Source organism: Thiemannella venezuelensis (assembly GCF_014203605.1).
Lineage (GTDB): Bacteria > Actinomycetota > Actinomycetes > Streptosporangiales > Streptosporangiaceae > Planomonospora_A > Planomonospora_A venezuelensis.
The window spans coordinates 1-56470 of the sequence record NZ_JACHJJ010000025.1 but is presented as its reverse complement, the minus strand read 5'-3'; the positions used below and the strand labels follow the sequence as shown (position 1 = coordinate 56470).

At 71.2% G+C, this 56470-nt stretch carries 52 protein-coding genes and 1 other RNA gene (1 of these 53 cut by a window edge); 22 read left to right on the top strand and 31 right to left on the bottom strand.

Features of this window, described 5'->3' with window-relative positions:
• Window positions 1-1335: the 3' portion of a M6 family metalloprotease domain-containing protein gene (locus FHS22_RS29340; RefSeq protein WP_338048009.1), read on the top strand. It extends 765 nt beyond the left edge of the window; the window shows 1335 of its 2100 coding nt (coding positions 766-2100); the start codon falls outside the window, past its left edge; the stop codon is at window positions 1333-1335.
• 98 nt (window positions 1336-1433) lie between these two features.
• Here the strand turns inward: FHS22_RS29340 and FHS22_RS29335 are convergent, their stop codons facing one another.
• A complete protein-coding gene (locus tag FHS22_RS29335) occupies window positions 1434-2579 on the bottom strand; it encodes an acyl-CoA dehydrogenase family protein (RefSeq protein WP_184946942.1) in 1146 nt (381 codons plus the stop codon).
• Window positions 2580-2705: 126 nt separating this feature from the next.
• Between FHS22_RS29335 and FHS22_RS29330 the strand changes: the two genes are divergently transcribed.
• On the top strand, window positions 2706-5330 hold the full coding sequence (locus tag FHS22_RS29330) for a tetratricopeptide repeat protein (RefSeq protein WP_184946941.1): 2625 nt from the start codon (window positions 2706-2708) through the stop codon (window positions 5328-5330).
• A 72-nt stretch (window positions 5331-5402) separates the two neighbouring features.
• Here the strand turns inward: FHS22_RS29330 and FHS22_RS29325 are convergent, their stop codons facing one another.
• Complete coding sequence (locus tag FHS22_RS29325; RefSeq protein ID WP_184946940.1) at window positions 5403-6278, bottom strand: hypothetical protein; 876 nt, start codon at window positions 6276-6278, stop codon at window positions 5403-5405.
• Window positions 6279-6439: 161 nt separating this feature from the next.
• Between FHS22_RS29325 and FHS22_RS29320 the strand changes: the two genes are divergently transcribed.
• Window positions 6440-7237: a tyrosine-protein phosphatase gene (locus tag FHS22_RS29320; protein ID WP_184946939.1), complete on the top strand. Its 798-nt coding sequence runs from the start codon at window positions 6440-6442 to the stop codon at window positions 7235-7237.
• On the opposite strand, the gene FHS22_RS29315 is transcribed toward FHS22_RS29320, so the two are convergent.
• The 3 genes from FHS22_RS29315 to FHS22_RS29305 form a co-directional block, all read right to left on the bottom strand.
• The gene (locus tag FHS22_RS29315; protein ID WP_184946938.1) at window positions 7238-8275 is read right to left on the bottom strand and encodes a Gfo/Idh/MocA family oxidoreductase; all 1038 of its coding nucleotides are present in this window, start codon (window positions 8273-8275) and stop codon (window positions 7238-7240) included.
• A complete protein-coding gene (locus FHS22_RS29310) occupies window positions 8268-9176 on the bottom strand; it encodes a proteasome assembly chaperone family protein (protein ID WP_184946937.1) in 909 nt (302 codons plus the stop codon). Before FHS22_RS29310 ends, FHS22_RS29315 begins: the two co-directional genes overlap by 8 nt.
• Window positions 9177-9434: 258 nt before the next feature.
• On the bottom strand, window positions 9435-11666 hold the full coding sequence (locus FHS22_RS29305) for an ATP-binding protein (RefSeq protein WP_260408407.1): 2232 nt from the start codon (window positions 11664-11666) through the stop codon (window positions 9435-9437).
• A gap of 139 nt (window positions 11667-11805) precedes the next feature.
• Between FHS22_RS29305 and FHS22_RS29300 the strand changes: the two genes are divergently transcribed.
• The gene (locus FHS22_RS29300) at window positions 11806-11973 is read left to right on the top strand and encodes a hypothetical protein (RefSeq protein ID WP_184946936.1); all 168 of its coding nucleotides are present in this window, start codon (window positions 11806-11808) and stop codon (window positions 11971-11973) included.
• Between the two features lie 76 nt (window positions 11974-12049).
• Here the strand turns inward: FHS22_RS29300 and FHS22_RS29295 are convergent, their stop codons facing one another.
• The 3 genes from FHS22_RS29295 to FHS22_RS29285 are packed head-to-tail and all read right to left on the bottom strand — an operon-like array spanning window position 12050 to window position 16272.
• Window positions 12050-12982, bottom strand: a complete 933-nt coding sequence (locus FHS22_RS29295) for an ABC transporter permease (protein WP_184946935.1) — start codon at window positions 12980-12982, stop codon at window positions 12050-12052.
• Complete coding sequence (locus FHS22_RS29290) at window positions 12979-15720, bottom strand: alpha/beta fold hydrolase (RefSeq protein WP_184946934.1); 2742 nt, start codon at window positions 15718-15720, stop codon at window positions 12979-12981. The genes FHS22_RS29295 and FHS22_RS29290 overlap by 4 nt, the downstream gene beginning before the upstream one ends.
• Before the next feature lie 48 nt (window positions 15721-15768).
• On the bottom strand, window positions 15769-16272 hold the full coding sequence (locus tag FHS22_RS29285; RefSeq protein ID WP_221474264.1) for a GNAT family N-acetyltransferase: 504 nt from the start codon (window positions 16270-16272) through the stop codon (window positions 15769-15771).
• 89 nt (window positions 16273-16361) lie between these two features.
• Here FHS22_RS29285 and FHS22_RS29280 point away from each other — a divergent pair, with 89 nt between their 5' ends.
• Window positions 16362-17504 carry a hypothetical protein gene (locus tag FHS22_RS29280; protein WP_184946932.1) on the top strand — a complete coding sequence of 381 codons (1143 nt, stop codon included), beginning with the start codon at window positions 16362-16364 and terminating at the stop codon, window positions 17502-17504.
• A gap of 54 nt (window positions 17505-17558) precedes the next feature.
• Here FHS22_RS29280 and FHS22_RS29275 read toward each other — a convergent pair whose 3' ends face one another.
• The 5 genes from FHS22_RS29275 to FHS22_RS29255 all read right to left on the bottom strand — a co-directional run bounded on the left by FHS22_RS29275 (window position 17559) and on the right by FHS22_RS29255 (window position 23308).
• Entirely contained in the window at window positions 17559-18644 is a 1086-nt protein-coding gene (locus FHS22_RS29275) for a copper resistance D family protein (RefSeq protein WP_338048008.1), read from the bottom strand.
• Window positions 18641-19225: a copper resistance CopC family protein gene (locus FHS22_RS29270; RefSeq protein ID WP_184946931.1), complete on the bottom strand. Its 585-nt coding sequence runs from the start codon at window positions 19223-19225 to the stop codon at window positions 18641-18643. Before FHS22_RS29270 ends, FHS22_RS29275 begins: the two co-directional genes overlap by 4 nt.
• Window positions 19226-19424: 199 nt before the next feature.
• The gene (locus FHS22_RS29265; RefSeq protein ID WP_338048007.1) at window positions 19425-21734 is read right to left on the bottom strand and encodes a chitinase C-terminal domain-containing protein; all 2310 of its coding nucleotides are present in this window, start codon (window positions 21732-21734) and stop codon (window positions 19425-19427) included.
• Between the two features lie 198 nt (window positions 21735-21932).
• On the bottom strand, window positions 21933-22172 hold the full coding sequence (locus tag FHS22_RS29260) for a hypothetical protein (RefSeq protein ID WP_184946930.1): 240 nt from the start codon (window positions 22170-22172) through the stop codon (window positions 21933-21935).
• Between the two features lie 122 nt (window positions 22173-22294).
• Window positions 22295-23308 (bottom strand): LacI family DNA-binding transcriptional regulator, encoded by a 1014-nt coding sequence (locus FHS22_RS29255; RefSeq protein ID WP_184946929.1) that lies wholly within the window; start codon window positions 23306-23308, stop codon window positions 22295-22297.
• A 176-nt stretch (window positions 23309-23484) separates the two neighbouring features.
• Here FHS22_RS29255 and FHS22_RS29250 point away from each other — a divergent pair, with 176 nt between their 5' ends.
• The 4 genes from FHS22_RS29250 (at window position 23485) to FHS22_RS29235 (ending at window position 28103) form a co-directional block, all read left to right on the top strand.
• Complete coding sequence (locus FHS22_RS29250) at window positions 23485-24777, top strand: ABC transporter substrate-binding protein (RefSeq protein ID WP_260408406.1); 1293 nt, start codon at window positions 23485-23487, stop codon at window positions 24775-24777.
• Between the two features lie 86 nt (window positions 24778-24863).
• The gene (locus FHS22_RS29245) at window positions 24864-25862 is read left to right on the top strand and encodes a carbohydrate ABC transporter permease (protein WP_184946927.1); all 999 of its coding nucleotides are present in this window, start codon (window positions 24864-24866) and stop codon (window positions 25860-25862) included.
• Window positions 25859-26710, top strand: a complete 852-nt coding sequence (locus FHS22_RS29240) for a carbohydrate ABC transporter permease (RefSeq protein WP_184946926.1) — start codon at window positions 25859-25861, stop codon at window positions 26708-26710. Before FHS22_RS29245 ends, FHS22_RS29240 begins: the two co-directional genes overlap by 4 nt.
• Before the next feature lie 4 nt (window positions 26711-26714).
• A complete protein-coding gene (locus tag FHS22_RS29235; RefSeq protein WP_184946925.1) occupies window positions 26715-28103 on the top strand; it encodes a glycoside hydrolase family 5 protein in 1389 nt (462 codons plus the stop codon).
• A 158-nt stretch (window positions 28104-28261) separates the two neighbouring features.
• Here FHS22_RS29235 and FHS22_RS29230 read toward each other — a convergent pair whose 3' ends face one another.
• Both FHS22_RS29230 and FHS22_RS29225 read right to left on the bottom strand, forming a co-directional pair.
• Window positions 28262-29134, bottom strand: a complete 873-nt coding sequence (locus tag FHS22_RS29230; protein ID WP_338048006.1) for an SDR family NAD(P)-dependent oxidoreductase — start codon at window positions 29132-29134, stop codon at window positions 28262-28264.
• The gene (locus FHS22_RS29225; protein ID WP_184946923.1) at window positions 29131-30123 is read right to left on the bottom strand and encodes an AurF N-oxygenase family protein; all 993 of its coding nucleotides are present in this window, start codon (window positions 30121-30123) and stop codon (window positions 29131-29133) included. Before FHS22_RS29225 ends, FHS22_RS29230 begins: the two co-directional genes overlap by 4 nt.
• A 227-nt stretch (window positions 30124-30350) precedes the next feature.
• Here FHS22_RS29225 and FHS22_RS29220 point away from each other — a divergent pair, with 227 nt between their 5' ends.
• The 4 genes from FHS22_RS29220 (at window position 30351) to FHS22_RS29205 (ending at window position 35133) form a co-directional block, all read left to right on the top strand.
• Entirely contained in the window at window positions 30351-31253 is a 903-nt protein-coding gene (locus FHS22_RS29220; protein WP_184946921.1) for a DMT family transporter, read from the top strand.
• Between the two features lie 63 nt (window positions 31254-31316).
• On the top strand, window positions 31317-32519 hold the full coding sequence (locus FHS22_RS29215) for an acyl-CoA dehydrogenase family protein (RefSeq protein WP_184946919.1): 1203 nt from the start codon (window positions 31317-31319) through the stop codon (window positions 32517-32519).
• Between the two features lie 46 nt (window positions 32520-32565).
• Entirely contained in the window at window positions 32566-33642 is a 1077-nt protein-coding gene (locus tag FHS22_RS29210) for an acyl-CoA dehydrogenase family protein (RefSeq protein ID WP_184946917.1), read from the top strand.
• Window positions 33643-33654: 12 nt separating this feature from the next.
• The gene (locus tag FHS22_RS29205; RefSeq protein ID WP_184946915.1) at window positions 33655-35133 is read left to right on the top strand and encodes an AMP-binding protein; all 1479 of its coding nucleotides are present in this window, start codon (window positions 33655-33657) and stop codon (window positions 35131-35133) included.
• Here the strand turns inward: FHS22_RS29205 and FHS22_RS29200 are convergent.
• Window positions 35087-36034 (bottom strand): AraC family transcriptional regulator, encoded by a 948-nt coding sequence (locus FHS22_RS29200; protein WP_184946913.1) that lies wholly within the window; start codon window positions 36032-36034, stop codon window positions 35087-35089. The two genes, FHS22_RS29205 and FHS22_RS29200, sit on opposite strands and share 47 nt — an antisense overlap.
• A 94-nt stretch (window positions 36035-36128) precedes the next feature.
• Between FHS22_RS29200 and FHS22_RS29195 the strand changes: the two genes are divergently transcribed.
• Window positions 36129-36953, top strand: a complete 825-nt coding sequence (locus FHS22_RS29195; protein ID WP_184946911.1) for an NAD(P)H-binding protein — start codon at window positions 36129-36131, stop codon at window positions 36951-36953.
• 64 nt (window positions 36954-37017) lie between these two features.
• On the opposite strand, the gene FHS22_RS29190 is transcribed toward FHS22_RS29195, so the two are convergent.
• Window positions 37018-38064, bottom strand: coding sequence for a dipeptidase (locus tag FHS22_RS29190; protein WP_338048005.1), 1047 nt, complete (start codon window positions 38062-38064; stop codon window positions 37018-37020).
• Window positions 38065-38150: 86 nt separating this feature from the next.
• Window positions 38151-39590: a flavin-containing monooxygenase gene (locus FHS22_RS29185; protein ID WP_184946908.1), complete on the bottom strand. Its 1440-nt coding sequence runs from the start codon at window positions 39588-39590 to the stop codon at window positions 38151-38153.
• A gap of 166 nt (window positions 39591-39756) precedes the next feature.
• On the opposite strand from FHS22_RS29185, the gene FHS22_RS29180 reads away from it, so the two are divergent.
• From FHS22_RS29180 to rnpB, 5 genes are all read left to right on the top strand, one after another.
• The gene (locus FHS22_RS29180) at window positions 39757-40623 is read left to right on the top strand and encodes a Nif3-like dinuclear metal center hexameric protein (RefSeq protein ID WP_184946907.1); all 867 of its coding nucleotides are present in this window, start codon (window positions 39757-39759) and stop codon (window positions 40621-40623) included.
• A 56-nt stretch (window positions 40624-40679) separates the two neighbouring features.
• Window positions 40680-41552 (top strand): RRXRR domain-containing protein, encoded by an 873-nt coding sequence (locus FHS22_RS39695; RefSeq protein WP_420830028.1) that lies wholly within the window; start codon window positions 40680-40682, stop codon window positions 41550-41552.
• 61 nt (window positions 41553-41613) lie between these two features.
• A complete protein-coding gene (locus FHS22_RS29170; RefSeq protein ID WP_184946898.1) occupies window positions 41614-42354 on the top strand; it encodes a zinc ribbon domain-containing protein in 741 nt (246 codons plus the stop codon).
• On the top strand, window positions 42351-43652 hold the full coding sequence (locus tag FHS22_RS29165) for a bifunctional RNase H/acid phosphatase (RefSeq protein ID WP_184946896.1): 1302 nt from the start codon (window positions 42351-42353) through the stop codon (window positions 43650-43652). Before FHS22_RS29170 ends, FHS22_RS29165 begins: the two co-directional genes overlap by 4 nt.
• A gap of 78 nt (window positions 43653-43730) precedes the next feature.
• Window positions 43731-44124: RNase P RNA component class A (gene rnpB, locus FHS22_RS29160), an RNA gene on the top strand.
• Window positions 44125-44155: 31 nt separating this feature from the next.
• Here rnpB and FHS22_RS29155 read toward each other — a convergent pair.
• From FHS22_RS29155 to FHS22_RS29120, 9 genes are all read right to left on the bottom strand, one after another.
• Window positions 44156-45352, bottom strand: coding sequence for a tyrosine-type recombinase/integrase (locus FHS22_RS29155; protein WP_184946894.1), 1197 nt, complete (start codon window positions 45350-45352; stop codon window positions 44156-44158).
• Window positions 45349-45525, bottom strand: a complete 177-nt coding sequence (locus tag FHS22_RS29150) for a helix-turn-helix transcriptional regulator (RefSeq protein ID WP_184946892.1) — start codon at window positions 45523-45525, stop codon at window positions 45349-45351. The genes FHS22_RS29155 and FHS22_RS29150 overlap by 4 nt, the downstream gene beginning before the upstream one ends.
• A complete protein-coding gene (locus FHS22_RS29145) occupies window positions 45522-46889 on the bottom strand; it encodes a replication initiator (RefSeq protein ID WP_377296086.1) in 1368 nt (455 codons plus the stop codon). Before FHS22_RS29145 ends, FHS22_RS29150 begins: the two co-directional genes overlap by 4 nt.
• Window positions 46890-46986: 97 nt before the next feature.
• Window positions 46987-47109: a hypothetical protein gene (locus tag FHS22_RS38510; protein WP_260408405.1), complete on the bottom strand. Its 123-nt coding sequence runs from the start codon at window positions 47107-47109 to the stop codon at window positions 46987-46989.
• Entirely contained in the window at window positions 47106-47276 is a 171-nt protein-coding gene (locus tag FHS22_RS29140) for a hypothetical protein (RefSeq protein WP_184946890.1), read from the bottom strand. Before FHS22_RS29140 ends, FHS22_RS38510 begins: the two co-directional genes overlap by 4 nt.
• Before the next feature lie 16 nt (window positions 47277-47292).
• A complete protein-coding gene (locus tag FHS22_RS29135; protein ID WP_184946889.1) occupies window positions 47293-47649 on the bottom strand; it encodes a hypothetical protein in 357 nt (118 codons plus the stop codon).
• A 14-nt stretch (window positions 47650-47663) separates the two neighbouring features.
• Window positions 47664-48314, bottom strand: a complete 651-nt coding sequence (locus FHS22_RS29130; RefSeq protein WP_184946887.1) for a DUF2637 domain-containing protein — start codon at window positions 48312-48314, stop codon at window positions 47664-47666.
• 71 nt (window positions 48315-48385) lie between these two features.
• Complete coding sequence (locus FHS22_RS29125; RefSeq protein ID WP_338048004.1) at window positions 48386-49714, bottom strand: FtsK/SpoIIIE domain-containing protein; 1329 nt, start codon at window positions 49712-49714, stop codon at window positions 48386-48388.
• Window positions 49707-50045: an SCO3933 family regulatory protein gene (locus FHS22_RS29120; RefSeq protein ID WP_184946885.1), complete on the bottom strand. Its 339-nt coding sequence runs from the start codon at window positions 50043-50045 to the stop codon at window positions 49707-49709. Before FHS22_RS29120 ends, FHS22_RS29125 begins: the two co-directional genes overlap by 8 nt.
• Before the next feature lie 144 nt (window positions 50046-50189).
• Here FHS22_RS29120 and FHS22_RS29115 point away from each other — a divergent pair, with 144 nt between their 5' ends.
• The gene (locus FHS22_RS29115; protein ID WP_184946883.1) at window positions 50190-50588 is read left to right on the top strand and encodes a GntR family transcriptional regulator; all 399 of its coding nucleotides are present in this window, start codon (window positions 50190-50192) and stop codon (window positions 50586-50588) included.
• A 199-nt stretch (window positions 50589-50787) separates the two neighbouring features.
• Here the strand turns inward: FHS22_RS29115 and FHS22_RS29110 are convergent, their stop codons facing one another.
• The 3 genes from FHS22_RS29110 to FHS22_RS29100 form a co-directional block, all read right to left on the bottom strand.
• Window positions 50788-52005, bottom strand: coding sequence for a helix-turn-helix domain-containing protein (locus tag FHS22_RS29110; protein ID WP_184946881.1), 1218 nt, complete (start codon window positions 52003-52005; stop codon window positions 50788-50790).
• 251 nt (window positions 52006-52256) lie between these two features.
• On the bottom strand, window positions 52257-52553 hold the full coding sequence (locus FHS22_RS29105) for a hypothetical protein (RefSeq protein WP_184946879.1): 297 nt from the start codon (window positions 52551-52553) through the stop codon (window positions 52257-52259).
• A gap of 6 nt (window positions 52554-52559) precedes the next feature.
• Window positions 52560-52769 carry a hypothetical protein gene (locus FHS22_RS29100; protein ID WP_184946877.1) on the bottom strand — a complete coding sequence of 70 codons (210 nt, stop codon included), beginning with the start codon at window positions 52767-52769 and terminating at the stop codon, window positions 52560-52562.
• A 96-nt stretch (window positions 52770-52865) separates the two neighbouring features.
• Here FHS22_RS29100 and FHS22_RS39390 point away from each other — a divergent pair, with 96 nt between their 5' ends.
• Window positions 52866-53099 carry a GntR family transcriptional regulator gene (locus FHS22_RS39390; RefSeq protein ID WP_184946876.1) on the top strand — a complete coding sequence of 78 codons (234 nt, stop codon included), beginning with the start codon at window positions 52866-52868 and terminating at the stop codon, window positions 53097-53099.
• Between the two features lie 18 nt (window positions 53100-53117).
• Window positions 53118-53810 (top strand): hypothetical protein, encoded by a 693-nt coding sequence (locus tag FHS22_RS29090; protein WP_184946874.1) that lies wholly within the window; start codon window positions 53118-53120, stop codon window positions 53808-53810.
• A gap of 391 nt (window positions 53811-54201) precedes the next feature.
• On the opposite strand, the gene FHS22_RS29085 is transcribed toward FHS22_RS29090, so the two are convergent.
• Complete coding sequence (locus FHS22_RS29085) at window positions 54202-55959, bottom strand: hypothetical protein (protein WP_184946872.1); 1758 nt, start codon at window positions 55957-55959, stop codon at window positions 54202-54204.
• Window positions 55960-56470: the final 511 nt, after the last annotated feature.

The following is a 56470-nucleotide window of genomic DNA, read 5'->3' as shown; positions in this document are numbered from 1 at the left end:
TTCGGGCCGATCAAGTTCCCGACCAAGGAGGCGGTGACCGACGACTTCGGCCCGCCGGACCCGGCCCTGCCCAACTGGGCCAGGACCCGCTACGTCGAGTGGACCTCCTGGGCCTCGGCCGCCTCCATCTGGCCCAACGCCGGCGGCGGCTCCTCGACCCAGGCCGAGAGCTCGGGCCAGGGCGTCTACGCCCACGAGCTCAGCCACATCCTCGGCATCGGCGACAACTACAACAACCCGTTCGGGGTGCCGCCGCGCCGCTCCTACACCGGCATCTGGGAGATGCTCAGCCGGGGCAGCTTCAACGGCCCCGGCGGCCCGCACAGCCGCTGGACGATCCCGCCCACCGGCGGCGGCTCGATGGGCGCCCAGCACATGCTCCGCAACAAGATCAAACTGGAGATGGTCGACGAGAAGAACGTCCTGCGCCTGTCGCGCGAGGCGCTCGACGAGTCCGGCGCGGTGGTCGCCAGGGTGACCGCCCGCACCGTGCAGCCGGGTGAGAACGGGCTGGCGGGGATCAACGTCGCCTTCGACACCGGCGACCGGAGCCCGGCCTGCGACGTGGCCGCCGACCCGTTCTGCGACGGCGGCGGCTACGAGAACTACACCGTCGAGGTCGTCGACCGGATGGGCGCCGACTCCTTCACCCCGGACTCCGGCGTGCTGCTGGCCAAGACCAAGAACGCCGACCGGGCCCCGTTCGAGTGGGTCATCGACGCCAACCCCCAGGACATCGGGATGACCGACTACGTCCTGCCGGACGGCACCGCCGTGCCCATCACGATCGGCGACTACCGCCAGCTCTCGGACGCCCTGTTCCACGCGGGGACCGGCTCCGGCAGCGAGTTCGAGTACGTCGACGAGGCCAACCGCCTGCACTTCTACGTGCTGGACGTGCACCGCGACCGTACGGGCGTGCTCTCCTACACGGTCGCGATCCGCTCCCTGGACGGGGCGGGCCCGGCCAGGCGCGGCGTGCGGCTGCTCCCGGCCGCGGGGATCCCCGTCCCCGGCAAGGGGTACTCGACCTGTCGCTTCCCGCTGTTCAACACCGGCGCCAAGGCTCCCGCCCAGGGGCAGCACCCCGAGGACGTGCGCGCCTACCTGGGCAGTGACGTCTACCGGCTCTCGGCCGCCGTCGAGGGCCGCGGCTGGACGGTCTCGCTCCCGAACGAGCTGGCGGCCGCGGAGTCCGGCCGGCACACGACGGCGGCCGTCCACGCCCTGCGGGCGCCGGGCGGCAGCCGGCTGGCCAAGGTGACGCTGACCGCCGTCTCCGAGAGCGACCCCTCGAAGACGGCCAGGGCGACCTGCCACGTGGCAGGTCTGTGACGGAACCGCACGGGGGTACGGCGCGCCCGCCGTACCCCCCTCCACCGGGCCGGGCCGCCGGGGCGGCCCCCCCGGCGGCCCGCCGGGTCCGGGACCGCCTAGAGGCCCAGGTCGCGGCCGATGATCTCGCGCATGATCTCGTTGGACCCGGCCCAGATGCGGGTCACCCGCGCGTCCATCCAGGCGCGGGCCACGCGGTACTCCTTCATGTAGCCGTAGCCGCCGAACAGCTGCACGCAGGCGTCCAGCACCTCGTTCTGCACCTCGGAGGTCCACATCTTGGCCTTGGCGGCGTCGACGGCGCTCAGCTCCCCCTCGGCGTGCGCCGCGGTGCACTGGTCCACGAAGGCCTGGGAGACCTCGACCTTGGTGACCAGGTCGGCCAGGACGAACTTGTTGTGCTGGAAGGAGCCGACCGCCTGGCCGAAGGCCTTGCGCTCCTTGACGTAGCCCAGCGTCTCGGTCAGCACGGCCGCCGCGTGCGCCAGGTTCGCCACCGCCGAGCCGAGCCGCTCCTGCGGGAGCCGCTCCATCATCGCGATGAAGCCCCGGTCGACCTCGCCGATCACGTTCTCGCCGGGCACGCGCACGTTCTCGAAGAACAGCTCGGCGGTGTCGGCCTCCGGCTGGCCCACCTTGTCGAGCTTGCGGCCCCGCGTGAAGCCCTCCATCCCGGTCTCCAGCGCGAACAGCGTGATGCCCTTGGCCCGCTTCTCCGGGCTGGTCCGGGCGGCGACCACGACCAGGTCGGCGCAGTAGCCGTTGGTGATGAACGTCTTGGAGCCGTTGACGATCCAGTCGGAGCCGTCGCGGACCGCGGTGGTGCGCAGCGCGGCCAGGTCGGAGCCGCCGCTCGGCTCGGTCATGCCGATGGCCGTGATCATCTCACCGGAGCAGAAGCGCGGCAGCCAGCGCTTCTTCTGCTCCTCGGTGGTCAGCTCCACCAGGTACGGCGCGACCACGTCGTAGTGGATGCCGAAGCTGGAGGACAGGGCCGCGCTCTGCGCGGACAGCTCCTCGCCCAGCACCGCGTTGAAGCGGTAGTCCCCGGCCGCGCTCCCGCCGTACTCCTCCGGGACCTCCAGGCCGAGGAAGCCCTGCCGCCCGGCCTCCAGCCAGACCTCGCGTCCGATCATCCGGTTCTCGATGAACTCCTCGGCGCGCGGGGCGACCGAGCGGGCGACGAACTCCCGGACCGACGCGCGGAAGGCGTCGTGGTCGGGACCGTAGAGAGTACGTTTCATGGCATATCAGTGTACCGACCGGTCGGTATCACCTCCGAAGGGGACCACCGGCTTTGCGTCTGCTTGAATGAATCTTGAGATGACACGCTGACCGCGTCGGGGGCGCGGCCTTCCCCGGGGGAGCGCATGCCAGGCTCGCCGCACGTCCCTGACCGCCACGACGGCAGGCCGCAGGCCGGCCACCACGACGACAAGCCGTACGCCGGGCCGGGCAGGAGCCGGGCCCTGGCGGCGCCCGCCGCGGCCGGGCTCGCCGCCGCGGTGGCCAGCGTCCTCGCCACCTCCCTGGACGTGTGGGACCTGCCCACCTCGGTGAAGGTCGCCATCACCGTGCTCGCCGGGGTTCTGGTCGGCCTGCTGACCTGGGCCACGACCGACCGGCGGCCCGCCCTGTCCGACGCCCCGCCCGACCTCTCCTGGCGGCCGCCCGACCAGTGGCCGCCGGTCCCCGCGCACTTCACCGGCCGGACCGATTCGCTGGCCGAGCTGCGCGAGGTGCTCGCCCGGTGGCGCCGCCCGCGCGGCCAGGAGGAGGGCGCCTCGCCGCTGGTCGTCTCGGTGTACGGCAGGGGCGGCGTCGGCAAGTCCATGCTGGTGACCAGGTTCAGCCACGAGGTCGCCGGCCGGTTCCCCGACGGGCGGCTCTACGCGGACCTGCGCGGCGAGGTGGACGCCCCGATCAGGCCCGAGGAGGTGCTGACCGGTTTCCTGCGGGCGCTCGGCGTCCGGCTCACCACCGACCCCGGCGGCCTGGACGAGCTGCGCAAGCTCTGGCTGACCTGGACCAAGGGCAAGCGGATCCTGATCGGCCTGGACAACGCCGAGAGCGGCGACCAGGTCAAGGACCTGATCCCGGCCGAGCCCGACTGCGCCGTCATGATCACCTCCAGGCACCCGCTGCACCTGCTCAACACCTACGACAAGCGGCTCTCGGAGTTCGGCGAGGCGCAGGGCGTGGAACTGCTGGCCCGGCTGGCCGGGGACGACCGGATCGCCGCCGACCTGGAGTCCGCCCGGGAGATCGTCGCCATGTGCGACCGCCTGCCGCTGGCCATCAGCATCTGCGGCGGGCGCCTGGCCACCCGGGAGAACTGGTCGCTGCGCGAGCTGGCCGTGCGGCTCAGGGACGAGCGCCGCCGCCTGGACCAGCTCGAACTCGCCCCCAGCCTGGACAAGAGCGTGCGCGCCTCGCTCCAGCTCAGCTACGACGCCTGCACCGGCATCCAGCGCCGCCTGCTCCGCAGGCTCAGCCTGCTCACCGCCCCGGACGTGCCCGGCTGGGTCGCCGGCGAGCTGCTCGCCACCTCCGAGCCGGACGGCGCCGACCAGCTGGAGGCGCTCATCGACACCCAGCTCGCCGAGTGCTCGGGCACCGACTTCTCCGGCACGATGCGCTACCGGCTGCACGACCTGGTCCGGATCTTCGCCCGCGAGCTGGCCGGCTCCTACGACGCCGACGGTTCCGGCCGGGCCGCCGTCGAGCGGGTGCTGTCGGGCTACCGCCGCCGGGCGGAGGCCGCCGCGGTGGCCCGCTGGCCGCAGGACTGGGGCCGCAGCGGGCGGGGCGGGCAGGGCGGGGACCAGGACGCCGCGGTGCGTGCCCAGGTCTCGGCGGCCGACTGGCTCAACGCCGAGCGGCTCACCATGGTCGCCATGATCAATGAGGCGAGGAGCCGGGAGCTGTGGGAGCTGGCCTGGGGCCTGGGGCGGGCCTTCTGCTCGCTCTGCCACTCGCTGCGGGCCTACTGGTCCGACTGGCGGACGGTGGCCGGGGTGCTGTGCGAGGCCGCCGGGCACATGGGCGACCGCCGGGCGCTGGGCATCGCGCTGCTGGACCGGGCCGCGGTGGCGGGCGGGCAGGGCGGCCACCAGTCCGCCCGCGAGGACGCCGAGCGGGCGCTGGCCCTCTTCACCGAGCTCGGCGAGCGGTGGTGGGCCGCCCGGGCGATGCGCTCGGTCGGCATGGCCCTGTTCAGCGACGGGAGCCTCGACCGGGGACAGGTCTACCTCATCGACGCGATCGCCGCATTCAAGAGCGAGGAGGACCGCTGGTGGTCGGCCAGGACCCAGCGCAACCTGGCCGAGCTCCGGCTCGTCCAGCGCCGGTCCGACGAGGCCAGGGAACTGCTGGAGGACGCCCTGGCGGTCTTCGAGCACGACCGCAACCGCTACTCCGAGGCGCAGACGCTCCGCGCCTACGGCGAGGTGCTCGGCGCCACCGCCCGGGGCCTGCACGAGCGGGGGGAGTTCCGGGCCGCCCAGGAGCACTTCACCCGGGCGGGGTTCAGCCTGGACCGCGCCGCGGAGATGTTCCGGCTCCGCGGGGAGGAGTGGGAGTTCGCCCGCTGCCTGCGCGCGGCCGGAGAGGTCGGCAACCCGGCCAACCGGCTCAACGAGCTGAAGTACGTCCGGCAGGCCGCCGACCTGCTGGCCAAGCTGGGCGACTCGTGGGGCGTGGCCAGGGCCGAGCTCTCGGCCGGCCGGGTGCACGCGAGGGCGGGCCGGATCCGGGAGGCGGAGCGGTCGCTCCGGCGGGCCGCGGACGCCTTCGAGGAACTGGAGGACCGGTGGTGGATGGCGCGGAGCCTGCGCTACCTCGGGGAGGCGCACCTGGGCGCGGGGGAGTGCGAGGCGGCGGTCCCCCCGCTCAGCGGCGCCCTGGACATCTACCGCAGTCTCGGCAACCAGGCGGGCATGGGCCGGACCCTGGAGGCCCTGCGCCGTGCCAGGGAGTGCCCGGACCGCTCCTGACCCGGCCCGGGCGCTCCCCGGTTCCCGGCCCGGCGGCGGACCGCGGTCTCCCCGTCCCGGCCGGACGCCCGGTCACGCCGTCCCGGTGCCGGTCAGGTGCCCGGCGGCCCGGCGGGCCTCCGCCATGCTCTCCAGGAACAGCTCCCTGATCCGCCGCGCCTGGCCGGTCATCTCCTCCAGCCGCGGTACGGCCAGCTCGTCGCCGGCGGTCTCGGCGAGCAGGTCCTCGTACTGCGGGGTCCGCTCGGCCAGCAGCTCCAGCTGCCGGTAGGAGCGGTAGACCGCGTCGGCTCTGCTGACCTGGGCGGCGTACTCCTCCAGCGCCCGGACCCGTCCGGCCAGGGAGTCCGCGGCCCGCTCCAGCGCCCCGGAGTAGGGCGCGAAGGCCTCGGCGACCTCGGGCGGGGGAGCGGCCGGGACGATCCGCCGGTGCTCCGCCCGCATCGCCGAGAGCCGGGCCAGCTTCGTGGCGGTCTGCCAGACCTGGTCGGGCAGCGTCACCGCGTTGTCGATCGCGTCGAGCAGGCCGGCGCGGTTGACCTGGGAACCGAGCACGGTCTCGGCGGCGTCCTGCGCGCGGCGGAGCAGCGCGCCGCAGTCGGCGTCGAGGTCCTCCGGCAGGACGAACCGGTGGCTGTGGTCGAGCGCCACCCGCATGCGGCGCCGCGCCTGCCGCGCCGCGGGGTCGGCGGTCAGCCGGCGCATCCCGGTCAGGACGCCGGCCACGGCCAGGAGCAGGAGCATGCCGGTGAGGCTCGTCAGCGCCCAGGCCAGCCCCAGCAGGGCGGCGGCGGAGAACACCTTGACCGGGTCCGGCCCCGGGGCGGAGGGGATGTCGCCCAGCCGTACCGAGCGGAGGATCTCGGGGCTGGAGCGCAGGACGGAGGAGACCGCGGCGGGGAGGGAGGGATCGACGACCAGGCTGGGCGGGCGGCTGCGCGGCTCCACGCGACCTCCTCACGGTGGGAATCGTCAACTGCTTCCCACTTTTCTCCATCATGAGCGCTATAGGGCAATTTCGGACGCTGCAGAGGAAACATCGGCATTTGCGGCAATGCATCCTCTCCGTTAACTGTGCAGCCATATATCGATGTATAGACTCATCCATGATGAACGACTTCACGCGATGGATCGATCTTGAAGGTGCCGTCAACGTGCGCGACCTCGGTGGGCTCGCCACAGTGGACGGCGGGACCACGAGCTTCGGCCGGGTGTACCGGTCGGACAACCTGCAGGGGCTGACCGGGCGCGACGTCGAGCGGCTCGTCGCCGAGCTCAAGCTCCGCCACGTGATCGACCTGCGCTCCGGCCCCGAGGTCTCCCTGGAGGGGCCGGGCCCGCTCACCCGCGTCCCCGAGGTGAACATCCACCACCTCACCCTCTTCGCCGAGGGCGGCAGGCACACCGACGTCGACGCCGACACGATCGACGCCGACCGGGTGCTGCCCTGGCAGACCCGGGTCGAGGAGGATCTGGCGGAGCTCCGGGTCACCGGCTTCTACTACGCCTACCTGCGCGACCGCCCCGACTCCGTGGTGGCCGCCCTGCGGGCCATGGCCCACGACGACGGCGCCGCGATCGTGCACTGCGCGGCGGGCAAGGACCGCACCGGAGTGGTCTGCGCCCTCGCCCTGGAGGTCGCCGGAGCCACCCGCGAGGCCATCGTCACCGACTACGTCGCCACCGGTGAGCGCATCGAGGGCATCCTGGCCAGGCTGCGCGCCAGCGACACCTACCGCGACGACCTCGACACCCGCACGGCCGACGAGCACCGCCCGCGCCGCGAGTACATCGAGCAGTTCCTGAGGGTGCTGGACGAGCGGTTCGGCGGCCCGCTGGCGTGGCTCGGCGCCCAGGGCTGGACCGAGGCCGACTCCCGGGCGCTCCGGTCCCGCCTGCGCGACTGACTAGAGGGAGACGGCCGAGCCCTCGGCGGCGGAGCGGCGGGCGGCCTCCAGGACGGTGAGGGCCTCGACGACCTCCTCGACGCCGACCGGGGGCGGAGCGCCCTCGCGGAGGGCCGCGGCCACGGCCCGGTAGAAGGCGAGGTAGTCGCCGGGCTCGGTGCGGATCCTGCGGCCGTCGGCGTCGGTGCCCAGCACGCCCCAGCGCTCCTCGGGGTCGTCCCCGAAACCGGGCGAGTCCGGGGTGAGCCCCGCGCGCAGGCGGTCCTCCTGGACGTCCAGGCCGTGCTTGACGTAGGCGGCCCGTGAGCCAAGGACGCGGAAGCGCGGCCCGAGCTGCGGGGTCACCGCGCTGACCCACAGGTGGGACCGGGCGCCGCCCGCGTGGGTGAGGGCGATGAAGGTGTCGTCGTCGGAGACGACCCCGTCCCGGCGGACGTCGGACTCCGCGTAGACCGAGACGGCCGGGCCCAGCAGGCGCAGGGCCTGGTCGACCAGGTGGCTGCCGAGGTCGTACAGCAGGCCGCCGACCTCCGCCGCGCCGCCCAGCTCCCGCCAGCCGCCCTTCGGGACCGGCCGCCACCGCTCGAACCGGGACTCCAGCCGGTTCACGGCGCCGAGCCCGCCCGAGTCGACCAGCCGCCGGATCGTCAGGAAGTCGCCGTCCCAGCGCCGGTTCTGGAAGACGGTCAGCATCAGGTCCCGCTCCCGGGCCAGTTCGGCCAGGGCGCCGGCCTCCTTCGCGGTCGCCGCCAGCGGCTTGTCCACCACCACCGGCAGCCCCGCCCGCAGGGCCGCCTCGGCCAGTGGGACGTGGGTGCGGTTGGGGGAGGCGACCACCACCAGGTCGACGGAGCCGTGCAGCTCGGCGGCGTCGGCGACCGGCCGCGCGCCGTACCGGGCCGACACCTCGGCGGCGCGCCCGGCGTCCCGCGTCACCACGGAGGAGAGCCGCAGGCCGGGCGTGGCGGCGATCAGCGGGGCGTGGAAGAACGCCCCGGCCACGCCGTACCCGATCAGGCCGACGCGGAGGTCAGTCATTGCGGCGCTCGTCCCGTTCGGCGAGGAAGGCCTCGAACTGGGCGGCGAGCTCGTCACCGGTGGGCATCTCGGACGGTTCGGCGATCAGGTTCCCCCGCTCGGAACCGGCCGCGAAGGCGTCGTACTGCTGCTCCAGGCCGCCGATCGCGGTGGACAGCTCCTCCGACGCCTCGATCTGGGCGGCGATCTCCGCGGTGGTCCGGACGGCGGCCTCGCGCAGGCTCTCCATCGGGAAGACCAGGCCGGTGCCGCCGGTGACGGCCTCCAGCGCGGTCACGGCGGCCGTGGGGTACTCGGCCTGGGCGAGGTAGTGCGGGACGTGCACGGCGTAGCCGAGGACGTCGTGGCCCTTCGCGCCGAGCCGGAACTCGATCAGGGCGGCCGCGCTGCCGGGGACCTGGACCCTGCCGAAGGCGCTGGTCTGCCCGGCGACCAGCTCCGGGCGGCTGGCGTGGCCGGTGAGGCCCAGCGGGCGGGTATGCGGGACGGCCATCGGGATGCCGTGCGCGGTGACCAGCCTGCCGACGCCCAGGCGGGTGACGAGCGACTCGACGGCGGCGGTGAACAGCTCCCACTCCCGGTCCGGTTCGGGCCCGGACAGCAGCAGGAACGGCGTGCCCGTCGTGTCGTGGACGAGGCGCAGGACCAGCTCCGGGCTCTCGACCTCCACCCACCGGTCGGTGTCGAACGTCATGATCGGACGCCGGGACCGGTAGTCGAGCAGGCGGTCCACGTCGAAGGTCGCGATGACCCGGTGCTCCAGCTCGGCGAGGAGGTGGCCGACGGCCAGCCGACCGGCCCCGCCCGCGTCCACGAAGCCGTCGAAGTGGTAGAGCAGCACCGGATCGGTCAGCTCGGGAAGATCTCCGCTGAGCCGGTAGAGATCCGTCGGGTCGAACACCGTTTCCAGCCTTTCGTCGATCGTCTCTTCAGATGAACCCGCGGGAGGCCCGGTGAATTCCGGCGGCCCCGGCGATCTGGAGGGCACCCTACCGGGGGGCGGCGGACGGCGTGCAGCCCGACCCGGAGCGCCGGGTGACCGGGGCGCCCCCGAAGGTGGGCGCGGATCTCCGGACGGCGGCGAGCCGTCGCCGCCGGACGCGGCGCGGACGTCCGGTCAGGAAGAACACCACAAATGGTGAGGAAATTGGGTCTGAAACTATAATCTGCCATTGTTTGCCCGGATATGGGAAATCATGTAACGCTCCGGCATGCTGGAGGGGTGGGAACTCCAACTGCGCACAGGTTCGACCGGCTCCCCCTCAGGATTCCTCCGCTGCCCTGCCCCTTCCCCAGCGAGATCAACCCGCACGTCGAAGAGGTCGACGAGGAGAGCCACGCCTGGCTCGGAGCCTCGGGCATGCTGGACAAGGAGGGCGGGCTCGCCGAGGATGCGCTTGCACTCCTTCACGCACCGGTCGTGCTCGGCGTTGAAGAAGGGCGAGTTCATCTGGGGCATCCCGAAGGTGCGCCAGTTCTGCTGGCCCGCGCCGAGCAGCCGGGCCGCCACCTCGGCCTGGCCGGTGTCGAGGACGAGCCTGGCGACGATCTCGATCGCCAGGCCGATCCCGAGGACGTCGTGGAAGTAGCGCTTGAGGCGGAGCGCCTCCTGGGCGTTGTCCAGCGCCTCGGCGCTGCGGCCCGTCGCCATCTGGGCCATCGCCAGCGCGTACAGCGCGTAGGAGCGCAGCCAGAGCTCGCCCCGCTGGGTGCAGACGGAGATGCAGTCCTGGAGCAGGGCCTCGGCCTCCACCGGCTCGTTCTGCATCGTCAGCACCAGCGAGAGCTCGACGATCGAGGGGAGCAGCCCCGGGTTCAGCTCCCGGCCGCTCTTGTGGAACTCGATGGCGACTCCGAGCAGCGCGCTGGCCTTCTGCAGGTCGTTCTGGAGGACGGCCGCGGTGCCGAGCATCTTGGTGGCCAGGATGACCGCGCCCGAGTCGCCCACCCGGACCGCGTCCGAGCTGCACTGCTCGGCGGCCTCGACGGCGCCCGTGGTGTTGCCCTGGCCGCTGTGGATGTAGGACAGCACCCACAGGGCCTTGCACCGCTCGGAGCTCGGGTTGGGGACCAGCGAGAGCGCCTTCTCCAGGTAGAGCCGGCCCTCGCGGGCCAGGCCGCAGGCCACCCACATGAACCACAGGGAGGACAGCAGCTGCAGCCCGGCCGTCGCCTCGCCGGGTCTGTTCAGGCAGTAGTCGAGCGCGACACGGACGTTGTCGTGCTCGTGCCGCATCCGGACGTACCAGTAGACCTGGCGGGGACCGGACCAGGCGTCCTCGCCGCGCATGGCGAGCTGCAGGTAGTAGTCGCGGTGCCGCTCGCGCACCGCGTCGGTCTCGCCGAGCTTCTCCAGCCACTCCTCGCCGTACTGGCGCAGGGTGTCGATCAGCCGGTAGCGATGCCCCGAGGGGGTGCCGTCGCTCAGCAGGATGGACTTCTCCACCAGGCTGGAGATGAGATCCATGATCTCTTCGGCGGAGAGGTTGTCCCCGGCGCACACGTAGCGGGCGGCGTCCAGCTCGAAGTCCCCGGCGAAGACCGAGAGCCGGGCCCAGAGCAGCCGCTCGGCGGGCTCGCACAGCTCGTGGCTCCACCCGATCGCGGCGCGGAGCGTCTGGTGCCTGGGCAGCGCCGTACGGCTCGCGCCCGCCAGCAGGCTGAAGCGGTCGGCCAGCAGCGCGAGGATCTGCTCCACCGAGAGCGCCCGCATCCGGACCGCCGCCAGCTCGATGGCCAGGGGGATGCCGTCCAGCCTGCGGCAGAGCTCGGAGACCGGGTCGATGTTGTGCTCGTCGAGCGTGAAGCTGGGCAGGACCGCGCCGGCCCGGGCGGCGAAGAGCTGCACCGCCTCGTTGGTGAAGGGGTTCTCCCCCGGGGCGTCGCCGGGGACGGCCAGCGGCGGGATGGCGACCGTGTGCTCGCCCCTGGCGTTCAGCGACTGGCGGCTGGTCGCCAGGATGGTCAGCTGCGGCGCGTTGCTCAGCAGGTCCTCGAAGAGCGCCGCGCAGGCGTCGACGAGGTGCTCGCAGGTGTCGATGATCAGCAGGATCTCGCGGTCGCCCAGCCACTCGACCAGCGTCTCGTCGGCCGAACGCGGCGACTGGTCGGCGATGCCGAGCGCGGAGGTGATCGTGTGCCGGACCATGCCCTGGTCCTGCAGGCGGGCCAGGTCGGCGAACCACACGCCGTCCTTGAACTGGTTGCGGACCATGTGCGCGATGCGCAGGGCGGTCCGGGACTTGCCGACGCCGCCGATCCCGGTGACCGTCACGAGACGGTGTTCGTGCAGGCGCTGGCGCAGCGTCGTCAGCAACCTGGTGCGCCCCACGAAGCTCGTGAGCTCGTTGGGGAGATTGCCGTCTCGCCGCCAACCTGATGGCGTTGCCATGGCCGCCTCACGGGGGGTAGCTGACACCTGCTCTGGCATCGTACAGCTTGGGCCGTTGGCTGTCTTTTGGGCCGTGGGCGCGGTGAAGAGCTTTACCCGGGCGGCCGTCACCTGCCGTGACTCTCGTTACCATGGTCGGGTGACAGAGCAGCACCCAGACGACCTGCGCACCGTCGACCTCTCCGAGGACGGTCCGGAGATCCTGCCCGACCAGACCTCCGACGACACCGACCTCGGCTGGGGCGAGTGGCGCGACTCCGGCGGCAACGACGACCGGCTCCTGGAGGACCGCCCGCCCCACTGGTAGGCCCGCGGGACCGCCGGGGGCGGCGTCCTCGGGAGACCGGATCCCCAGGAGGCGGTGTCCCCAGGAGGCGGTGTCCTCAGGAGACGACGTCCTTGGTCCGGAAGCGGCGGAAGGCGAAGGCGATCAGGATCGCCGCGTAGGTGACCGAGACGGCCACACCCTTGATCATGCCGCTGAAGTCGGGTTGCGGCGCGAGCGCGTCCAGCCAGGCCGTGTTCCAGAACGTCGGAAGGAACTCGCGGAGCGCGCCGAGCGCGTCCACCGCCTGCAGGATGGTGCTCACGATCACCAGTCCGACCGCGCCGCCGACCGCCCCGAGCGGGGAGTCGGTGCCGACCGAGAGCAGGAAGGCCGTCGCGGCGACCACGAGCTGGCTGACCAGGGCGTAGCCGATCACGATCCCGAACCGGGGCAGCACGTCCAGCGCCGCGATGGTCTCTCCCGTCCCCGGGACCCGGACGTCGTTCCAGCCGAAGGCCAGGGTCCCGGCGAGCAGCGCCATCAGCGGCAGGCAGACCACCGCCGCCGCCGAGTAGCCCAGCGCCACGATCAGCTTCTGCCGCAGCAGCCGGTCGCGGGGGATCGGGGCGGCCAGCAGGTAGCGCAGCGAGGACCAGTCGGCCTCGCTGGCCACGGTGTCCCCGCAGAACAGCGCGACCGCGACGACCAGCAGGAAGCTCGCCGAGACCGAGAGCGCGAACGCGGCGAAGTTCAGCCCGCCCTGGCTGGCCAGGTCGGAGATGCGCAGGGTGTTCCCGCCGGGCCGGCCCCACCCGCCGCCGACCTTGAACGCGACCACCAGCACCCACGGCAGCGCCAGCAGCAGGCCGAACATCACCATGGTCCGGCGCCGCCTGAACTGGCGGACGATCTCCACCCCGAGCGGAAGCGTGCGCCCCGGCGCGTACCCGCGGGCTGCCCCGTGCGCCGTGTCGCGGCCGCGGGACCCGGCCGGCGCCGTGCCGGCGCCGGCCGTCCCCGGCGCGCTCGTACCGTTGGCGTCGTTCAAGCCTTCTCTCCGATCAGGTCCAGGAACACGTCCTCCAGGCGGGCGCCCGCGCCGTTGCCGGCCGTACGGCCGCGCAGCAGCTCGCTCACCGGGCCGGCCGTGACGAGGCGGCCGCGGTGCATGACCACCACGTGGCTGCACGTCTGCTCCACCTCGGCGAGCAGGTGGCTGGAGACGATGACGGTACGGCCCCGCGCCGCGTAGCGGATCAGGACCTCGCGCATCTCGCGGATCTGGGGCGGGTCGAGGCCGTTGGTGGGCTCGTCGAGGACCAGCAGGTCGGGCAGGCCGAGCATGGCCTGGGCGATGGCCAGGCGCTGGCGCATGCCCTGGGAGTAGGTCCGCACCGCGCGCTCCAGGGCGGCGCCGAGTCCGGCGATCTCCAGGGCCTCGTCGAGGTGGGCGTCGGAGGCGGGGCGGCCCGTCGCCTTCCAGTACAGCTCCAGGTTGGCCCGGCCCGACAGATGCGGCAGGAATCCGGCGCCCTCGACGAACGAGCCCAGCCGGGACAGGACCGGGGCGCCGGGGACGACGCGGTGGCCGAAGATCCTGATCTCGCCCGCATCGGGGTGGATCAGGCCCAGCATCATGCGCATCGTGGTGGTCTTGCCCGCGCCGTTGGGGCCGAGCAGGCCGAGCACCTGGCCCTGCTCGACGGTGAAGGACAGGTCGTTCACCGCGAGCTCGCCGTTGCGGTAGGCCTTGGTCAGCCCCTCGATCCGCAGGGGCACCTCCTCCAGCGCCGGCTCGTGGTCGTCGCGCAGCCGGCGGCGGCCGGCGAGGACCAGGGCCGCCGCGGCGACCACGGAGGCCAGCGGCAGGGCCCAGGTCCACCAGGCGGGGCCGGTGGGCGGAGTGCTCAGGGCGGGGGCGGTGGGCGCGGCCAGCGCCGGGGAGGCCAGGGCGACGTGGTAGACGGCCGGGGCGTCCGGGGTGTCGTAGCCGAGGTCGGTGGTGGCGAAGGTGACGCGCAGCCGGTGGCCGACGTCGAAGCGGTGGTCGACCGCGGGCAGGGTGACGGTGGCCTCGCCCGCGCCGCCCTCGGGGACGGCGATCCTGACCGGTGCGACGAGTCCTTCGGGAAGGACCGGCGCCTGGTTTCCCCCCGCGGCGTCGTACAGCTTGGCGAACAGCGTCACCTCCCGGGGGCCCGCAGTGTCCCCGGCAGTGTCCCCGGCCGTGCCGTCCGCAGTGTCCTCGGTCGTGCCCTCCCCGGTGCCCTCGCCGCCCGCGGTGGAGTCGATCCGGACCCTGACCTTGACGGTGGAGGATCCGGTGACCTGCAGGGGTGCGGTCAGGGGCGCGGACTCGAAGCTCGCGCTCTGGCCCGCCATGTCCACCGAGAGGCTGAGGTTGCCGGTGCCGGTGGCCAGGCCGCCGAAGCCCGGGATGGCCGAGATCGAGGAGGGCGAGCCGCCGGGGGGGTTGGCCACCGGCTGCTCGGGGCCGGTGAGGGCGACGGAGGTCTGCTCCGCCCCCGCCAGGCCGGAGTAGGCGCCGGCGGTGGCGTGCAGCCGTACCTGCTGGCGGGTGCCGGGGTCCCGGCCGCCGTCACGCGTCACGGTGAAGGGGCTGACGCCCTCCGGCAGCCGGGCGGCGGTGCCGGTGCGGGCCGCTCCGGCGGTGTTCCCCGCGGGGGCCTGCTTCAGGTAGTGGTCGAACCAGCCGAGGGTCTGCTCGTGCAGCCAGTCGGCCTCGCCGCTGCCGCCGTCGTGGCCGCCGTCGAACCAGGCCACGCCGACCGGGGCGCCGGTCGCCGCGATGGCCCTGGCGTTGGCGTCGGCGTGGCCCAGCGGGAACAGCGAGTCGCGCAGCCCCTGGACCAGCAGGGTCGGGACCCTGATCCGGCCCGGCACGGAGACCGGGCTGGACCTGCGCAGCGTCTCGACCGCCGCGGCGGTCGCCCGGCCGGTCTCGGCCACCTGCTGGTACATGTCGCAGATCGCCGGCAGGAACCGGCCGCACCGGACCTCCTCGGCGGTCAGCGGCTGGACCGTTCCCGGGTCCCGGCCGCCCTGCGCGTCCGGGCCGGCCTCGCCGTCCGCGTCCTGGCCGGAGCCGCCCTGCCCGGTCAGCGCGGCCAGCCCGCCCCCGGCCTGCGGGCCGCCCCGGCTGAAGAACAGCCCGGCCCACATGCGCTTGAACACGCCGTTCTCCGGACCCCGCCCGCCGGCGTCGGGGAAGAGCGCGTCGGCCAGGTCGTGCCAGGTGATCTGCGGGGCGATCGCGTCGATCCGGTCGTCGTGGGCGGCGGCCATCAGCGCGATGGCGCCGCCGTACGACCCGCCCGCGATGCCGACGCGCGGGTCGCCGCTCCCGTCGAGCCGGACCTCGGGCCGCCCGGCCAGCCAGTCGACGAGCTGGCGGACGTCCTTGACCTCGTAGTCGGGGGAGTTGAGCGCGATCTGCCCGGTCGAGCGGCCGAAGCCCCGCGCGGACCAGGTCAGCACGGCGTAGCCCTCCTGCGCGAGCCGGAGCGCTTCGGCGCGGACGCTCTGCTTGCTGCCGCCGAAGCCGTGCGCGAGCAGCACCGCCGGAGCCTTGCCGCCGCCCGCGGGCGGGAAGAAGCTCGTGTCGAGCGTGACCCGCTGGTCGTCGGCGGGTCCGTCGACCACCGCGATGGCCTGGTCCTGGACCCGTACCCGCGGCCCGGACGGCCACACCACCCAGGTCGCGACGGCGATGACCAGCACGGCGGTCACCGCGGCCCAGACGGCGCGTCTCCCCGAAAGCCTCATGCGGGGAGGTTACAGACCGGAGCTGAGAGCTCGCTGAGACGCCCCCGCTCAGCCGGTGGCCAGCGCCATCCGGTAATGCAGCTCGGGGGCTGGGAACGGCAGGCCATCCACGTCCTGGACGCGGCCGGAGGGGGTGAAGCCGAAGCGCTCGTAGAAGCGGCGGGCGCGGGCGTTGCCCTCCAGCACCCACAGGCCCGCCTCGCGGTACCCCAGCTCGGCCAGGTGCCCTACGGCGTGCGCCATCAGGGCCAGGCCCAGTCCGGTGGACCAGTGCTCGGCGAGCACGTAGATCGCATGGATCTCCGCGCCGCCGGTGCCCTCGTCCTCCGCCGGGCCGTACAGGACGAAGCCGGAGACCTCCCCGCCGGCCTCGCCGACCGCGAGGTGCTGCGCGCCGGAGCCGATCCGCGCCCGCCAGGCCTGCACCGCCCGGGGCGTGACGCTCAGCCCGTCGAGGAAGTCCTGGGGAAGCAGGCCCCGGTAGGCGGTCCGCCAGGTCTCGTTCTTGACCCGCAGGACGGCCCCGACGTCATCGGGACCCCCATCCCGCACAAAAGCTCCCATATCTTGTGATTATCCACGTATGCCCGGGGGATGCCCCTGATTGCGGTCTTCATCAAGGCCGGGCATCATTTCGACGCGTGACAGCAGTGAGCCTGAGAAGAAGAGCCGCGTCGGTCGTCGCGTGGGCTCTGCCGTACTGGACCCGTGGCCCCGCGGGGAGGGAGACCCCTGCCGAGCTGTTCCGGGTGCTGTACCTCGGCTGGCTGGTCGCCTTCTCCTTCAAGGTGCTGGGGGCGTCCTGGGACGTCTCCTGGCACTTCAAGTGGCTCCGTGACGACCTGGCCCCGCCGCACCTGCTCAACAGCGTCGGCACGGTCGTCGTGGTCGCCCTGACGATCATCCACGTCTACACCGGGTACGGCGTGGACAGGACGGCGCAGCGCCTCATCCAGTGGGGCACCGCGACGTTCCTGATCGCCGTCCCGCTGGACCTGATCAACCACCGCGTCAACGGGCTCGACATCACCTCGTGGAGCCCGTCGCACATGTTGCTGTACATCGGCACGTTCTTCATGATCTGCGGGGTGATCCGGGGCTGGTTCATCGGCGCCCCGCCCGGCCGGACGCGCACGCTCGTCCTGGGCGGCCTGTTCGTGTTCATGTTCGAGAACGTCTGGTTCCCCGCGCAGCACCAGGAGTACGGCGTCTTCGGGATCCGGGCGTGGGACGCCGGCAAGCCGGAGGCCGAGCCGATCCTGCTGCAGTTCGCCGCCGACCAGATGGGCCGTGCGATCGACCGGGAGATGGTGGTCAACTTCTCGCTGCCGGTGCCCGACCACGTCTATCCGCTCTACGCCGCGGCCGCCGCGATGATCGTGCTGGTCTTCGCCCGAGCGATGATCGGCCGGGCGTTCGCCGCCACCGCCGTGGTCGGCGCCTACGTCGCCTACCGCGCGCTGATCTGGCCGCTGCTCGCCGTCGCCGACTTCCCGCGCTCGGCTGTCCCGGCCTTCCTGGTCGCCGGGGCGCTCGCGATCGACCTGGCGTTCCTGCTCCGCAACCCGGTCCTGCGGGCGCTGGTCGGCTCCCTGCTCACGACCATCGTGGTGGACCAGGCGCTCCGGCTGCAGAACGGCTGGCTGGCCTCCCCGCCCCTGGTCTCCCTGATGACCATGGCGATCGGCGGGGCCCTGCTCACCGCCCTCTGGCTGGGCGGCGAGTGGTTCCTCACCCGCTACCGGCTGCGGGCCCGGGACCGCGAGGTCACGGCCGGCGCATGAGCCCGCGCCTGATCCGGGACCGTGCGGGGCGACCGTCGCCCCGCACGGAGCCGGTCAGGCGGGAGGGATCCCGGCGGTCGTCAGCGCCACCGCCACCCCGTAGGCCAGACCCATGACGGTGACCTCGGCCGCCGCCCACCCGGCGATCGCCGTCGTCTCCCGCCGCTCGATCCGGGGCAGGAGGCGGAAGCGGATGTGGGCGGCGAGCGGGACCAGCAGGGCGGTGAGCGCGACCTTGGCCACCACCAGCAGGCCGTACTCGCTGGTCAGCAGGTCGCCGGGCAGCTCGACTCCGGGGGTGAGCGCCATCGTGGCCAGGCCGTTCACCAGCCCCGAGACGCCGACCACGACCAGCGCGATGGTGGCCAGCCGGGAGAACCTCGGCAGGATCCGGGCCAGCAGCTCGCGGTTCCGGGCGGTCAGAAGGGCGATCGCGGCCAGCCCGCCGGTCCACGCCGCCGCGCCCAGCACGTGCAGCTCCATCGAGATCATGACGGGGTCGTGCCAGACCGACTCCAGCGCGTGGCCGGTGACCGGGATCGGAAGCAGGCCGAACAGGGCGATCACGATCCGCAGCTCTGCCGGGACCTTCTCCCCGAAGCGCACCGCCAGCAGTCCGATCCCCGCGTAGGCCAGTGCGCAGGCGGCGCTGAAGAGCAGGCCCTGGCCCGCGCCGAACTCGTCGACGTACCCGGCGATCATCCCCGGAGTGGGGAGCGCACCCGCATGCAGCTCGGCGGTCAGGAAGACGATCGTCACCAGCGCCAGCACCGCCCAGGCCCAGGCGAACGTCACCGCCATCGGCCGGGCCCGGCGCATCACCGGCTCGGTGCGCTCCGGATCGTCGAAGCCGAGCAGCTTGGGCAGGAAGCTCAGCCCGACCACCGCCACCGCCGCCAGGTCCAGCAGCACGCGCAGCACCGGCAGGCCGTACTCCACCAGCGGGCCGGGCAGTGCGATGCCGGGCACGGCCTCCGCGGCGCCGAGCGCCGTCGCGACGAGGACGGCGGAGACCGCCCCGGCGGCGAGGCCCCAGGCCGGGAGCGTCGCGACCGCCTCCGGCGCGGCCGTCCGCCCGCCGGCGGGACCGGCGGGCGCGGTCATGCCGCCGCCCGCCGCCTCGGCTCCTTCCGCGGTCACCGCGCCCCCTCCCGGTCGCGGGTACGGCGCATCGCCACGACGGTGGCGCCGCCCAGCACGACCAGGGAGCCGGCGATCCAGAGCACGGCCATCCCGGCGCCGCCGTTCTGCGCGGCCTCGGCAGCCTGGGCGCTCAGGTCGGGGGTGGTCGTCACGGGCGCGGCGGTGGCCTCGGGGGCGGTGGCGGCCGGTGGCGCCTGGGAGGCGGCCCCCGAGCCCGGGGTGGTCAGGGTGAAGGTCACCTTGTCCGCGACGGGGTGGCCGTCGGAGGAGAGGATGCGGTAGCCCACGGCGTACTCCCCGGCCGGGCCGAGGGGCCGCAGGCCGATGGTGACCTTCTCGCCGTTGACGGCGGTCTCGCCCTCCTCCCAGCGGGTTCCGTCCGGGCCGGTCACGCTGATCTTCGCGAAGCCCTGCCGTACCGGCTGGTCGAAGGTGAGGGTGATCCGCTCCGGGCCGGCGGCGATCCGGGCGCCGTCCTCGGGGTCGCTGCCGATCAGCACGTTGTGGGCCTGCGCCGGGGTGCCCGCGCCGAACAGCGCGGCACCGGCCAGCAGCAGGACCGTGAGTAGCCGCGGCACCGCTCGCGGCCTTCTGTCGAGTGTCCTCATAACCCGACCATGTTCCCATCCCGGCCGCTCAGCCGGGCAACGCGGCCCGCCCCCGTCCGGGATCGCCGGTCGGGGGCGGGCCTGTCTCCGCTGTCGTGGGCCGTCACGCCGGGTCAGCGGGAGCCTGGGGGCGGGCGGGGGAGCGCCCGCCCCGGGTCTCACGTGCGGGTCAGCAGGCGCCGAGGTCCTTCCAGACGCCCCACTCGCCGGTGGTGCCGGGCTCGTTGTTCTGGGTCCACCACTTGGCCTCCCAGTTGTGGTCCTTGTGCGAGACCCGGTCGCCGCCGTTGTAGACCTTCCCGGGCTCCCAGGCCGGGTAGGCGCAGTCGCCGCCCGGGTCCTCGGTGACGGTCGGCGTCGGGCTCGGGTCGGGCTCGGTGGCGCCGCGGGCGTTGTCCATGGCCAGGCCGTAGGTCTTGCCGCCGAAGGTCAGCGTGTGGTTGGCCGTGCCCGGGACCGGGAGGTAGTAGACGTAGTCCATGGTCACCGAGGCGCCGGGGGCCAGGGACTGCCAGGCGGGCAGCTTCACCGAGACCCGGTGGAAGTCGCCCTTCAGGCCGCCGACGTTGCCGGCGGTGGAGTGCTCGCTGCTGACGATCCTGAGACCGAAGCCGGACTGGTCCTTGGCGTTGTTCGGCGCGGCGGTGGAGTAGTCCCACTGGAACTCCGCGCCGCCGGGGATCGTCATCGAGGACTTGTTGGTGATGGTCAGCTTGGGGCTGATCGGGTAGTTGCTGTCACCGGCGGGGAAGGCGCCCGCCTCGATCCGCACGTCCAGCTTCTCGGCGGGGATCGCGACCTTGGACCGGGCGGCGCCGTACGGCGCGGCGGTCTTGAGCTTGTCGTACATCAGGGTCGTGAGCGTGTCGCCCATGAAGTACTCGCCCTTGGCGGCGTCCCAGTCGTAGTCGCCGGCCAGCTCCCAGATCATGATGCCGCCGATGCCCCTGTCCTTGACGTAGTCGATCTTGGTGCCGATCGACTTCTCGTTCTCGGTGGACAGGAAGACCTTCTTGGCGGGGTTCCACAGCCACGGCGCGGCCATGGTCGAGTCGTAGTGCTCGGTGTAGGTGCCGGTCAGCCTGTCCTCGGGGTCGTTCGGGTCGAGGCCGTAGACGGAGGCGTAGGAGCCGATGCGGCCCTCGGCGAGGTTCCTGGCGTGCCAGAGCGGGTTGCCGCCGCCGCTGACCTCCTTGTCGTGCTCCAGGTCGTGCCAGAGGTTGTCGACGCCGCGCGCGCCGTCGCCGCAGGAGGTCAGGCCGGTCGGGCAGTTGGAGCCGACCGCCTTGCCCCACAGGCCGTTCGTGCCGCCGGTGACGTTGCGCCAGCCGCGCGTGTAGTACGGCACGCCGATGTTGATCCGGCCGGACTGCATGGCACCGCGGAAGTAGTGGTAGGCCCAGTCGGTGTTGAGGTAGCCGATCCCGCCGTACTGGGAGGTCGTGTAGACGCCCCACTTGGCCAGCTCGGCGTCCTTGCCGTCGTCGTAGAGGGCGGCGTTGGGGCCGACGAACTCGTTCCAGGCGCCGTGCAGGTCGTAGGACATGATGTTGACGTAGTCCAGGTACCGGGTGACCTGGAAGGTCTCCATGCCGCGCAGCAGGTAGCCGGAGGAGGGCGAGGCGATGGTGAGCATGTAGTACTTGCCGTCGGCCGCGGAGGCGGCGTTGAGCCTGTCGCGCAGGGTCTTCATCAGGGCGGCGTAGCCCTTCATCAGCGACCCGCGGCGGGCGTTGGCGATCTGCCAGTCCAGCGGGTGGCCGGCGTCCTTCATCGAGGTCGGGTACTCGTAGTCGATGTCGACGCCGTTGAAGCCGTACTTCCGGATGAAGTCCACCGTGGAGGAGGCGAAGGCGTCGATGCCCGCCTGGTTGACCGAGCCGTCGGCGTTGGTGGTCATCGAGTAGAAGCCGCCGGAGGGCTCGCGCTTGCCCGTGGCGTCGAAGTAGCCGCCGGTCTCGGCCCAGCCGCCGACGCTGATCAGCGTCTTGACGTCGGGGTTGGCCTTCTTGTACTTGTTCAGCAGGTTGAAGTGGCCCTTGTACGGCAGGGCCGGGTCGAGCGTGTCGATCCCCGGCCACTCCATGCCGGTGGCCGCGTTGCCCGGGCCGTCGGCGCCGACCGAGATCCTGTTGTCCTTGCCGACGTGCGCGAACGCGTAGTTGATGTGGGTGACCTTGCCCCACGGGATGTCCTTGGCCAGGTAGGACGGCTGGCCGTTCTTGCCGGTGCGCCAGCCGGTGAAGTAGCCGATGATGCGGCGCGGGTGGTCCGCGCCCATCTTCTCCCGGCCGTTCTCGTCGTAGGCCTGGCAGTAGGGGACGTCGACGCCCGGGGTCGTGTAGAGGCCGTCCGGGCGGCAGGTCTCGTGGTCGGCGGCCGCGGCGGCCGGCGCGGAGAGCGCTCCGGTGAGCGCTCCGGCGAGGAGCGCGAGGGACGCGCCGGCCGCTGCGAGGCCGGTGCGCAGGCGTGAGGACACGGGGGGTGCCACCTTTCGAGAACGCGTCGATGGAGCCGCAACCCGCCCCCGTTCAGGTTGTCGATCGTGAAGTTAAACGCTCCCACCAGGCACGTCAATGCTTTCTTTTAGGAAACTTTCTTGATAATTAGCGGGAGGCCCGTCCGCGGCCGGTCGGTCGCGGACGGGCCTCCCGGGACGGCGCCGTGCCGGGCGGCGTCAGGGCTGGCGGTTGTCGGTCCCGGCGCGCTGCGCCCGGCGGAGCGGCATCGACTGCTTGGCCAGGCGCTCGGTCTGGCGCTGCGCCTGAGGCCCGCCGCCGCTCCTGCCGCCGCCCCGGACGCCTCCGCCCCGCTCCTCGCGGAGCTGGGCGGAGGTCACCGGACCCGGACCTTTGCGGACCGGCTCCGCCCTCTTCTGTTCGTGCTGGGCCTTCGTCTGGCGCGACTTGGAACTCATCGGAAACCCCCGAGGCATATTTCGCTTATATGCCCTTATGTCCGTTAAGCCGTGCGGGAAACACGGACGGGCCCGCCGGCCGGGGGGGGGTTCCCGCGTGGCCGGGGGTCCGCACGCCGGTGTCAGGACCGGGGCGGGGCGGTGCTCTCGCGGACGATGAGCTCGGTGGCCAGCTCCACCCGCCGGAGCTCGGGCGTCTCCCCGCGGCCTATGCCCAGCACGGTCCGGGTGGCCAGCGCGGCCATCTCCTGCAGCGGCTGGCGGACGGTGGTCAGCGGCGGCCAGGCCGAGCGGGAGAGCGGCAGGTCGTCGAAGCCGACCACGGACAGGTCCTCGGGGACGCGCAGCCCGCGCTGCCGGGCCGCCTCGAAGACGCCGAAGGCCTGCAGGTCGCTCCCGGCGAAGATCGCGGTCGGCGGGTCGTCGAGGGAGAGCAGGCCGTGGCCGTGGTCGTGCCCGGAGTCGACCAGGAAGGTGCCGCGGCGGATGAGCTCGGGCGCCGCCTCGATGCCCGCGGTCTCCAGCGCGGCGCGGTAGCCGTCGATCCGGGCCTGGCTGCAGAGCATGTCGGCGGGACCGCTGATCATGCCGATCCGCCGGTGGCCCAGCTCCAGCAGGTGCCGGGTGGCGGCCAGGCCGCCGTGCCAGTTGGTCGCGCCGACCGAGACGACGCCGGGTGCGGGCTCGCCCTCGGGATCGACCACGACGAACGGCAGCGACCGGGCGCTGAGCTGCGCCTGGACCGTCGAGGAGAGTTTGGAGGCGACGATCACCACCCCGTCGGTGCGCCGGGCGGCGAGCCGCTCCAGCCAGTCGCGGCCCGGGCCCGCGTGGGTGTGCAGCACGGAGATGACGACGCTGGCGCCCGCCTCGTGGGCGGCGTCCTCGGCGCCGCGCACGATCTCCATGGCCCACGGGCTCTCGATCTCGGCGAAGACCAGGTCGACCAGGCCGGCGGGGCCCTCGTCCTGGCTGACCCGGCGCTGGTAGCCGTGCTTGTGGAGCAGTCGCTCGACCCGGTGGCGGGTTGCGGGGGCCACTTCGGGCCTGCCGTTGATGACCTTGGACACCGTGGGGATCGAGACCCCGGCCTCTTCCGCGATCTGAGCGATCGTTACCCGCCTCTTGCTGGACATGCGCGGCAGTCTATCCGAAACTTTCGGAACCTGAGAGTGCCCGGTCGGATCATCGATGCCGAGCTGTGTCCGGGCCCTCTATTGACGCGTAACTCGCATTTTACCTAGGCTTCGGGCACGAAACATTCGGGGGTTAACCGAAATATTTCAACGCGACGCGGAAAGGAATGACGGCGATGTCACTGCGTCGGCGCGGTGTGGTGGTCATGGGTGCGGCGGTAACGGCGGCCTCCCTCCTCCTCGCAGGCTGCGGCGGCGGGTCGGAGAGCGACCCGGAGGCCGCCTCGGGAGGAAAGGTCACCATTGACTGGTGGCACATCGGCACCACAGAGCCCAACAAGACGATCTACGACGGGTGGGTCAAGGCGTACCAGGCCCAGCACCCGAACGTCACCATCCAGGTGACCTCCCTGGAGAACGACGCGTTCAAGTCCAAGATGGCCACCGTCACCACGGCGGCCAGCGCTCCCGACATCTTCTCGACCTGGGGCGGGGGCGTGCTCAAGCAGCAGCTCGACGCCGGGATCATCAAGGACCTCAGCGTGGACGCGGACGCGATCGGGACGTTCACCCCGGCGGCGCTCGCCGCCTACCAGATCGACGGCAAGACCTACGGGATCCCCGTCGACGTCGGCATGGTGGGCTTCTGGTACAACAAGAAGCTCTTCGCCGAGGCCGGTGTCACCGAGCCGCCCGCGACCTGGTCGGCCTTCCTCGACACCGTCAAGAAGCTCAAGGCCGCGGGGACCACCCCCATCGCCCTGGCCGGCAAGGAGAAGTGGCCCGGCCACTACTACTGGACCTACCTCGCCATGCGGACGGCCGGGCTCGACGCGCTCAAGCAGGCGGCGACCACCCACGACTTCACCGGGCCCGGCTTCGTCGACGCCGGCCGGAAGCTCAAGGAGCTCGCCGACCTGGAGCCCTTCCAGAAGGGCTTCGCCAACGCGGCCTACAGCACGCCCGACGGGCAGGCGGCCCTGGTGGGCGGCGGCAAGGCCGGCATGGAGCTGATGGGCCAGTGGGCCCCGGCGGTGGAGAAGGACGCCGGCGGCGGCATCGGCGAGGACCTCGGCTTCTTCCCCTTCCCCGCGGTCGAGGGCGGCCAGGGCGCGGCCACCGAGGCGCTCGGCGGCGGCAACGGCTTCGCCGTCGGCGCGGACGCCCCGGCCGAGGCGGTGGACTTCCTGAAGTTCATCTCCCAGATGGAGAACCAGAAGAAGTTCGTGGAGTCCGGCGCCGGGCTCCCGTCCCAGACGGGCGCCGAAGAGGCGATCAAGGACGCCAACCTCAAGACCGTGGCCACCACGCTGGCCGGCGCGACCGGCTTCCAGCTCTACCTGGACCAGGCCTACCCGCCCGCGGTCGGCCAGGAGATCAACGACAGCGTGGCCGGGCTCATCGCGGGGTCGAAGACGCCCGAAGAGGTCGCGGCCGCCATCACCGAGACGGCCAAGGCCGAAGGATAGCGGCATCCGCCAGTGAGATCCGGTACGGCGGGCGGGCCGCGAGCAGGCCCGCCCGCCGTACCGCCCCCCGACACGGAGCAACCCACATGACACATCCGGCGTTGACGGAGCGCCCGGAGAAGCGGCCGCAGGCCGGAGTCTCCCCCGCGCGCCCGCGCCCCGCCGCGGTACGGCGCCGCCGCCTGCGGGGCCTGGCGACCGTCGCCCTCTTCATCGCCCCCGCCTTCGTGCTGTACGGCCTGCTGGTGCTGGCCCCCATCGCGATCGCGGCGTACACCAGCCTGTTCCGCTGGAACGGACTGGGCGGGTGGCCCGAGGACTTCATCGGCTTCGACAACTTCACCCGCCTCTTCGACAGCGACGTCTTCCACGGCGACCTGCGGAACGCCCTGATCATCATCGTCCTGTCGCTGCTGGTCCAGCTCCCGTTCGCCCTGGGACTGGCGCTCCTGCTCAACCAGCGGATGCGCGGCAGGGCGGTCTACCGGCTGCTGTTCTTCGCGCCCTACGTCCTGTCCGAAGTGATCACCGGCGTGCTGTTCTCGCTCATCCTCTCGCCGGAGACCGGCCTGGCCAACCAGCTCCTGCGCGCGGTCGGCCTGGAGGAACTGGAACGCGCCTGGCTCGCCGACCCGTCCACGGTCATCCCCGCCCTCTTCGCCGTCATGACCTGGAAGTACTTCGGCTTCTACATGATCCTGTTCCTGGCCGGGAGGCAGGGCATCCCCAGAGAGCTCGGCGAGGCCGCCGCCATCGACGGCGCCACCGCCTGGGAGCAGTTCCGCCACGTCACGCTCCCGCTGCTCGGCCCGACCGTCCGCATCGCCGCCTTCCTCTCCATCATCGGCACGGTCCAGCTCTTCGACCTGGTCTGGGTGCTCACCGGAGGAGGACCCGACCACGCCTCCGAGACGCTGGCCGTGACCATGTTCCAGTTCGGCTTCAAGCGCACCCAGATCGGCTACGCCAGCGCGATCAGCGTGGTGATGTTCCTCCTCAGCATGATCTTCGCCCTGGCCTACCTGCGCTTCGTCATGCGGCGCGACACCCAGGGCGCCGTCACCACGATGGGAGACCACCGATGAGCAGCCGCCGTCGCCGCCCCGCCGGGCCGTCGCGCGCCAAGGGGGTCTCCCTGCACCTGCTGGCCGGGACCCTGGCCGTGCTCGTCCTCGTCCCGCTCCTGTTCGGCCTGCTCGGCGGGTTCAAGGACAACGCCCAGCTCGCCACCAACCCGTTCGGGCTGCCCGCGCCCTGGCACCCGGAGAACTACACCGAGGTGCTCGCCTCGGGCTCCTTCTGGCGGCAGGTCGCCAACAGCGTCCTCATCGCGCTGGCCACCACGGTGCTCGTCGTGGGGCTCTCGGCGCTGGCCGCGTTCGCGTTCGCGCGCTTCGCGTTCCGGGGCAGGGAACTGCTCTTCACGGTCTTCACGGCCGGCCTGATGTTCCCGTTCGCGGTGGCGATCCTGCCGCTCTTCGTCCTGATGCGCGCCTTCGGGCTGCTGGACAACCCGCTGGGGGTGGTCCTGGTCCAGGCCGCGTTCGGCCTGCCGATGACGATCATCATCCTGCGCGGCTTCTTCGCCGGGGTCCCGCGCGAGGTGGAGGAGGCCGCCGTCATCGACGGCTGCACGCCGTTCGGCGTCTTCTGGCGCATCCTGCTGCCGATGGCCAGGCCCGCTCTCGCCACCGTCTCGGTGCTGGCGATCGTGGCCAGCTGGAACAACTTCTTCCTGCCGCTGGCGGTGTTCAACGACCCCGACTGGTGGACCGTCCCGCTGGGCGTCCAGCAGTTCCAGGGACAGTACTCCAGCGACATCGCCCGGACCCTCGCCTACGTCGTCCTGGCCATGGTGCCCGCGCTGGGTTTCTACGCGGTCGCCGAACGACACCTGATCAGCGGACTGACCGCTGGAGCTACGAAGGGATGAACGCGTGACCCTGCATGTGTCCGGAACCCGCCTCGTCACCGCCGACGGCACCCCCGTCCGGCTGCGCGGAGTGGGCCTCGGGGGCTGGATGAACATGGAGAACTTCATCACCGGCTACCCCGCCAACGAGTCCGCGATGCGCGAGGCCGTGGCCGAGGCGATCGGCGAGGACCGCGCCGAGCTGTTCTTCGACCGGCTGCTGACGTCGCTGTTCACCGAGGCCGACGCGGCGCTGCTCAGCGGGATCGGCATGAACTGCGTGCGGATCCCGGTCAACTACCGCCACTTCGAGTCCGACGACCGGCCTTTGGAGATCATCGAGCACGGCTTCCGCCACCTGGACCGGGTGATCGAGCTGCTCGGCCGGTACGGCATCTACAGCGTGATCGACCTGCACGCGGTGCCGGGCTCGCAGAACCAGCACTGGCACTCCGACAACCCGACGCACGTGGCCTCCTTCTGGCGGCACCGCCACTTCCAGGACCGGGTCGTCCACCTGTGGGAGGTCATGGCCGACCGGTACAGGGGCAACCCCTGGGTGGCCGGGTACAACCCGGTCAACGAGCCCGGCGACCCCACCGGCCGCGCGATCGGCCCGTTCTACGACCGGCTGGTCAAGGCGGTGCGCGCCGCCGACCCGGACCACGCGCTCTTCCTCGACGGCAACACCTACTCCACCGACTTCTCGATCTTCCATGAGGTCTACGAGAACACCGTCTTCGTCTGCCACGACTACGCCCTGGCCGGCTTCGCGCACGGCGGGCCGTACCCCGGCCGCACCCGGGGCGAGTGGGTGGACCGGGAGCGGCTGGAACGGACCTTCGACAAGCGCACGGTCTTCCAGCGCCAGACCGGCACGCCGATCTGGGTGGGGGAGTTCGGGCCCGTCTACACCGGGGACCCGGAGGTGGACGCCCAGCGCTACCAGATCCTCCGGGACCAGCTGGAGATCTACGACGCGCACGGGGCCGGCTGGTCGCTCTGGACCTACAAGGACGTCGGGCTGCAGGGCCTGGTGACCGCGGACCCGGCCGGGCCGTACCTGGAGCGGTTCGGGCCGTTCATCGCCAAGAAGAACCGGCTCGGCGCCGACCGGTGGGGCTCCACCATGGAGGAGTCGGCGGACGTCCTCGCGCCGCTGCACGAGCTGGTGGCCGCCGAGTTCCCGGACTGGGACGCCTACCCGTGGGGGGCCCGCTACCAGACCGACGACCTCGTCCGGCACATCCTGATCGCGCAGGCGCTGCTGCCGGAGTACGCCGCCCTGTTCAAGGGCCTGTCCGACGAGGAGCTGCTCGCGCTGGCCGACTCGTTCGCACTGTCGTCCTGCGTGCGCCGTGAGCCCCTGATCGAGTTGCTCGCCGGGAACCTGGGGACCTCCGGGGAGCGCTGACGGCTCAGGACGCACGGCCGTCCGGGAGGCAACCCGACATGGATCCCGGACGGCCGTACGCCGCTCGGAGGGCCCGGCCGCACCGCCGTACGGGCCGGAGGCGCGGGCCGGGCGGGCGGACCTGACGTGCGGACCTGGCGGGTGGACTTGACGGCGGCTCAGCCGCGCAGGCGCCGTACGGCGAGCGCGGCCACCCGGACCGCGGCCGAGGGCGAGAGCCGTACCCCCCGCCAGGCCAACCGGCCCGAGGCCGGGGCCACGATGAGCGCCCTGTTCCGCGCCACGCCCCGCATGATGTCCGCGGCCAGGGCGTCGACGGAGTAGAGCCGTCCCATGGTCCTGGTCGCCGACTCGCGGGCGCCGGAGCCCGTGGCGGTCTGCGGCAGGCCGGGGTTGGCGTGGTCCAGCAGCGGGGTGTCGGTGAATCCGGGGCAGACCACACTCACCCGCACGCCGTGCGCGCGCGCCTCGGCCCGGAGCGCGAGCGAGAGCCCGACCACCGCGTGCTTGGTCGCGGTGTAGGGCAGCATCAGCGGAGCGGGGGTCAGTCCGGCCAGCGAGGCGGTGTTCACGATGTGGCCGTGGCCCTGCTCCAGCATGATCGGATAGGCGGCGTGCACGCCGTGCACCACGCCCCGCAGGTTCACGTCGATCGTGCGGTCCCAGTGGTCGAGGGTGAGCTCGTCGGCGGTGCCGCCGACCGCGATCCCGGCGTTGTTGAACACGAAGTCCAGCCGGCCGCGCTCGCGTCTCACCCGCTCGACGAGCTCCCGCACCGCCCGCGCGTCGGTGACGTCGAGCCCGGCGCTCGCGCAGCCGAACTCCTTGGCCGTGCGCTCGGCCCCCGCCTCGTCGAGGTCGGCGGCGACCACGTGCACGCCGCGCCTGCTCAGCTCCCGGCAGACCGCCCGGCCGATGCCGGACGCGCCCCCCGTCACGATCGCGGTCCTGGCCCTGCCCCCGGCCGCGCCGGTGCGCGCACCCGTGCCGTCCCCGCCGGCCGTTCCGCCGTTCTCCGCTGCTCCGCTCACCGCGCCGCTCTCTTCGTGGGGGGGTCGTCGTAGATCCGCATGGCCTTCCAGACCCTGCGCTGGAGCGAGTTCATCATGCCCAGCTCGGCGCAGAGCTCCCGGGTCTTGCCCACCGAGTCGCGGATCTCCGCCGCGGCCTCGGGGCTGTTCGTGTAGACGTCCTTGACGACCTGCTCCGGGATGCGGAACGCCCTGATCATCGGCCCGGGCGGGGAGAGCATGATCCTGGCCATGAGTCCCAGCACGACGGGGGAGACCAGGCCCAGCACGAAGCGGCGGTAGCGCGGCATCCTCGGCACCCGGCGGCGCAGGTAGTGCCGGGCGAAGGAGATGTGCCTGGCCTCCTCCGCGATGTGGATGCGCATGATGGTCTCTTCGAGCGGGTGCTTGATCTGGCCTTCCTTGAGGGTCTTGCGCTGCACGTGGTCGATCGGGTCCTCGCCGCCGAGCACGAAGATGAAGAACAGCTCGGTGGAGATCAGCGGGATCCACGGGGCGACCTGGGCGAGCAGGCTGAGCGGGCCGGGCATGCCCCTGATAGGGAGCTTCGTGCGGTTGACGAACTCCTGGAACATCATCCCGTGATGTCCCTCTTCGATGGTCTCGTGGTAGACGTAGCGGAACTCGGGGGAGCCGTTCGGCAGCCGGTAGGCGTAGTTGAGCAGCCCGCGCTTGAGCAGGTTCTCGAACTGCAGGCCGATCTTCATGGCGGTCGCCACCCGCCAGAGCCCGATCTTCGCCCGGACCTCGGGCGGCTGCGCCCGGTACCACGGGTGGCCGCCCAGCTTGTCGACCGAGGGCAGCTCCCAGCGGGGGTCGTCCTGGTGGACCAGGAAGTCGGGGTCGTCCCAGGGGATGTCGACGTAGGGCTCCCAGTGCTTGTCGACCGAGGCCTTCGACAGGCGCTCGATGACAGCCTCGTAGGCGCGTTTCTCCGCGACCGTCTGGTCGCTCTCCCTGGCTGCGGTGGTGCTCGGAGCAGGTGTCATCGTCTGCACTCCCATCGCGTGTCCTGCTCCGTAATTGTACGGAGAATCCAATAGCCCGGGAAGTACCCTCCAGGGTGTGACCTCTGTCACTCTGTGTAGCCCGCGAGCCCGTCGGGGTGGCAGGTCTCCCCTGCCGGAGGGACGTCCTTAACTCAGGGTTGTATTCAGTCCACTCCCGATCCTGCGGGTCAGCTCATGGTTGCTCGCAGTGATGTCACTCTTCCCTTATGACAGTGGCGACCGCTCCCCGGCCCCTGCTGGGAGCCGTGCTTCTGCTGTTCGTCAGCGCCGCCTGGGGGTCGGCCTTCCCGCTGATGAAGGACCTCATCGAACGCATCCCGGTCGCCGACCTGGTCGCCGAGCGGTACGGCCTGGCCACACTGGCGCTGCTGGCGCTGCGCCCGCGCTGCCTGCGGGGGCTTCCGGAGGGCACCTGGTTCACCGGCATCCTGCTCGGCCTGCTGTTCGGGGTGGGGCAGACCGCCCAGGCGGTGGCCCTGCACGGCCTGCCCTCGTCGGTCTCGGGGTTCACCGTCGGCTCCTACGTGGTGATCACGCCGGTCCTCGGGCTGGTCGTGCTGGGCGCCAGGGTCTCGGGGCGGACCTGGTGGGCGGTGGCGCTGGCGATGGCCGCGATGACGGTCTTCACCATCCTGCGCGGGGCCGAGGGCGCCGAGATCTCCCTGCCCGCGCTCGCCGTCACCCTGTTCTCCGCGGTGCTGTACTCCGCGCACACCCTGGTGCTCGGCGCCTTCGAGCGGGCCCGCCAGGACGCCTACGCGATCGCGGTGATCCAGCTCGGCGTCATCGCCCTCCTGACGGGGGTGCTGGCCGTGCCGGACGGGCTGACGCTGCCCGAGACCCCCGCCGACTGGGCGATCCTCGGCCACCTGTCCATCGTGGCCTGCGCCCTCGGCTTCCTCGCCCGCTCGTTCGGCCAGGTCCACGTCCCGCCGGTGCCCGCGGCGGTGATCCTGTCCGCCCAGCCGCTCTGGGTGACCGCCCTGGCCACCCTGGCGTACGGCGAGTCGCTCACCTGGACCGTCTTCCTCGGCGGGGGCCTGATCGCCGGGGCGATGCTCCTGGTGGTCCTGCCCGGCGGCCGGCAGGTCCGGGTGCGATCTCAGTAGAGCAATGCTCTGTACGACTGATCGCCCGCTCGTTAGAGTAAGTGAGCACTGATTGGAGCGGGTATGGATCTTGAGGACTACCGGCGGCGTGCCCGAGTCTGGCTGGAGGCGAACGCCCCCCAGGCCAGAGTTGAGGGCACCCCGGACGCGGGCGGGGTCGCCGCCGCGAAGGCGTTCATGGCGGAGCTGTACGACGCGGGCTACTCGGGCATCACCTGGCCCGCGGAGTGGGGCGGGCAGGGCCTGACCCAGGCGGAGGAACGGGCCTTCGCCGCCGAGGCGGCGCGCTTCACGCTGCCGACCTACGTGTTCTCCATCGGCCTGGGCATGTGCGGGCCGACCCTGGTCGACCTGGGCACCGACGAGCAGCGCCGCCGGTACGTCCGGCCGCTGCTGCGCGGCGAGGAGATCTGGTGCCAGCTCTTCTCCGAGCCCGGCGCGGGCAGCGACGTCGCGGCGCTGCAGACCCGGGCCGTGCCGACCGACGGCGGCTGGGTGGTCGACGGGCAGAAGGTCTGGACCTCCGTCGCCCAGAACGCGGACTGGGGCCTGCTGCTCACCCGGACCGACGTGGACGTGCCCAAGCACAAGGGCCTGACGATGTTCATCGTGGACATGCACGCCCCCGGCGTCACCGTCCGGCCGCTGCGGGACATGACCGGCCGCGCCCACTTCAACGAGATCTTCTTCGACGGCGTGCACATCCCGGCCGAGAACCTCGTCGGGCAGGTCGGCGGCGGCTGGAGCTGCGCGGTCACGACCCTGCTGCACGAGCGCCTCTCGATCGCCGGCGGGGTCGGCATGAGCGGGCAGAAGGACAACCCGGTCGCCTTCGAGGCGCTGCGCGAGTCCGCCGACACCGGCGACCCCCTGGTCAGGGACCAGCTCGTCGAGCTCTACGTCCGCTCCCGCGCGCTCGCCCTGTTCAACCAGCGGCTCTCCCAGGAGACCAAGGCCGGCATCTTCCCCGGTGCCCGGGGCAGCGCCGCCAAGCTGCTGCTGGCCGAGCTGACCCTGTTCCAGGCCGACCTGGCCTCCTCGCTGGCCGGGCCGGAGGCCGTGGCCCACTCCGGGGCCGAGGGGGACGGGGGCGCACGGCTGGCCCACTCGCTCGCGCTCGCCCCCGCGATGGCCCTGGGCGGCGGGACCAACGAGATCATGCGCAACATCGTGGGCGAACGGGTGCTGAACCTGCCCCCCGAGCCGCGCACGGACAAGAACGTGCCGTTCAAGGACCTGAAGACGAGCGGAGGGCCTGCCTCGTGACGACGCCGACGACCGCACGGACGGCCTCCGCGGAAGGGCGGTTCGCATGAAACTCGTGCTCACCCCGGAGCAGCGGGAGCTGCGCGAGGCCGTCCGCGGCTTCCTCTCCGGCGCCTCGCCGCTGCCCGCCGTACGGGCCGCGATGGACTCCGAGACCGGGTACGACCCCGCCGTCTACCGGCGGCTCAACGGCGAGCTGGGCCTGTCCGGGCTGATCGTCCCCGAGGAGTACGGCGGCGCCGGGGCCGGATTCGCCGAGCTCGCGGTCGCCCTGGAGGAGACCGGTGCGGCGCTGCTCCCGGGGCCGTTCCTGGCCACCACCGCCGCCGCGATCGCGCTGACCCAGCTCCAGACGCCGGACAAGGAACTGCTCGGCGGCATCGCCGAGGGCCGCGTGACCGCCGCCTTCGCCCCCGCCTCCGGCGTGACCGCCGGCACGGCGGACGGGGACGGGCGGGCCGCGCTGAGCGGCACCGTGCCGCACCTGCTCAACGGACTGGACGCCGACGTGCTGCTGGTGGAGGCCGCCGCGCCGGACGGCCCCGTCCTGGTGGCGGTGGAGGCCGGCGGCGCGGGCGTCGCCCGCGAGGCGCTCACCACGCTCGACCCCACCCGGCGCCAGGCCAGGGTGACCTTCGACGGGTCCCCGGGCCGGATCCTCTCGGGCGCCGACGAGGCGGGCCTGGCACGGGCGCGGGACCTGCTGGCGGTGGCGGTGGCGGCCGAGCAGCTCGGCGTGCTGCGGGCCTCGCTGGACGCGATCGTCGCCTACAGCAAGATCAGGGTCGCCTTCAACCGGCTCATCGGCTCCTACCAGGGCGTCAAGCACAAACTCGCCGACATGCACTGCAAGCTGGAGCAGGCCGAGTCGGTCGTCAGGTACGCCGCCTGGACCGCCGACGAGGCCCCCGGCGAGCTGCCCGCCGCCGCCGCGCTCGCCCAGGTCTACCTGGGCCGGGCCTGCTTCGAGGTGGCCCGCGACAGCCTCCTGCTGCACGGCGGCATCGGCTTCACCTGGGAGCACGACGCCCACCTGTTCTACAAGCGCGCCAAGGCCGACGAGGTGCTCCTCGGCCCGCCGCGCGCCCACCGGACCCGTCTCGCCGACCTGCTGGAGCTGTAAGGGAGAGAATCCATGGCCGACATCAGCGGGCTGCCCGGCTTCTACCGGATCGCGCAGGCCGACCCCGGCCGCCGGGCGGTGATCGACGCCGACGGCGCGGTGACCACCTACGGAGAGCTGCTCGCCCGGGTCAACCGGGTCTCGCACGGGCTGCGGGCGCGGGGGCTCCGCGCGGGGGACGCGGTCGCGGGCGTGCTGCCCAACGGGATCGACGCGGTGACCATGCTGATGGCCACCGGTCAGATCGGGCTGTACTACGTCCCGGTCAACTGGCACCTCACGCAGAACGAGATCGACTACATCGTGGCCGACAGCGACTCCCGGCTGGTGGTCACCCCGGAGGCGGGCGGGGCCGGGGCCCTGGCCGAGGGGCAGCCGGACACCGATCCCGAGGACCGGACGTCCGGCGCCGTCATGTGGTACACCTCCGGCACCACCGGCTTCCCCAAGGGGGTGCGGCGCCCGCTGTCCGGAGCGGAGCCGGAGGCGACGGTCCCGCTCTACACCTGGTTCCTCGGCGAGGTCTGCGACCTGCGGCCCGGCGACGAGGTCCACCTGGTGACCTCGCCGATGTACCACTCCTCCCCGTGCGCGCACACCCTGTTCGCCCTGCACCTGGGGCACACGCTGGTCGTCGCGCCGAAGTTCGAGCCGGAGACCGTGCTGGAGCTGGTCGGGCGGTACCGGGTCACCAACGCCATGATGGTGCCGACCATGTTCCACCGGATGCTGCTCCTGCCGCCGGAGGTCCGGGCGCGCTACGACGTCTCCTCGCTCCGGCAGGTGATCCACACCGCGGCGGCCTGCCCGGTGGCGGTCAAGAAGGGGATCATGGACTGGTGGGGGCCGGTCCTGTACGAGTACTACGGCTCCACCGAGTCGGCCATCGCCTTCGCCGTCAAGCCGCACGAGTGGCTGGAGCGTCCCGGCACGGTCGGCCGCCCGGTCCCCGCCTTCGAGGCGAAGATCCTCGACGAGAACGGGGCGGAGCTCCCGGCGGGCGAACCCGGCATGATCTACGTCAAGTCGGGGCTGGGCGGCTTCGAGTACCACAAGGACCCCGGGAAGACGGCCGCCAGCATGCGGGGGGAGTGGTACGCCCCCGGCGACATCGGCTTCATGGACAAGGAGGGCTACCTGTTCCTCTGCGACCGCCGTACCGATCTGATCATCTCCGGCGGGGTGAACATCTACCCCGCCGAGATCGAGGCGGCGCTGCTGGAGCACCCGGCGGTCGCCGACGTCGCGGTGATCGGCGTGCCGGACCCCGAGTGGGGCCACACCGTGGTCGCGCTCGTCCAGGTGGTGCCGGACTCCCGGCCGGGGGCGGAGGAACTGCTGGAGCACCTCGGCCCGCGGCTCGCCCGGTTCAAGCACCCGAGGGTGATCGAGTTCCGTGAGGAGCTGCCCCGGACCCCCACCGGGAAGCTCTCCCGCTCGAAGGTCAGGGAGGAGTACCTGTCGCGGTCCGGCGGTGCTCCTGAGGGCTGACGCCGCGCACCCGCTTGAAGGCGGTGCTCAGCGCGAAGGCGCTGCCGTACCCGACCCGCGCGGCCACCGCCCCGACGGTGGCGTCGGAGCCGCGCAGCAGGTCGGCGGCGAGCGTCAGCCGCCAGTCCGTCAGGTAGGCCATGGGCGGCTCGCCGACCAGCGAGGTGAAGGAACGGGCGAGCGCCGCCCGGGAGACGCCGACCTCGGCGGCGAGGTCCGCCACCGTCCAGGGCCGCGCGGGGTGGGCGTGGAGCAGCCGGAGCGCCCGGCCCACCACCGGGTCGCCGAGCGCGTGGTACCAGGCCGGGGCCTCGGCCTCCGGGCGGGAGAACCAGGCGCGCAGCACGGTGATGAGCAGCAGGTCCAGCAGCCGGTCGAGGACGACCTCCTGGCCCGGCTCGTCCCTGGTGATCTCCTGCCCGAGCAGCGGGACGAGCGGGCTGTCCAGCACTTCGCCGGGCAGGACCAGCAGCGCGGGCAGCGCCCGCAGCAGCCGCCGGCTGATCTCGGAGTGCGGCTGGTAGGTGCCCACCAGCGCCATCATCCGGCCGTCCGGGTCGTTGCCCCAGGTCCGCACGCCCAGGGTCATCGCCTCGGACAGGTCCTCGCCCTCCGGGGTGGTGCAGCGCTGCCCCGGGTGGACGACGACCTGGGGCGGGGTGGCCGGGTCGTCGGCGAGGACGTACGGATCGGGGCCGCGCATGATCGCGACGTCCCCGGGGCGCATCGGCACCGGCTCGCCCCGCTCGGGGACCGCCCACGCCTCGCCGCGCACCACGGCCGTCAGGGAGATCGGCGCCCGGTCCTCGATCCGCAGCGACCACGGCGGGCTCAGCATCGCGCGGAGCAGGAACGCCTCCCGCGCCCTCGGCCCGTCCAGGAGTCCCGCCAGCGCGTCCATGCCGCCCAGCATAGATCACGGATGAGACGCACGAACATGGAATCGAGCATCTCGGCCATGGAACGTCTCATGGGGTCCGGGATCTACTGTTCCCATGACAGAGAAGACGACCTTGGCCATCGGAAGCAACGGCAAGACCGGCCGGCGGGTGGCCGACCGGCTCCGGGAGCGCGGCGTGACGGTGCGGCCCGGCTCCCGCTCCGGCACCCCGCCGTTCGACTGGGCCGACCCGGCCACCTGGGAGCCCGTGCTGCGGGGCGCGGACTCGGCGTACGTGACCTACTACCCCGACCTGGCGGCCCCCGGGGCCGTGGAGGCGGTCGGCGAGCTGGCCCGGCGGGCCGCGGACGCCGGTGTCCGCCGGCTGGTGCTGCTGTCCGGCAGGGGCGAGGAGGCCGCCCGGCGCAGCGAGGAGGCGGTGCGGGACTCCGGCGCCGAGTGGACCGTCGTGCGCGCGAGCTGGTTCAACCAGAACTTCGACGAGGGCCACCTGCTGGAGCCGGTGCTCGGCGGCACCGTCGTGCTGCCCGCCGGGGAGGTCGCCGAGCCGTTCGTCGACGCCGGGGACATCGCGGACGTCGCGGTCGCGGCGCTCACCGAGGACGGGCACGCGGGACAGGTGTACGAGGTGACCGGCCCCCGGCTGCTGACCTTCGCCGAGGCGGCCGCGGAGATCTCCGGGGCATCCGGGCGGGAGGTCCGCTACCTGCCGGTCTCCACCGACGGGTACGCGGCCACGCTGGTGGAGTACGGCATGCCGGCCGGGGAGGCGGAGCTGTTCGCCGGCATGTTCGCCGAGATCCTGGACGGCCGCAACGCCTTCCTGGGCGACGGCGTCCAGCGCGCGCTGGGCCGCCCGCCCCGCGACTTCGCCGACTACGCGGCCGAGGCCGCCGCCACCGGCGTCTGGAAGGGCTGACCGGGCGGCCCGCTCGCGCGCGACCGGCCTCTGCACGCGGGCGGGGCCGGTCCGCGGCCGTCCCTCACGCGGAGGCGGGCCTGCCCAGCTCCGCGCGGAACAGGCGCAGCACGTTGTCGCCGAGGATCTTGACGATCTCCTCCTCCGCGAAGCCGTGCTTGTCCAGCGCCTCGGTGAGCAGGGGCAGGCCGCGCGGCCCGTCGAGGCCGGGCACGGTCGCCATCACGTCGAGGCCGCTGACGCTGAACTCGCAGCAGGGCGGGGTCACGTCGTGCAGGACCTCGCGGACGAAGTCGGGGCCCAGCCCGACATGGTCGATCCCGGCGACGCCCGCGACGTGCGCGATGTGGTCCACCAGGCGGTCGGCCGTGTACTCGGCCGGGTCCTCCGAGAGGAAGGCCGCCAGGAAGTTCACGCAGACCACGCCGCCGGTCGCGGCGACGCCCCGGATCTGCTCGTCGGTCAGGTTGCGGTGGTGGTCGCGCAGGGCGCGGGCCGACGAGTGGGTCGCCACGACCGGGCGGGAGGCCAGCTCCAGCACGTGTTCGACGCCCGCCGCGCCCAGGTGGGAGACATCGAAGATCATCCCCAGGCGCTCCATCTCCCGGACCGCCGCCACGCCCGCCGCCGTCAGCCTGCTCCCGGTGGCGTCCTCGCCGCTGCCGTCGGCCAGAGCCGTACGGCCCCAGTGCGCGATCGAGGCGATCCGCACGCCCAGCCGGTGCAGGGTGGGCAGCAGCTCCACGCTCGCGTCCAGGCCCGGCATGCTCTCCAGCGCCAGGACCAGGGCGATCCTGCCCTCGGCGAGCGCCTGGTCGACCTCGGCGCCGTCCGTGCAGAGCCGTACCTCGTCGGCGTTGCCCTCGGCCAGCGCGTGCGCGCACTCGATCATGCGCAGGGTCTGCCGGAGCGCGCCCTCCGGCCGGTACTGCTCGTCGACGAAGACCGGCAGCACCTGCAGGTCCACCCCGCCCTCGCGGAGCTGGGGCAGCCAGCGCTCGCGGAAGAACGGGGCCCACCGCTCCGGCGGCCGGGCCGTCACCGCCATCAGCAGGTCGTTGTGGGTGTCGGCGACGACGGCGTCGTGGTGGAGGTCGGCGGCGGCGGACACGGGCGGGTCCTTCCTCACGGTGGCTGTGTCCGGGACCCTACCGGCCCGGCGGCGCCGTGACATCCGGCCCGCGCCCGTCCCGCCGCTCAGCGCGCGAAGCGGAACGCCGCCGGGCGCGGCGCCCGGGTGAGCCGCCGGTAGAGCGGGGTCGGGCCCGGCCAGTTGTTGGTCACCCGGCCCGCCGCGTTCTTGTACCAGCTCGCGCAGCCCGCCTGCCAGACCATGCCGTCCATGGCCCGCTCCAGGCTCCGCCGCCAGGACTCCATCGCCTCCGGCCGCACCTCCATCGGCCCCCGGTCCGCCAGGTACGGCAGGCAGCCCATGATGTAGCGGACCTGGCACTCGATCATGAAGACGATCGAGTTGTGGCCGAGGTTGGTGTTGGGCCCGTAGAGCAGGAACAGGTTCGGGAAGTGCGGAACCGCGATGCCGAGGTAGGCCTCGGCGCCGTCCTTCCACTCGTCGCCGAGGCGGCGGCCCTGCCTGCCGGTGATCTCGACCGGGGACAGGAAATCGGTGGTCCGGAAACCGGTCGCGTAGACGATCACGTCGGCCTCGCGGAGCCCGGCCGAGGTCTCCACGCCCTCCGGGACGATCCGGGTGATCCGGTCGGTGACGACGTCCACGTCCGGCCGGGTCAGCGCGGGGTAGAACTTGCTGTCGATGATGACCCGCTTGCAGCCGATCGGGTAGTCCGGGGTGAGCCTGGCCCGCAGCCCGGCGTCGGGGACCTGGTCGTTCAGGTGCTCCAGGGCGCGCTTGCGCAGCAGGCCGGCGCTCCATCCGCCCGCGAGGGCCTGGTAGAGGGTGCCCTCGGCGTAACGGTAGATCCACTCGCGGTAGGCCCGCTGCACGAGCGGCACGCGGTGGAACGCCGTCTGCGTCAGGGGGCCGAACGCGGCGTCCGGCTTGGGGATCACCCAGTTGGGGGTCCGCTGGAAGACGTCCAGGTGCGCGGCGGCCTCGGCCACCGGCGGGATGAGCTGGGCGGCCGACGACCCGCTCCCGATCACGGCCACCCGCCTGCCGGTCAGGTCCGTCGCGTGGTCCCAGCGGGCGGAGTGGAACGACGGGCCGGCGAAGGAGGACCCGCCGGGGATCTCGGGCAGGTGCGGCCGGTTGAGCTGGCCCACGGCCGAGACCACCACGTCGAACAGCTCCTCGCCGCCGTCGGTGCGCACCCGCCACCTGCCCAGCGCCTCGTCGAAGGCGGCCGAGACGACCTCGGTGTTCAGCCGCAGGTGCGGGCGCACGCCGTACTTGTCGGCGCACATCTCCAGGTAGGCGAGGATCTCCGGCTGGCCGGGGTAGCGGCGGGTCCAGCTGGAGTAGCGCTCGAAGGAGTAGGAGTACAGGTGGGAGGGGATGTCGCAGCCCGCTCCCGGATAGGTGTTGTCGCGCCAGGTGCCCCCGACGTCGTGGCCCTTCTCGAAGACCGTGTAGGAGTCGATGCCGGCCTGCTGGAGCCGGATGGCCATGCACAGCCCGCCGAACCCGGCACCGATGATCGCGACAGCAGGACCCATTGCGCAGCCCTCCGGGGGGAAGTCAGGATTCACTTACACTAGGCGATCCGCGCCCGCTCGGGAACAGGCCGCCCGGGGTCCTTCCCGGCCGGGATCCCCGGGGGCGCCCGCGCCCCCGGGGGCGGGATCCGCGCCCGCCCCGGGGACGGGCCGGTAGTCTGCGCACGTGCCTACGCTTGCCGACGTCATCAGAGAGCTCGAATCCCGGTACGACCCCCGGTGGGCGGAGTCGTGGGACGCGGTCGGGCTCGTCTGCGGCGACCCGTCCCAGCCGGTGAGGAAGGTCCTGTTCGCGGTGGACCCGGTGGCGGCCGTCGCCGACGAGGCGCTCTCCTGGGGCGCCGACCTGATCGTCACGCACCACCCGCTCTACCTGCGCGGCACCACGAGCGTGGCCGCCACCACCTTCAAGGGCCGCCTGGTCCACACCCTGATCAAGAACGACGTCGCCCTCTACACCGCCCACACCAACGCCGACGTCGCCGACCCCGGCGTCTCCGACGCCCTGGCCCGCGCGGTCGGCCTGACCGGCCCGCTGGTCCCGCTGAGCCCCTCCGCGGACGACCCCCGGCGCGGCCTCGGCCGCATCGGCTCCCTGCCGTCCCCCATGCCCCTGCGCGACTTCGTGCGGCAGGCCGCCGCCGGGCTGCCCGGCACGGCGGGCGGGCTGCGCGTCGCCGGGGACCTCGACCGCGAGGTCCTGCGGGTCGCGGTGAGCGGCGGAGCGGGCGACTCCCTGCTCGGCACGGCCCGCGCCGCCGGAGTGGACGTGTTCCTCACCGCCGACCTGCGCCACCACCCGGCGAGCGAGTTCATCGAGGCGGGCAGCGGTCCCGCCCTGGTCGACGCGGCGCACTGGGCCACCGAGTGGCCCTGGCTGGCCGAGGCGGCGCGGCTGCTGACGTCCGGGACGGCCGCCGGTGGGATTAATGTTGAGACGCGCGTCTCCGAGACGGTCACGGACGCCTGGATCACAACAGCAAAGTGCGAGGAACTCACGTCAAGGACCCCCGGTCTGAAGGCCGGGGCTTGAGATCTCGGCTCTGCCGAGATCTCAAGCCCGCATTGACCAGCCCCAGCCATCAGCGAATGGAGGTGCCATTGATGGCTACGTCCGATGCACGACAGCGGACCCACCGGCGGGTGCTTCCTCAGCCCGCCGCTCTGGAATGCACGGGAGCAGACACCCCGGGTCGGGACGGAACGGCCCGTGCAGATCTGACCGGAAACGGTCGGGTACCGGGTATCGGACATGGGCGAGGGGAGACCCGTACGCGCCGCACCCGCGCGCACGGGCGTCACCCCGAGACGGCCACGGCCGCCGAGGGAGACCGGGGCCTTACCGCCCCACATGTTTTCGTTTTGGACAAGAACGGCGATCCGTTGATGCCGTGCCATCCGGCCCGCGCCCGCAAACTCCTGGCCTCAGGGCGAGCGGTGGTTCACCGGCACACGCCGTTCGTCATCCGCCTCACAGACCGCACGGTGGCCGAGTCGGTCGTGCCAGGGGTGGAGGCCGGCCTGCCCGTGTACACCGGCTCGGGTGGACGGACCAAGTGGAACCGTTCGCGGACCGGTGCACCCAAGTCCCATACCCTGGACGCCCTGCACGTCGGCGACCTGGGGAACGTCACCGCCTGGCCGGCAGCCGTACTCACCGCAGCCGCGACCGGGCGCGGCTCCTACGCCCGCACCGCGCCGAACCGTTACGGGTTTCCCCGGCTGCGGCTGCTCCGCGTCAAGCAGATACACGGGTTCGCGACACCGGGGACCTGGTCCGGGCGGTCGTCCCGGCGGGAAAGAAGGCCGGGGTCCATACGGGGCGGGTCGCGGTCCGCACCACCGGCTACTTCAATATCAGCACCGTCCGCGGTCTGGTCCAAGGCATCGGCCACCGGCACGTGCGGCTGCTGCAAAGAGCCGACGGCTACGGCTACACCACGATTGAGGAAGCCACTATGACCACCCGTTCCGTATTTTCTCCCCGGCCTGAAGGCCGGGGCCTCCCCGCTGGAGATAACTGGTGAAAGCAGCCCCGGCAGCCCAGAAGCGCCTGCTCGACCTGGCCGAACTCGACTCCGTGATCGACCGGCTGGCCCACCGCCGCCGGACCCTGCCCGAGCTGGCCGAGATCGACGAGCTCGCCGCCCGCGTGGCCCGGCTGGCGACCCAGGTGATCGCCGCCGAGACCGAGGCGGGAGACCTCGCCAGGGAGCAGGCCAAGGCCGAGAGCGACGTCGACTCGGTCCGCATCCGCGCCGAGCGGGACCAGAAGCGCCTCGACTCCGGCCAGGTCTCCTCGCCGAAGGACCTGGCCAGCCTCCAGTCGGAGATCGTCTCGCTGGCCCGCCGCCAGGGCGACCTGGAGGAGGTCGTTCTGGAGATCATGGAGCGCAGGGAGAGCGCCGACGCGCAGGTGGCGAAGCTGGCCGCGGAGCGCGACGAGCTCGCCGCCGCCCGCGGCGCCGCCGAGGACCGCAGGGACGCCGCCTTCGCCGAGATCGACAAGGAGAGCGCGGAGGTCAAGGGCGGTCGCGCGGCCGTCGTGGCCGACATCCCCGCCGACCTGCTGGCGCTGTACGAGAAGCTCCGCGAGCAGTCGGGCGTGGGCGCCGCGATGCTCCAGGGCGGCCGCTGCCTCGGCTGCCGGACGAGCCTGTCGATCGCCGACATCAACCGGATCAAGGCCGCCGCGCACGACGAGGTGGTCCGCTGCGAGGAGTGCCGCCGGATCCTGGTCCGCACGCCCGAGTCGGGCCTGTGACCTCCTACGTCGTCGAGGCCGACGGCGGATCCCGGGGCAATCCCGGGCCCGCCGGGTACGGCGCGGTGGTCAGGGACGCCGCCGACGGCCAGATCCTCGTCGAGGACGCCGCGGCGATCGGCACCGCCACCAACAACGTCGCCGAGTACCGCGGGCTGGTCGCCGGCCTGCGGGCCCTGCTGGAACTGGCCGGTGACGGGGCCGCGGCCGAGGTCCGGATGGACTCCAAACTGGTCATCGAGCAGATGGCCGGCCGCTGGAAGATCAAGAACGAGGGGCTGCGCCCGCTCGCGATGGAGGCCGGGGCGCTGGCCCGCAGGCTCCGGGTCACCTGGCGCTGGATCCCCCGGGAGAAGAACCGGGAGGCCGACCGGCTGGCCAACGAGGCCATGGACGCCGCCGCGAAGGGCCTCCCCTGGCACTCGGCGGCCTCCGCCGTCCCCGGCCGTCCCGCCGCAGGCCCGCCGGCCTCCGGAGACGGGCTCCCGGGCTCCGGAGGAGGGGCGGCCGTCTCCGGCGCCGCGGACGCGGGCCCCGGCACGCAGGCGGTGACCGCCCGGTCCCGGACCGCGGGGGAGGGAATGGCGCAGGAGTCCCTCTTCGACTCCACGGACGTCTCCGAAGCGGCATCGGACGCCCCCGCGGCCGCGGCCAGGGGCACCGGCTGGCGGCCCCCCGCGACCGCCGCCACCACCCTGGTCCTGCTCCGCCACGGCGAGACCCTGCTCTCCGTCGAGCGCCGCTTCTCCGGGCTCGGCGACCCCGAGCTCACCCCCGACGGCGTCGCCCAGGCCGAGGCCGCGGCCGACAGGCTCTCGCGGGAGCCGTACGGCGTGCAGGTGATCGTCAGCTCCCCTCTCCGGAGGGCCCGCACCACCGCCGAGGCCGTCGCCGCCAGGACCGGCCTGGAGGTGACCGTCGAAGAGGACCTGCGGGAGGCCGACTTCGGCGACTGGGAGGGCTGCACCTTCACCGAGATCCAGCGGCGCTGGCCGGACGAGCTCGCGGCCTGGCTCGCCGACCCATCCGTCGCGCCGCCGGGCGGGGAGAGCTTCGAGACGGTGGCCCGGCGGGTGCGGGCGGCCGGGGACAGGATCGCCGAACGATACGAGGGCAGGACGGTCCTCGCCGTCTCCCACGTCACGCCGATCAAGACGCTGCTCCGGTTCGCGCTGCTGGCTCCGCCCGCCGCGCTGTACCGCATGCACCTCGACCTGGCCTGCGTCTCGGTGATCGAGTACTACGCCGACGGGCCCGCCGTGGTGAAGGCGTTCAACGACACCTCGCACCTGCGCTGACGGCGAGGATGCGAGCCCGCGGGCCCGCCGTCCGGGTGGGGCCCGTCCGGGAGCCGCTAAGCTTGGCGGTACGGCGGACGAGCCGGCCGGGCGGCCGCGTCGGGTCTTCACGAAGGCCCGCCGAGGAAGGTCCGGGCTCCACAGGGCAGGGTGGTCGGTAACGCCGACCCGGGGTGACCCGCGGGACAGTGCCACAGAGAGCAGACCGCCCCTCCTCGAGGGGGGTAAGGGTGAAAGGGTGGTGTAAGAGACCACCAGCGCCCACGGTGACGTGGGCGGCTAGGTAAACCCCACCCGGAGCAAGGTCAAGAAGGGACGCCCTCCGGGGCGTCCCGCGCGCGGCGCCTGAGGGCGGCCCGCCCGAGCCGCGCGGGTAGACCGCTTGAGGCCGCCGGCAACGGCGGTCCTAGATGGATGGTCGCCCCTTCGCGCGAGCGAAGGACAAAACCCGGCCTACAGGCCGACTCGTCCGCCCCACCCGCCCCTGACCTGCGGCGGAACCCTCACCCGGGAAGATCGAAGCCCTGAGAGGGCACATCGGGGGCACATCCGGCGGACCCGAGCGCCGAGGCGAAGGCGTTGTCCAGCGCCGTCCGCGCCCGCTCGGAGGCCTCCGGGACCAGGTGCCCGTACAGGTCCACGGTCGTCGTGATGGACTCGTGCCCGAGCCACCGGGACACCTCGGAGATCGGCACGCCCTCGGCGAGCGCCGTACTGGCGAAGGTGTGCCGCAGATCGTGGAACGTCATGTCCGCCGGCACCCCGGCCGCGAGGATCGCGGGCCGCAGGACGTCGGCGTTGAAGTAGTCGCGCCGGATCAGATTGCCGCGCGTCGTCCGGAACAGCACGTCCTCGGGTTCGCACCGGTCGATGTGCTCGGCCAGCGCGTCGGCGAGAACGGCCGGCACCGGGACGTCGCGGACGGAGGCCCGCGTCTTCGGCGGGGCCAGCACCGGACGCCGGTCGATCACCACGACCTGCTGGTCCACCGTCAGCATGCCCTCGGCGAAGTCGATCCGGTCGACGGCCAGGCCGAGGGCCTCACCCTGCCGGAGACCGGCCGCGGCACCCAGGAGGACCAGCGGCGCGTACTCGGGCCGCATGGCCCGGTAGAGCGCGATCACCTCGGCGGGGGAGAGGAGCCGGATCGTGGTCTTGTCCGGCTCCGGCAAGCGGATGTCGACACAGGGAGAACGGCGGATCATGCCGTCCCGCACGGCACCGCGCATGACGCTGGAGAAGATCACATAGACGGTCTCGACCGTACGCGGCGCCAGGCCCTTCACGTGGAGGTCCTTCACCCACCGCTGCACGGCGGTGGGCCGTATGGAGATCAGCGGGACCAGGCCGAAGACCGGGTTGATGTGGTTCTTCAGGTGCCCGGCGTAGGTCATCGCGGTCCCGGGCTTGTGCAGCCGCGACGCCATCCACGTCTGCGCGTACACCTGGAACCTGGTCTGCCCGAGCTTGGGGTCGATCCACTCGCCGCGCGGCTCGTCGGCACGGCGTGTCACGTCGAAGCGGTCGGCGTCGGCCTTCCGCTCGAAGTTGCGCTTGAGCTGCTGGCCCTTCTCGTCGCGGTAGCGGACCTGCCAGCGTGCTCCCTGGCCGTGCTTGGCGGTCGGCACGCGCTTGTGCTCGGAGCACTTCGCCTCTCCGGGCTCGGGGCGGGACTTGTGCCACCGGTCGTAGACGGTCATGTCTGCTCCCGGACCCAGACGTACACGTCCTCGGGGAGGTAGCGCAGGTGCTTGCCGATCCGCCGGCCGGGTGGGCCGATCCGCTTGCAGCGCCACTGGTAGAGGGTCCCGACCGGCACGCCGAGGTACTCGGCGACCTCCTCCACCGTCCAGAGCCGGTCCGTCGTCTTCATCGCGAGCCCCCGGGATCGGCCAGGGGGACGCCGGTCAACGCTGCGGCGAGGAGCGCGTCACCGAGGGAGTAGCCCTGTCCGGCGTACTCCCATTCGGCGATCACGAGGACGGTGTCCTCCTCGAAGAGGGGGAGCCGTCCGGTGGTGACCGCTTCGGCCCGCATGTGCTCGGCGCGTTCCTCGCGGATCTGCCCGAAGGTGGTGGAGTAGCGGCGGGACTTGGTGGAGAAGTGGCCGCGGAAGCCCAGCATGTGCGCCCACTGGGTCAGCCGTAGCTCGGCCAGGCCGTCGAGGGCGCCCAGGCGGAAGCACTCGGCGATGAGCCGCCGGGCATGCTCGCGGATGGGCAGCGCGTCCAGGTCGTCAAGGGGGCTGATGCGCCGGTCGAGGGTGCCGACGCACTCGGCGGCCTTGGTGGCGTACTTGGCGATGTAGCCGGCCACCGCCTGATCGGTCAGTTCCCCGCCCATCGTGATCGGGCGGACGTCGAGCTGAGCTCCCCAGCGCAGTACCCGCGCCGGTTCACCCTCGGCGGCCGGGACCGGCACGGAGACGGCCGAGGCAGCGTGCCGGACGGCGTCCGCCAGGGCGTCGGCCGTCGCCCAGGCCGGAGGCGAGGCGGTGGGTCCGTCGGGGCCGTCGAGGCGGATGACGGCGTGGAAGTGCACGACGCCGCGCCGCTGGTACTCGGCGACCTTGGCGAAGGACACCGTCACCTGCTCGCGCAGCTCCCGAACGGTCAGGCCCGCGGTCTTGGCCAGGCGGCGGCGCAGGGCCAGGGTGAAGCGTCGCCACAGCTCCGGCGACAGGGCGTTGAACAGGACCGAGCCCGCGTAGTCGTAGCAGTCGGGGCAGAGCGGTTCGCCGAGGGAGGTCTCTTCGGTGCCGTGGCGGGCGGTGCAGGACATGACCCGCCCATGCGGGCAGGTGGCCGCGTCGCGGCGGGCGTGGCAGGGCAGGACCGTGCCGTTCTTCTCCCGGCGGGTGTGGACGACGCCGAAGGACGGGGTGGTCAGGGTGACGAACAGACACGGGTGAGCGGTCACGCTTTCGGGCACGCCCTTGCCGCCGGCCAGGCCCGCGCGGATCAACTGGTAGGTGTCGGCGCGGTAGACCTCGGCGCAGGCCGGGCAGCGCGAGGCCCGGCGGGTCTTGCACGGGACCCGGAGCACGCCGCCGGGTTCGGTGCGGGTGCTGTAGGAGTGGAGGAGTTCACCGGTCGCGCGGTCGATGTGCTGGACCTTGCCGCGCAGGTGGATCGGCTGTCGGCAGCCGCCGGTGGCGCGGACCTGGGAGGCCCAGCGGGCGTAGTGGGGATCGTTGAGCCGGGAGACCATCCCGGCTACGGCGTGCGGGTGGGGCAAGATGGGTTCCGTCCTATCCAGAGGTGATCTGTGAGGGATGGCCCCCGGCCTGGCGCGGAACTTGGCGGTTGTGCGGCCAGGCGGGGGGCGCTTACGGCTATGCGCCGTGGTTGTCGATTCCGGTCCCGTGGCAGTCGGGGCAGGTCTCGCCGTCTCCGGTGACGCCGGTCCCGTTGCAGGTGCCGCAGCGGCAGCGGAGCACCGGGAGGAGTTCGGTCATCGGGCGCCTCTGATCTCGCGCGGGATGATGTTGACGAAGACCCGGTAGTTCCGGGGGCGGGTGCGGTCGGGGTAGGCCCGCGAGACCGAGGTCACGGTGAAGATCTCGCGGAGGCGGAACATGCTGTAGGTGATCTCGGCGTGGGTGCCGTCGAGGCGGATGCGCATGGTGGTTGTCCTTCGGTCAGGCGGCGTGTGCCGGGTCGGAATCAGGGGTGACGCAGCCGTGGTAGCTGCTGAGGGCGCCGTACCGGGCGCGGGCGTCGGCCAGGATCGCGGCGATCTCGTAGCGGAGCGGCCCGAAGGGCAGAGTGATCATGTAGTGGCCGTACGGCAGGGGTGCCGGGTCGATCCGGGCGCCGCACAGGCCGGCGATCCGGTCGACCTCCGCGCACATTTCGGCGTCCGTCGCCTGCTCGGGAAAGTAGGTGATCGCCGTCGACTGGCGAGGGACGGGGATGCCGGGGTTGGCCTCGATGAAGTCGGCCAGGTCCCGCAGTCCGGTGATGAACGCCGCGCGGCGTGTCGGGTCGGTGGGCATGGGTGCGTTTCCTTTCACAGGGCGTCCGGCGCGGTCCGCAGGTGGCGGAGCAGGTCGGAGGCGAGTTGGTCGGACACGCCCAGGCGGGCGCGCAGGAGGTCGCAGGTGATCGGCTTTCCGTGCTTGGCGTGGTGCTCGTCGACGATCCGCCGGGCGTAGTCGAGGAGGGCCGGGGCCGGCCCCGGAGCGTCGGCCTGGTGGTCGTCGGCGGCCGGGGCGATGGCCGGCACCGAAGGTGCCGCAGCGGTCATCGGTGACGGTTCCGGCGACGGGTGAGGACTGGGAGCGGCGGCCCGCCGCTCCAGCATGGAGACGGCCACCAGGAACGCCACCGCGGGGGTTCCGGCGGTCAGCCAGCCCCACACCGAGGGTTCGGCCTGGTGGAGGTTGGCGGCCAGGGACAGCACGATCCCGGCGACGAGGATGAAGGTCGGCCAGGAGAGCGGGCCGGTCCGCTCGCGTCCGGTCTTCTTGTCGCGCTGGCGTTCGCGGGCGGCCATGACACAGGTGAGATCGACGCATACGGCCACGGCCCAGGCCATCCAGCCGGTCTGGCCGTGCTCTACGGCGGTCTGGCGGATGTGGGAGAAGGAGCCGGCCCCGGCGATGAGCGCCAGGACGAGGACGGAACCGGAGTCCAGCAGCCAGGAGGCGAGGCGTCGCATGCTCTCTCAGCCCTTCCGAGGTTCCGGGACGATGGCGGCGGGAGTGAGGAACTGGGCAAGGTCGTCATCGGTCATCTCGATCGGCTGAGCGCCGCTGGTGATCTCCTCCAAGGAGGGGTGAGATCGGCGTACATGCGGGCGGCGTGTTCGGCCGCGTGCTCGGAGACGTAGAAGGAGCGGGCGCGGTACCACTGGCCGTCCTGGCCGGCCACGATCGCGACCCCGGATGTCTCGGCGGGGATGGCGCGGGCGGAGACCAGCGCGGCCGGGTCGAGGTCGCCGAGGGTCATGGTCGCGGTCTCCGGATCGTTGACCCGGTGGCAGATGCGGCCCGAGCACTGGGCGCGCAGCGCCGTGACGCCGGGGCCGAGGTCGGAGCCGATGCGCTGGCCGCAGCAGAACAGGTAGATGCCGAAGGCCCGCCCGAGCTGCGCCACCCGCAGCAGCGCCGTCGAGGTACGTGCGATCTCGTCTTTCTCGCTCTTGTCGGCCATCAGGTACAACTCGGCGAGCTCGTCGACCAGGACCACGACCGGCACCGGCCGCAGGTCCGGCGGGAGCTGCCAGATGTTGCGGGCGCCGGCCGTACGGCATGCGGTCATCCGGTCGGCCATCAGGCTCACGAGGTCATCGAGCAGGCCGACGCACTCGGCACGGGACGTGGCCAGCGCCGACAGCCGGGGTGCGTAGGGGGTGAACTCCACGCCGCCCTTGAGGTCGAAGCCGACCAGGGCGACCGGCTGCGGAGCCAGGCCGACGATGAGCGCGTTGGCGAGGTTCGACTTCCCGGATTGCGTCGCCCCGGCGTTCAGCCAGTGCGGCACGGTGCGGAAGTCGATCTCCCACGGTTTGCCGGTCTCCAGCCGTCCCACGGTGACCTTCAGCAGCTCCGACGAGGGCGGGATCTCATCCACCCGCACCAGCGGATCACGCATGGTCGCGGCCAGCACGACCCGGCCGGGCCGGGGCGAGGAGACCCGTACGGCGTGCACCCGCCAGGAGTGCGCGAGCTGTTCGGCCGCTTGGCGGTAGTCGTCGGGGGTCTGCCCTTCGAGGGTGTGGAGCGTGACGCGCCAGCCGTACCGCGTGGGCAGGGGCAGCCACATCCACGGCTTGGTGTCGACCGCGATTCGCTGGAAACGCCGCTTGACCTTCACGACGCCGGTCGAGGAGACCAGGCCGGGGACGGTGGTGAACCAGAAACGCTGCCGCTTCTTGGTCAGGCCGCAGCCGAGGGCGACCTTCCGCCAGGTGGCGCGGACGCTGATCGCCATGAGCGGGTAGCCGACCACCAGCCAGAACGACCGGTAGTGCCAGCGCCGCCAAGCCCACAGGCCGGCCACGGTGACGACCAGAACCACGAGGACATCGAGGAGCGCCAGGAGGAAGCGATCAGACACCGCGCACCTCCGCCGCGGCGGCGGGCAGCATGGCCGACGCCCGGTAGGCGATGCCCCAGCGGCCGGACAGCTCCCAGACGTACCCCACCAGGCCGACCGGGTTGACCTGATCACCGGGGCTGACCGGGGGCTCTCCGACGACGCTGACCTTGACCAGCTCGATCTTGCCGAAGGCGTCCTCCACCGAGCACAGGACCTCGTAGACCGTCTGGCCGCTGGCCTTGTCGGTCTTGATCTCGCCCGTGTCCCTGTTGATGACGCGGGGGCAGGGTGCCTTGACGCAGATGAACTGGAGCCGGGAGACGTCGACGGGGATGGGGATGTTGCGCATGAGGGTGGACCTCCAGAGAATGATTGTTCTGCCTATCAAGATATCTAGATATCTAGAAATGTAAACCGACACAGCTAGGTTGCCTCCATGTTTTGTTACGGGTTGCCCAGAGACCTAGATGCCTAGAACGGCTACTGTGGAGGCATGGGCACCACCGACCGGCGACGGCCTTACCTGCGTATCGCCGACGACATCCGCCGTGAGATAGCCGCCGGCAGGTACGCGGTCGGGGAACAGCTCCCCGTGGCCCGGGAACTCGCCGACAAGTACGGCGTCGCGATGATGACCATCGGCAACGCGCTCGCCGTCCTACGCGACGAAGGACTGATCGAGACCCGCCAGGGGTCCGGCAGCTTCGTTCTCCGCACGCCCGACGAGGAGGCCCCGCGCCCCGCCGTCACCGGAGGTTCGGACGAGGAGCACAGCGAGGAGTTCCTTCTCATCTCCCAGCAGCTCCAGGAGATCCGCGAGCACGTCAAGAAGCTGAGCTTCAGGCTGGACGAGCTAGACGCCCGGACTCGTCCAGATCGACCCGAGCAGTGATCACGAGCGCCCGCCGTTGAAGCTCGGCGAGCTCGGTCGCGATCTCCGCCAGTTCGCGTAGCAGGATCTGCCGTTCGATCTCGTTGAGACCCACGAGTAGTGCCCCATTCATTCGCTTAGGCAGGCCGCGAGCACGACCTGTGGAACCTTCATGGATGGGGAGAGCCAGAGCGCGGACAGGCTCACCGATGAGCTTTGGTCAGGGCAGCCGCATCGCCTGGGCGAGGCCGGCGACCTCACGCTGACGACGATGCTTGCCGCTGTCGCGCAGGTCACGCACGATGTTGCGGACCAGCGGGCGGTTACGGACGTGCTGAGGTGCGATGCGATCCGCGCGGAGCAGCGCTTCCACAGCCTCGTTGTCCTTGCGGTTCATGTGGTAGCCCGCCGCGGTGCAGGTCCAGTAGTGCGCCTGCCTCTCCGACGAGGCGATCTGCGCGATCTCCACCTGCTCCGCCCGCGTGATCACATCCCGGGGGCGCCCCAGCTCCATGCTGACCTCGACCGCGTGAATCGTCGTGTTGACGCGGTTGAACTGGGTCTGGAAGGCGTTGCCGTTCGCCGGCAGGCGCTCGGCGATCTGCCGCGCCTCGGCCAGATGGCTTTCCGCCTCGGTCTGGTCCCACAGCCGCGAGTAGGCGACGGCCGCCCGCAGGTGCAGCGCTCCCCACAGCGCCCGGATCGTGTCGTCACCCGTCCCCACGTACGGCTCAAGCTGATCGAGCGCCGACAGCGCCGCGTTCTTCGCCGGATCAAGCGCCGCCTCGTGGAGCCAGACGCCGCACAGGTCCCAGGACGCGGCGGCGACGAGTTCGGGAGCGCCGACCTGCTGGGCGGCGACGAGCTCCCGCTGTACCGCCGTCCACCCGAGGTCGTGGTGACCGAGGAGGTTGGAGGAGACGCGCGCCATGTGGCAGGCCCGCAGCATCAGCGCCTCCGCCCGGTCCCGGTCGGCCGTCCCGCCCGAGGTGATGAGCAGCAGGTCCGTGATGATGCTCGGCAGCACCTCGCCGAGGGCGGTGAACTTGGCGTCCTGGCGGAGCTGTTCGGCCAGCCGCACGTTCGCCTCCAGCTCGGCCAGGCCCCGCGGTTCCCGGTTGCCCAGGAGCGCGGCCCCGCCCGGCATGGTCGCCTGCTGGAGCGCAAGGCGCAGACCGGGGACCGCCGAGTGCCCGGAGTCGAGGTCGTTGGTCTCGTGCCGGTACGGCTGACCGGTGAGCTCGGCCATCTCCACCCCGAGCGCTTCGGCGAGCTGGCCGACGACGCTCATCCGGTCCAGCGGCAGCCGGCCGTTCTCCACCTTCGACAGCCAGGAGACCGAACGGCCGATCTTCTCCGCGAGGGTGGCCTGATCCCAGCCCTTGCGGTGACGGGCCCGCGCGATCCGCTGGCCCGTCGTCATCTGTTCGGTAGCCACGTTCACCCTCCCTGTCGTCGCTTGCCTCGACGATAAGCCGGGTGATCCGCACCACTGGCAGAAAAACTGCCAGTGGGCAAACGCCTGTAGCCGCAGGTCGGTCGTGACCTGCGGAAATAGACGATGATGAAGTTGCTCGCGACTGCGCGCGGCATGTTCAACGTGCCGTGTCGCGTATTCCGGTTACCGGATCGGTCAGAACATATCCGCTATTTCTATCTCCTCTCAATTCCGGGTGAATCCGAAGGCGGTCATCGGGCCTGTCCGAGGAGGAGCCGCAGCCACAGGCGCTCGGCGTCCCGGATGCGCAGCCACTCGCTCTCATGCACGACCACGCCGTCCGAGCGGTACGTCCGGCGGATGAACGCCAGGCCCCCGCCGAGGCAGAACTCATAGCTGACCGTGTGGTTCGGGCAGGTGTGTTCGCGGATGCGGACCCTGTCCGCGCGGGGAGTCGCCGGCCTCCAGGTCATGCGCTCGTAGGCGGCTTGCAGCGGCGCCAGGTGGAGCGTGTGGTAGCCCTCCGCGGTTCGGCCCTGGTCGCTCATGGCCGCCTACCGCAGGTCCTCTTGCACCTGAAGGAGCTGGATGAAGTCCGCCAGGTCGTCGGCGCAGACCGTGCGCTGAAGGCCGGCGTCGATCTGCTGGTCTGTGAGCGTCTCGCCGCGCCGGGTGGCGTAGAAGGCGCCCGCGTCGCTGCGGAACACCGACCAGGCGGGGAAGACCGCGCGGACTGCGTCGAGGTCGTAGGTCACCGGGGTCATGATCTGACCATAGGTCAACCTGTCCTATCCTGTCTACACCATTCCTAGGAATTGCTGTTCTATGTTCGCAGGTAGGGGCATACCTAGAGTCGTCTTGTGATCGAATGGGACCCCAGGCTCTACAAGTGGGAGCAGATAGCGAACGTCGTCGCCGGGCGGATCAAGGACGGCACCTATCCGCCCCTGACGCTGATCTCTGAGGTGAAGCTTCAGGAGGAGTTCGACGTTGCCCGGGTCACCGTTCGCAAGGCGATGGAGGCCCTGCGCGAGCAAGGGCTGATCACGACCAAGCCCGGCAAGGGATCGATCGTCAGCCCTGCCGAAGACTGATGACCGGACGGGGCACCGGTGACTCTCCACGTTCTTGACGACCCATCGGCCCTGTCGCCGCGGGCACGGAGGTTCATCCGGGAGAAGGGCCGGCGCGAGGACGTACTGACCGCCGAAGAACTTCGCGAGCACTGGCGAAGCTGGGGCAGGAGCGGGCCGCTGATCGACAAAATGGTGGACTACCAGGCCCGCTGGGGCGGGCTTGCCCTCCCCGAACTGGCCGTACCTCTCTACGACGGCGGTGTGGCCGTCATGTACGGAGAGGACCTTGGCGAACTTGAGGAAGCGAGCTGGTGCTTCGGCGCCGGTATGGATCACTACTCGGTTGCCCACTGGTTCTGCGTCGACCCTCAGGGGCGATTCGGCATCTTGTATGAGCACTGGGTAGCCCTCCACTCCTCGGTGTCCGGGTGGATCGAGGCATGCGCCCTTGCCGACGCGGCACAGGCGATGGAGAGGATCGGGACCTGGCGGGGCGAGGAGGCCCGGCGAGCACGGATTCTCACTCATGTGCTCCCAGGGCTGACGCCCGTGCCCGAGGTCGAGGGACTCGCCGACAACTGGTGGCAGGACAACGGGGTGCTCTTCGCCGCCTATGACGGCGAGGCCAGAGTGTTCCGGAGCGAAAGGTCAGCGTTCACCGCCCTCTATGCCGAATCGGAGCATCAGGCGGAGGAGCTCAAAGCCCTGCTCTGTGACCTCGGGCTCTGACGCGGCAGCCCACCATCACGCCGGTAGCAGCCAACAGGAGCAAGATCATTTACTGGCCGCAGCCGTGGATGAGAACTTTCTCTACGTCTTCAAGGGCGGTCCGCTCCGCGGCCCGCCGCGCGTTGGGCGGTCGCCGGCCGCGCTGCGGCTCTTCGGCCGGTCGCGGCCACGCCGCCTACGCGCCTAGGAGTCGAAGAGAACATCCTTAACGTCATGGCGATCACCTGCTTCGGTTCTGATCGCGTGCGGTCGGGACGATCGGCTGCCGCGCGGCTTCCGGTGCTCGGGCCTGGCGGCCCTGTGCTCCGGGTCCGCTTGCCATCGAATGACGCTGGCTGGCGGGGCGGATGAGAGAACGAGCTATGTGCGCAGCAGCGTGCAGTCTCCCTGATTACCGGCCTGCGCTTGGCATAATCCACGGTATGTGCGCTGGCATGTTCCGATTTAGAGCACGGTCGGCAGGGGAGAATCCTGATATGAGGGCAGATGGGGGGGCGTTCTCATGCCACTGGCAATCCCCGGACAGAATTTGGGCAAACATAAGCAACTTCCTTTTTGGTCGATCCCCTTCAAGGAAGGTTGAGGCCACGTTGACTCCGTCGGAGATTAGCCTTACGGTAGTGAGCATTTCGTTTTTCGCTGCGGGATCTGCACTAGCAAGAGAAGGTGTTAGTCGACTCCTTTCCCCGGTTACGTGTGCTGCGGCTAGAGCCAGAATTGTTCCAGCGGAAACGGTGTCATCTTCTCCCGCATTCCTCATGCCGTTCGCAATTAGAGGTAGACTTGCAAACGGTGTGGGGTCAGTACTTTCCCAGAGTCCGCTGGCGACTTTCAAGGCCGCCTCTATAGCGAATCTGTCGATATTTAGTATTGGTCGATCGGGCCCTTGTCTAACTTCCCACAGGTCAATCGAATTGTCCACTTGTGCGGCCATTAAAATGGCTCGAAGCAATGTTTGAATGGACTCAATGGAGATATCTGGTACATCAAGCCGAATACAGGGTCCTCGTTTGCGACCGTCTAGTACGGGTTGGCCAACGTTGCCCATCGTTTGAAGAACGCGGGTCAATCCGTCAAGACTAGTAGAGACAGTTTCATCCCAAGGGTTCAGCTTCGAATTTTGCGCATAGGACACGGCAACTCCGTGTTCGAAACCTTCACAAATGTTCATAGCCGCAATGGATGTATGAAGCAGCTCACCAAGGCTAACTAGCTTGCCATCAAGTATCGCCATCGACTTTTCTGAATCCCAGAGGAAATCCTCATGGGCGATTGCATTGCGCCACTCTGGACGTATTAAAGCAGCCAGCATCTCGCACATCGGAGCGTTGCCTTCGGCGCTGAGTAAGTCTTTGACTGTGGCCAGCGTAACCGTGGTGGGGACTGTCCTGCCAAGGAGCTCTAGGACAACGATAGCGGTCCGCTTCACATCCCCTTCCGAGACGATCTTATACAGGTCTAAAAGTGGTCGCACTTGGTCTTCTGGATGGGCGGCTTCAATATACATTTTCCATGAATTTTTCTTTCCTCGATGTGCAGACAACATCAAGGGTACAGTCTTCACGTGCCGTCCAATGACGATACGAGTGTGATCTAGATCTTCTCTTAATTTATCCGTTATGAAGTCGCGCGCTAGAATTGCGGAATGATGTGCGATCAGCGGTCGATTCGCTGTCGCAAGAGCGACTAGATGCTGACGAAGCTTAACTGTAATGGGCAACAGGCTGTCGACGATTAGGTGTCGCATCTGGTGACGTAATCTCTTATCAAGATTCTCTTGATCTCGGGCCCAAGCCGCTCCGAGACGTGCCCAGCCTGCTACCGGATCACCCTTTCTGAACTCGTCTCCCGACAAGCCTAGGACTCGCTCATATACGTCCTCGTTTTCGTTAACAGGCGAGGAAATTATTATTCTCAATTGATTGGCTAAAGTGTCTGATGTGAGGGCGTGCGATTTAACTGACAGCCATGCAGGGGATTCCCATCCCTGACTCACGCATGCAAACATTTCTCGCACTACCCGAATTACAGATAGGCAAAGATCTTCGGATAGGCTTTTCTGGTCCATGAAATTTTCGGGCGGATTAAATTTGGCGATCTCGAATTTGGTATATGCAATTCTATTTGCTGCCGTGGCGAGTAGCCTCATTAGGCCAGGAAGTCGCTTCCCGATTGTTCGGCCTGAGGTGGAAGTGATCGAAGCTAAACTATTTATTATTTCCTTAGTCTGATGCCACTGTTTGATTAATTGAGCATCCTCAAGGACGGTCCTCCATTGAGCAGACGTGAGCGGTACGAATGCCTCTCGTTGTCGACTCCCGTCCACCGGTGAGGGGAGAGAGAGGTGAAGATTCCGAATCAGAGCACGAGTCGCCTCCCGCACCTCATGTTGCACTTCACCCAGGTCTTGAGGCAGGTTCACTTCCATAACCGTAGGATGGCATTGCGGTCGTGCTTGTGTCTCCTGTTTTCGAGGGAGTTGAGGGGAGAAGCTTGACCTTAAGCTCCCCCCACAAGGTGATCAACGGTGATGTCGTGGTGGGGCTCCACACCGTTGGTGATTTCTGGAGTTGACCCGGTTTGGTGGACACCTGACCTCTGGGGAACCCTGGTTCCCGGAAGAAGGAGTCCACTGTGCCGAACAACTATCCGCCGGAGTT

Coding starts and splice junctions, on each gene's coding strand:
- FHS22_RS29335 (WP_184946942.1), bottom strand. CDS start 2,579: ATGAAACGTACTCTCTACGGTCCCGACCACGACGCCTTCCGCGCGTCG.
- FHS22_RS29330 (WP_184946941.1), top strand. CDS start 2,706: ATGCCAGGCTCGCCGCACGTCCCTGACCGCCACGACGGCAGGCCGCAG.
- FHS22_RS29320 (WP_184946939.1), top strand. CDS start 6,440: ATGAACGACTTCACGCGATGGATCGATCTTGAAGGTGCCGTCAACGTG.
- FHS22_RS29315 (WP_184946938.1), bottom strand. CDS start 8,275: ATGACTGACCTCCGCGTCGGCCTGATCGGGTACGGCGTGGCCGGGGCG.
- FHS22_RS29305 (WP_260408407.1), bottom strand. CDS start 11,666: ATGGCAACGCCATCAGGTTGGCGGCGAGACGGCAATCTCCCCAACGAG.
- FHS22_RS29290 (WP_184946934.1), bottom strand. CDS start 15,720: ATGAGGCTTTCGGGGAGACGCGCCGTCTGGGCCGCGGTGACCGCCGTG.
- FHS22_RS29260 (WP_184946930.1), bottom strand. CDS start 22,172: ATGAGTTCCAAGTCGCGCCAGACGAAGGCCCAGCACGAACAGAAGAGG.
- FHS22_RS29255 (WP_184946929.1), bottom strand. CDS start 23,308: ATGTCCAGCAAGAGGCGGGTAACGATCGCTCAGATCGCGGAAGAGGCC.
- FHS22_RS29250 (WP_260408406.1), top strand. CDS start 23,485: ATGTCACTGCGTCGGCGCGGTGTGGTGGTCATGGGTGCGGCGGTAACG.
- FHS22_RS29245 (WP_184946927.1), top strand. CDS start 24,864: ATGACACATCCGGCGTTGACGGAGCGCCCGGAGAAGCGGCCGCAGGCC.
- FHS22_RS29240 (WP_184946926.1), top strand. CDS start 25,859: ATGAGCAGCCGCCGTCGCCGCCCCGCCGGGCCGTCGCGCGCCAAGGGG.
- FHS22_RS29225 (WP_184946923.1), bottom strand. CDS start 30,123: ATGACACCTGCTCCGAGCACCACCGCAGCCAGGGAGAGCGACCAGACG.
- FHS22_RS29220 (WP_184946921.1), top strand. CDS start 30,351: ATGACAGTGGCGACCGCTCCCCGGCCCCTGCTGGGAGCCGTGCTTCTG.
- FHS22_RS29215 (WP_184946919.1), top strand. CDS start 31,317: ATGGATCTTGAGGACTACCGGCGGCGTGCCCGAGTCTGGCTGGAGGCG.
- FHS22_RS29210 (WP_184946917.1), top strand. CDS start 32,566: ATGAAACTCGTGCTCACCCCGGAGCAGCGGGAGCTGCGCGAGGCCGTC.
- FHS22_RS29205 (WP_184946915.1), top strand. CDS start 33,655: ATGGCCGACATCAGCGGGCTGCCCGGCTTCTACCGGATCGCGCAGGCC.
- FHS22_RS29200 (WP_184946913.1), bottom strand. CDS start 36,034: ATGGACGCGCTGGCGGGACTCCTGGACGGGCCGAGGGCGCGGGAGGCG.
- FHS22_RS29195 (WP_184946911.1), top strand. CDS start 36,129: ATGACAGAGAAGACGACCTTGGCCATCGGAAGCAACGGCAAGACCGGC.
- FHS22_RS29185 (WP_184946908.1), bottom strand. CDS start 39,590: ATGGGTCCTGCTGTCGCGATCATCGGTGCCGGGTTCGGCGGGCTGTGC.
- FHS22_RS39695 (WP_420830028.1), top strand. CDS start 40,680: ATGGAGGTGCCATTGATGGCTACGTCCGATGCACGACAGCGGACCCAC.
- FHS22_RS29155 (WP_184946894.1), bottom strand. CDS start 45,352: ATGACCGTCTACGACCGGTGGCACAAGTCCCGCCCCGAGCCCGGAGAG.
- FHS22_RS29150 (WP_184946892.1), bottom strand. CDS start 45,525: ATGAAGACGACGGACCGGCTCTGGACGGTGGAGGAGGTCGCCGAGTAC.
- FHS22_RS38510 (WP_260408405.1), bottom strand. CDS start 47,109: ATGACCGAACTCCTCCCGGTGCTCCGCTGCCGCTGCGGCACCTGCAAC.
- FHS22_RS29140 (WP_184946890.1), bottom strand. CDS start 47,276: ATGCGCATCCGCCTCGACGGCACCCACGCCGAGATCACCTACAGCATG.
- FHS22_RS29135 (WP_184946889.1), bottom strand. CDS start 47,649: ATGCCCACCGACCCGACACGCCGCGCGGCGTTCATCACCGGACTGCGG.
- FHS22_RS29130 (WP_184946887.1), bottom strand. CDS start 48,314: ATGCGACGCCTCGCCTCCTGGCTGCTGGACTCCGGTTCCGTCCTCGTC.
- FHS22_RS29120 (WP_184946885.1), bottom strand. CDS start 50,045: ATGCGCAACATCCCCATCCCCGTCGACGTCTCCCGGCTCCAGTTCATC.
- FHS22_RS29115 (WP_184946883.1), top strand. CDS start 50,190: ATGGGCACCACCGACCGGCGACGGCCTTACCTGCGTATCGCCGACGAC.
- FHS22_RS29105 (WP_184946879.1), bottom strand. CDS start 52,553: ATGAGCGACCAGGGCCGAACCGCGGAGGGCTACCACACGCTCCACCTG.
- FHS22_RS29100 (WP_184946877.1), bottom strand. CDS start 52,769: ATGACCCCGGTGACCTACGACCTCGACGCAGTCCGCGCGGTCTTCCCC.
- FHS22_RS29085 (WP_184946872.1), bottom strand. CDS start 55,959: ATGAGGCTACTCGCCACGGCAGCAAATAGAATTGCATATACCAAATTC.